Annotated in this window: 39 protein-coding genes (1 of these 39 running past the window's edge); 13 read left to right on the top strand and 26 right to left on the bottom strand. The window is 65.9% G+C overall.

Annotation, left to right across the window (positions count from 1 at the left end):
- From WBB07_RS20710 to WBB07_RS20675, 8 genes are all read right to left on the bottom strand, one after another.
- On the bottom strand, positions 1–742 hold a 742-nt coding region (locus WBB07_RS20710; RefSeq protein WP_526310235.1), incomplete at its 3' end, for a DUF6779 domain-containing protein.
- A gap of 164 nt (positions 743–906) precedes the next feature.
- Complete coding sequence (locus tag WBB07_RS20705) at positions 907–1,383, bottom strand: DUF3180 family protein (protein ID WP_526310234.1); 477 nt, start codon at positions 1,381–1,383, stop codon at positions 907–909.
- Positions 1,383–1,904 (bottom strand): 2-amino-4-hydroxy-6-hydroxymethyldihydropteridine diphosphokinase, encoded by a 522-nt coding sequence (gene folK / locus WBB07_RS20700; RefSeq protein WP_526310233.1) that lies wholly within the window; start codon positions 1,902–1,904, stop codon positions 1,383–1,385. The genes WBB07_RS20705 and folK overlap by 1 nt, the downstream gene beginning before the upstream one ends.
- Positions 1,901–2,314 carry a dihydroneopterin aldolase gene (folB, locus tag WBB07_RS20695; protein ID WP_526310232.1) on the bottom strand — a complete coding sequence of 138 codons (414 nt, stop codon included), beginning with the start codon at positions 2,312–2,314 and terminating at the stop codon, positions 1,901–1,903. Before folB ends, folK begins: the two co-directional genes overlap by 4 nt.
- Positions 2,307–3,143, bottom strand: coding sequence for a dihydropteroate synthase (gene folP, locus WBB07_RS20690; RefSeq protein ID WP_526310231.1), 837 nt, complete (start codon positions 3,141–3,143; stop codon positions 2,307–2,309). The genes folB and folP overlap by 8 nt, the downstream gene beginning before the upstream one ends.
- On the bottom strand, positions 3,140–3,748 hold the full coding sequence (gene folE, locus WBB07_RS20685) for a GTP cyclohydrolase I FolE (protein WP_526310230.1): 609 nt from the start codon (positions 3,746–3,748) through the stop codon (positions 3,140–3,142). The genes folP and folE overlap by 4 nt, the downstream gene beginning before the upstream one ends.
- Before the next feature lie 36 nt (positions 3,749–3,784).
- The gene (gene ftsH, locus WBB07_RS20680) at positions 3,785–6,130 is read right to left on the bottom strand and encodes an ATP-dependent zinc metalloprotease FtsH (protein ID WP_526310229.1); all 2,346 of its coding nucleotides are present in this window, start codon (positions 6,128–6,130) and stop codon (positions 3,785–3,787) included.
- 252 nt (positions 6,131–6,382) lie between these two features.
- Positions 6,383–7,597: a thiolase family protein gene (locus WBB07_RS20675; RefSeq protein WP_526310228.1), complete on the bottom strand. Its 1,215-nt coding sequence runs from the start codon at positions 7,595–7,597 to the stop codon at positions 6,383–6,385.
- A 160-nt stretch (positions 7,598–7,757) separates the two neighbouring features.
- Between WBB07_RS20675 and WBB07_RS20670 the strand changes: the two genes are divergently transcribed.
- Complete coding sequence (locus tag WBB07_RS20670; RefSeq protein ID WP_526310227.1) at positions 7,758–7,937, top strand: hypothetical protein; 180 nt, start codon at positions 7,758–7,760, stop codon at positions 7,935–7,937.
- A gap of 5 nt (positions 7,938–7,942) precedes the next feature.
- On the opposite strand, the gene WBB07_RS20665 is transcribed toward WBB07_RS20670, so the two are convergent.
- The gene (locus tag WBB07_RS20665; RefSeq protein WP_526310226.1) at positions 7,943–8,446 is read right to left on the bottom strand and encodes a hypothetical protein; all 504 of its coding nucleotides are present in this window, start codon (positions 8,444–8,446) and stop codon (positions 7,943–7,945) included.
- Complete coding sequence (locus WBB07_RS20660) at positions 8,443–9,945, bottom strand: tripartite tricarboxylate transporter permease (RefSeq protein ID WP_526310225.1); 1,503 nt, start codon at positions 9,943–9,945, stop codon at positions 8,443–8,445. The genes WBB07_RS20665 and WBB07_RS20660 overlap by 4 nt, the downstream gene beginning before the upstream one ends.
- A gap of 135 nt (positions 9,946–10,080) precedes the next feature.
- Between WBB07_RS20660 and WBB07_RS20655 the strand changes: the two genes are divergently transcribed.
- The 3 genes from WBB07_RS20655 to fabG all read left to right on the top strand — a co-directional run bounded on the left by WBB07_RS20655 (position 10,081) and on the right by fabG (position 12,751).
- On the top strand, positions 10,081–10,731 hold the full coding sequence (locus WBB07_RS20655; RefSeq protein WP_526310224.1) for a hypothetical protein: 651 nt from the start codon (positions 10,081–10,083) through the stop codon (positions 10,729–10,731).
- Between the two features lie 131 nt (positions 10,732–10,862).
- Positions 10,863–11,954, top strand: coding sequence for a hypothetical protein (locus WBB07_RS20650; protein WP_526310223.1), 1,092 nt, complete (start codon positions 10,863–10,865; stop codon positions 11,952–11,954).
- 32 nt (positions 11,955–11,986) lie between these two features.
- Entirely contained in the window at positions 11,987–12,751 is a 765-nt protein-coding gene (gene fabG, locus WBB07_RS20645) for a 3-oxoacyl-ACP reductase FabG (protein WP_526310222.1), read from the top strand.
- A 139-nt stretch (positions 12,752–12,890) separates the two neighbouring features.
- Here the strand turns inward: fabG and WBB07_RS20640 are convergent, their stop codons facing one another.
- Genes WBB07_RS20640 through WBB07_RS20630 form a run of 3 tightly spaced genes read right to left on the bottom strand, consistent with a single transcriptional unit; the run spans position 12,891 to position 16,059 of the window.
- Positions 12,891–14,051, bottom strand: coding sequence for an acyl-CoA dehydrogenase family protein (locus tag WBB07_RS20640; RefSeq protein WP_526310221.1), 1,161 nt, complete (start codon positions 14,049–14,051; stop codon positions 12,891–12,893).
- A complete protein-coding gene (locus WBB07_RS20635; RefSeq protein ID WP_526310220.1) occupies positions 14,048–14,872 on the bottom strand; it encodes an enoyl-CoA hydratase family protein in 825 nt (274 codons plus the stop codon). The genes WBB07_RS20640 and WBB07_RS20635 overlap by 4 nt, the downstream gene beginning before the upstream one ends.
- A gap of 2 nt (positions 14,873–14,874) precedes the next feature.
- Complete coding sequence (locus WBB07_RS20630) at positions 14,875–16,059, bottom strand: acyl-CoA dehydrogenase family protein (RefSeq protein ID WP_526310219.1); 1,185 nt, start codon at positions 16,057–16,059, stop codon at positions 14,875–14,877.
- Between the two features lie 128 nt (positions 16,060–16,187).
- Between WBB07_RS20630 and WBB07_RS20625 the strand changes: the two genes are divergently transcribed.
- A complete protein-coding gene (locus WBB07_RS20625; protein ID WP_526310218.1) occupies positions 16,188–16,937 on the top strand; it encodes an enoyl-CoA hydratase/isomerase family protein in 750 nt (249 codons plus the stop codon).
- 5 nt (positions 16,938–16,942) lie between these two features.
- On the opposite strand, the gene WBB07_RS20620 is transcribed toward WBB07_RS20625, so the two are convergent.
- Positions 16,943–17,695 carry a FadR/GntR family transcriptional regulator gene (locus tag WBB07_RS20620; RefSeq protein ID WP_526310217.1) on the bottom strand — a complete coding sequence of 251 codons (753 nt, stop codon included), beginning with the start codon at positions 17,693–17,695 and terminating at the stop codon, positions 16,943–16,945.
- A gap of 82 nt (positions 17,696–17,777) precedes the next feature.
- Here WBB07_RS20620 and WBB07_RS20615 point away from each other — a divergent pair, with 82 nt between their 5' ends.
- The 6 genes from WBB07_RS20615 to WBB07_RS20590 all read left to right on the top strand — a co-directional run bounded on the left by WBB07_RS20615 (position 17,778) and on the right by WBB07_RS20590 (position 25,629).
- Positions 17,778–18,545: an SDR family NAD(P)-dependent oxidoreductase gene (locus tag WBB07_RS20615; protein ID WP_526310216.1), complete on the top strand. Its 768-nt coding sequence runs from the start codon at positions 17,778–17,780 to the stop codon at positions 18,543–18,545.
- 158 nt (positions 18,546–18,703) lie between these two features.
- On the top strand, positions 18,704–19,783 hold the full coding sequence (locus tag WBB07_RS20610; RefSeq protein ID WP_526310215.1) for a Bug family tripartite tricarboxylate transporter substrate binding protein: 1,080 nt from the start codon (positions 18,704–18,706) through the stop codon (positions 19,781–19,783).
- A gap of 89 nt (positions 19,784–19,872) precedes the next feature.
- On the top strand, positions 19,873–21,993 hold the full coding sequence (locus WBB07_RS20605) for a tripartite tricarboxylate transporter permease (RefSeq protein ID WP_526310214.1): 2,121 nt from the start codon (positions 19,873–19,875) through the stop codon (positions 21,991–21,993).
- Positions 21,994–22,077: 84 nt separating this feature from the next.
- Entirely contained in the window at positions 22,078–23,463 is a 1,386-nt protein-coding gene (locus WBB07_RS20600; protein ID WP_526310213.1) for an MmgE/PrpD family protein, read from the top strand.
- Complete coding sequence (locus WBB07_RS20595; RefSeq protein ID WP_526310212.1) at positions 23,460–24,587, top strand: amidohydrolase/deacetylase family metallohydrolase; 1,128 nt, start codon at positions 23,460–23,462, stop codon at positions 24,585–24,587. The genes WBB07_RS20600 and WBB07_RS20595 overlap by 4 nt, the downstream gene beginning before the upstream one ends.
- 148 nt (positions 24,588–24,735) lie before the next feature.
- Positions 24,736–25,629, top strand: a complete 894-nt coding sequence (locus WBB07_RS20590) for a type IV toxin-antitoxin system AbiEi family antitoxin (RefSeq protein ID WP_526310211.1) — start codon at positions 24,736–24,738, stop codon at positions 25,627–25,629.
- A gap of 104 nt (positions 25,630–25,733) precedes the next feature.
- Here the strand turns inward: WBB07_RS20590 and WBB07_RS20585 are convergent, their stop codons facing one another.
- The 8 genes from WBB07_RS20585 to WBB07_RS20550 form a co-directional block, all read right to left on the bottom strand.
- Positions 25,734–27,128 (bottom strand): MmgE/PrpD family protein, encoded by a 1,395-nt coding sequence (locus WBB07_RS20585; protein WP_526310210.1) that lies wholly within the window; start codon positions 27,126–27,128, stop codon positions 25,734–25,736.
- Positions 27,129–27,216: 88 nt separating this feature from the next.
- Complete coding sequence (locus tag WBB07_RS20580; RefSeq protein WP_526310209.1) at positions 27,217–29,295, bottom strand: tripartite tricarboxylate transporter permease; 2,079 nt, start codon at positions 29,293–29,295, stop codon at positions 27,217–27,219.
- A 6-nt stretch (positions 29,296–29,301) separates the two neighbouring features.
- Positions 29,302–30,393: a hypothetical protein gene (locus WBB07_RS20575; RefSeq protein ID WP_526310208.1), complete on the bottom strand. Its 1,092-nt coding sequence runs from the start codon at positions 30,391–30,393 to the stop codon at positions 29,302–29,304.
- A 202-nt stretch (positions 30,394–30,595) separates the two neighbouring features.
- Positions 30,596–31,909: an FAD-dependent oxidoreductase gene (locus WBB07_RS20570; RefSeq protein ID WP_526310207.1), complete on the bottom strand. Its 1,314-nt coding sequence runs from the start codon at positions 31,907–31,909 to the stop codon at positions 30,596–30,598.
- Positions 31,902–33,029 (bottom strand): PrpF domain-containing protein, encoded by a 1,128-nt coding sequence (locus tag WBB07_RS20565; RefSeq protein ID WP_526310206.1) that lies wholly within the window; start codon positions 33,027–33,029, stop codon positions 31,902–31,904. The genes WBB07_RS20570 and WBB07_RS20565 overlap by 8 nt, the downstream gene beginning before the upstream one ends.
- Before the next feature lies 1 nt (position 33,030).
- Positions 33,031–34,656 (bottom strand): AMP-binding protein, encoded by a 1,626-nt coding sequence (locus tag WBB07_RS20560; RefSeq protein ID WP_526310205.1) that lies wholly within the window; start codon positions 34,654–34,656, stop codon positions 33,031–33,033.
- Positions 34,657–35,409: an SDR family NAD(P)-dependent oxidoreductase gene (locus WBB07_RS20555; RefSeq protein WP_526310204.1), complete on the bottom strand. Its 753-nt coding sequence runs from the start codon at positions 35,407–35,409 to the stop codon at positions 34,657–34,659.
- The gene (locus WBB07_RS20550) at positions 35,406–36,185 is read right to left on the bottom strand and encodes an enoyl-CoA hydratase/isomerase family protein (protein WP_526310203.1); all 780 of its coding nucleotides are present in this window, start codon (positions 36,183–36,185) and stop codon (positions 35,406–35,408) included. The genes WBB07_RS20555 and WBB07_RS20550 overlap by 4 nt, the downstream gene beginning before the upstream one ends.
- Before the next feature lie 87 nt (positions 36,186–36,272).
- On the opposite strand from WBB07_RS20550, the gene WBB07_RS20545 reads away from it, so the two are divergent.
- Positions 36,273–37,442, top strand: coding sequence for an MFS transporter (locus WBB07_RS20545; RefSeq protein ID WP_526310202.1), 1,170 nt, complete (start codon positions 36,273–36,275; stop codon positions 37,440–37,442).
- A gap of 25 nt (positions 37,443–37,467) precedes the next feature.
- Here WBB07_RS20545 and WBB07_RS20540 read toward each other — a convergent pair whose 3' ends face one another.
- Positions 37,468–37,908: a TRAP transporter large permease subunit gene (locus WBB07_RS20540; RefSeq protein WP_526310201.1), complete on the bottom strand. Its 441-nt coding sequence runs from the start codon at positions 37,906–37,908 to the stop codon at positions 37,468–37,470.
- Between WBB07_RS20540 and WBB07_RS20535 the strand changes: the two genes are divergently transcribed.
- Positions 37,879–38,622 (top strand): SIMPL domain-containing protein, encoded by a 744-nt coding sequence (locus WBB07_RS20535; protein ID WP_526310200.1) that lies wholly within the window; start codon positions 37,879–37,881, stop codon positions 38,620–38,622. The genes WBB07_RS20540 and WBB07_RS20535 overlap by 30 nt on opposite strands.
- Here WBB07_RS20535 and WBB07_RS20530 read toward each other — a convergent pair.
- The 3 genes from WBB07_RS20530 to tilS all read right to left on the bottom strand — a co-directional run.
- Positions 38,597–40,831: a molybdopterin-dependent oxidoreductase gene (locus WBB07_RS20530; RefSeq protein WP_526310199.1), complete on the bottom strand. Its 2,235-nt coding sequence runs from the start codon at positions 40,829–40,831 to the stop codon at positions 38,597–38,599. The genes WBB07_RS20535 and WBB07_RS20530 overlap by 26 nt on opposite strands.
- Before the next feature lie 9 nt (positions 40,832–40,840).
- Positions 40,841–41,395 (bottom strand): hypoxanthine phosphoribosyltransferase, encoded by a 555-nt coding sequence (gene hpt, locus WBB07_RS20525; protein ID WP_526310240.1) that lies wholly within the window; start codon positions 41,393–41,395, stop codon positions 40,841–40,843.
- A 71-nt stretch (positions 41,396–41,466) separates the two neighbouring features.
- Positions 41,467–42,223, bottom strand: the 3' portion of a protein-coding gene (gene tilS, locus WBB07_RS20520; RefSeq protein ID WP_526310198.1) for a tRNA lysidine(34) synthetase TilS. 206 nt of this gene lie beyond the right edge of the window; 757 of the gene's 963 nt are visible here — the last part of the coding sequence; the start codon falls outside the window, past its right edge; the stop codon is at positions 41,467–41,469.

Here is a 42,223-nt window from a genome sequence, read left to right as displayed (position 1 = left end):
GCGGCGGTGCAGAAGGCGGTGTCGTGGGAGCCGGCGGGGTGGGCGGCGGCGCTGGTGGCGCGGGGCGCACCGGCGGCATCCAGCCGGTCTCCTCGCTGGGACGCCGGTGCGAGCCCCGATACCCGTCTTCTTGGCGGCGCGGCGGCTGCGTCAGCGGTTCCTCCGGAACATCGATGATGCGCTCACTGTCCGCGACCACCGGGTAGCCGGGTTCCTCGCGCACCTCGCGCACCGCGTTGATCCGGCTGCTGGCGACCCGGTCCGGTATGGCCTGGAACGCACGATCTGTTTCGATCGCGGGGCGGTGCGCCAGATCTGCGTCGAACAAAATCTCCAGATTGGTGCGCAGCGCCGCCAGTTCGGCGCGCAACGCGGCCACTTCGTCGGCGGACTGGGCCCGCAGTTCGGAGGACAGTTCACGCCGAAGGTGACTCTCGACCGTCAACTCGTACTCGCGCCGCGCCGAGATCTCGCGGTCCAGCTGCAGGTCGTACACCAGCTTCAGATCACGCACTTTGGCCTGGTCTGCGTCACTTTGCCTGCGGTAGATCACCGAGACGAAAGCGGCGACCACGGCTGCCCACAGGGCCAGGATCACGGCGAGTTTGAGCAGCTCCACCCGGTTGGTGAACACAAGCGCGGAGCTGGCCGCAATGGCCAGGACCAGCAACACCGTCAACAAGACCCAGCCCGGCCTGCGGCCGCCGCGACGAGCCCGGGCGCCGCGGGACAGAACGGTCATGGGGCGACTGTACCCGCGTGGGGTCGCTGCGCGGGTCGCGGTGCGCGGCGATTCGGCTGAGTTCTCGGTGAATGACTTGTTTTCTCGAGGACGGTTTCCGCCAGGGACGGCCTTTTCCAGGGACGGCTTCCCCGAGGAAGCTGTGGCGCCTGCATCAGGTGCGCCTAATCGACCGCGCCATCGGGCTCGGCGGACAGGTCCGGTGGCGACTTGCAGCAATGCTGTAACCACAGCGCCGCCACCACGAGTACCAGCGCACACAACGCGGCCACCACCGCACCCGTGGTGTCCTCACCCGCGACCTGGAGCGTGGCCCGGCGCGGAATCAGGTATGCCAGCACCGCAATCCACCACCCCAGCACCACCGCACCCATCCATGCCGAAGCCTTCGCGATGACCACGCTGCGCGCGACGGCAAGTGGATGCAGGCGGCCGCCGCCGACGCCGATCTCACCGTCGTTGATCTTTCGTCTGATCTGGAAACCCCATACCGCTTCGGCCAGACCGACAGCGGCCAACGACAGCCCGGTCCACAGCGTCAGCGGCGGGAAGTAGCGGTACAGCATCAGGACCAGCACGTAACCGATGACGGCGGCAGCCACCACGGCGGCGGTGAGGTCACGCTTGCGGGTGGGGCCCATCAGTCGGCGACACCGAGCACCAAGGGAGTCAACCGAACACCGTCGCGGTCCTGCTGACTGAGCTCAGCCAGCAACCGCGAGACCGGTTGCTCCGAATCGGTGATGGTCAGAGCGGCATCAGGATCGACCGCCAGCCACGGAATCAGCACAAATGCCCGCAGGTGCGCCAGGGGATGCGGCAAAGTCAGCGTGGCGTCGCGGGAGCGCAGCTCGGCGCCGTCGTCATGGCAGGTCACCAGGTCGACGTCGAGGGTGCGCGGGCCCCACTTCTGGCCCCGGATCCGGTCAGCCGATTCTTCGAGCCCCTGAGCGAATCGCAACCAGCCGGGTCCGTCCAGCCCCGGGTCCTCGCCGACGACAACCGCATTGAGGAATGGGCTCTGATCGACTCCGCCCCACGGGTCTGTCTCGTACACCGGGGAGACGGCGCGTAGCCGGCTCCCGAGAGCGTCGACCACGGACTGCAGCCGGGCCAGCCGGTCACCCAGATTGGAACCGATGGACAGCACCACGGTGCTCATTCGCGATCTGCTCCCATAGCCGTAGCCGGCACGACGCTGCCTCGGCCCCCCCGTCGTGACCGGCGCGCCACCACGGCGACATCGGCGAAGTTCAACGGGATCGGCGCCTGCGGTTTGTGCACCACGACCTCGACCGCGTGCACCCTCTTGTCGGTGATCACATCTTCGGCGATCTCCGCGGCCACGGTCTCGATCAGATTCCGCGGGGTCCCGCCGACGATATCGGCGGCGCGCTGGGCGAGTACGCCGTAGTCATAGGTGTCGGTCAGCTGATCCGAGGCCGCCGCATCAGCCAGGTCGATCCAGACCGTGATGTCGATGATGAAATCCTGGCCGTCCCGACGCTCGTGGTCATAGACACCGTGATTGCCACGAACAACCAAGCCGCGCAGTTCGATTCGATCAGCCAAGCCCCTCACCCCCGGTGTTCCAGGCCTCCACGACACGCAGCGCGTCGACCGAGGCACGAACGTCATGGACCCGCACGCCCCACGCGCCGTGGGTGGCCGCCAACGCGGAGATGGCGGCTGTGGCGGTCTCGCGCCCATCAGGTGGACGAACCGTACCGCCGGAGTCGGCGAGCAGCGAGCCCAGGAACCGCTTGCGCGAGGCGCCGATGAGCACCGGGAGACCGGAGGCCACGAAGTCCGGCAACGCGCGCAGCAGCTGCCAGTTGTGTTGCGCGGTCTTGGCGAAACCCAAGCCGGGATCGATGATCAGGTTGTGCGGCTCCACCCCCGCGGCCACCGCCCCGTCGACGGCCTGCAGCAATTCGGTTCGCACTTCGGCGACCACGTCTGCATATGACGGCACCGAATGCGGTTGCCCGGCAGCCACCGACCGCCAGTGCATCAGGATCCACGGCACACCGGCCGCGGCCACCACCCGCACCATGTCGGGGTCGGCCCGGCCCCCGGAGACATCGTTGACGATACGGGCGCCATGCTCGAGCGCCGCAGCCGCGACATCGGCGTGCATGGTGTCGATACTGACGGTTACGCCTTGAGCCGCAAGGCTTTTGACCACGGGAAGGACCCGGGACAGTTCGACGCCCGAGTCGAGACGCACCGCACCGGGGCGAGTGGACTCGCCGCCCACATCCACGATTGCGGCACCGGCAGCCACCAGCGCCAGACCGTGTTCCACCGCATCGTAGTGCGCCAGGAAGCGCCCGCCGTCGGAGAAGGAGTCGTCAGTGACGTTTACGATCCCCATGACCTGCACGCGTGGACGACTCACTTTCGCAGGATGAGTTCCAGCGCTTCGGCCCGAGAAGCCTTGTCGGTCTTGAACTGTCCACGCACCGCGGAGGTGGTCGTGACCGCACCGGGCTTACGGATACCTCGCATCGCCATACACAGGTGCTCGGCTTCCACGACCACGATGACGCCGCGCGGATCCAGCTTGCGCATCAACGCATCGGCGACCTGGCCGGTCAACCGCTCCTGCACCTGGGGCCGCTTGGCGTAGAGGTCGACAACACGGGCGATCTTGGACAGCCCCGTCACCCGGCCGTCCTCGCCGGGAATGTAGCCGACGTGTGCCACCCCGTGGAACGCCACCAGGTGGTGCTCACACGTGGAGTACATCGGGATGTCCTTCACCAGCACGAGTTCGTCGTGCTGTTCGTCGAACGTGGTGTTCAGGACGTCGTCGGGGTTGGTGTAGAGCCCGGCAAACATCTCCTCGAAGGCGCGCGCCACCCTGGCGGGGGTGTCGAGAAGCCCCTGCCTGTTGGGATCCTCGCCGATGGCCAGCAGCAGCTCGCGCACCGCTGCTTCTGCGCGCCCCTGGTCGAACACCGGATGACCCACCGTCGTCACGTGGGAATTGGACTGCGTCATTGCCACCCCGAACCCATAGAGCCTCCGCTCGTGTTGTCAGCCGCGTGCCGGCGGATTGTGCCGACCGGCATCCTCGCCGCGGGAATCCGGTGAACCACCCTCGGGGGCGGGATTGCCGGGCTGCGGCGGGTAGGGCTGATAGGGGTAGGGCTGCTGGCCTGGACGACCATCTGGCTGGCCTCCTGGATAGCCACCGGGCTGGCCCCATCCTCCGGACGGTGGTCCTGGGGCGGGCGGCGGCGGATACCAGTAGCCGGGGGGCTGCTGCTGCGGCGGTACCGGCTGCTGCGGAGACTGCGAGGGCGGCCAGCCCGGGGCGTGCCAGCCGGCCGGGGCGCCATAGTCGGGCTGCTTCGGCCCAGGTGCTCCGTTGGCCCCGTTGGAACTGTTTCCGTTGTTCTTGCGCTCGGCCTCACGCATGGCCGCCCGGAAGGCAGGCTCCGGCAGCGGCTTGGGCCATTCTTCGCCGCGCTCGATGGCCAACTCACCGGGTGTCTTGATGGGTGGCTTGTCCGACGGAACCCGGCCACCGAAGTCGTCGAACGTGGTGATCCGGGGACGTTTCTTCACGGCGCTGAGGATCACTTCGAGCTCGGCGCGGTGCAGCGTCTCCTTCTCCAGCAGCTCTCCGGCGAGGATGTCGAGAACGTCACGGTTCTCACTGAGAACCTCCCACGCTTCGGTGTGAGCGGCCTCGATGAGCTTGCGCACCTCTTCGTCGATCTCGCGGGCGACCTCGTGGCTGTAGTCGGCCTGAGTGCCCATGGACCGGCCCAGGAACGGGTCCCCGTGCTCGGTGCCGTACTTCACGGCGCCGAGCTTGGCGCTCATGCCGTACTCGGTGACCATGGCACGCGCGATCTTGGTGGCCTGCGAAATGTCCGACGACGCACCCGTGGTCGGCTGCCGGAAGATGAGCTCCTCGGCGGCGCGTCCACCCATGGCGAACACCAGCCTGGCCACCATCTCCGAGCGGGTCATCAGGCCCTTGTCATCCTCGGGTACCGCCACGGCGTGACCGCCGGTGCGTCCACGCGCCAGGATGGTGACCTTGTAGATGGGCTCGATATCGGGCATGGCCCATGCAGCGAGGGTGTGGCCACCCTCGTGGTAGGCGGTGATCTTCTTCTCTTCTTCGCTGATGATCCGGCTCTTGCGGCGCGGTCCACCGATCACCCGGTCAACGGCCTCTTCGAGTGCCGCGCCGGTGATGACGGTGCCGTTCTCGCGGGCGGTGAGCAGCGCGGCCTCGTTGATCACGTTGGACAGATCTGCGCCTGACATGCCGACGGTCCGCTTGGCCAAGCCGTCGATATCGGCGTCCGCGGCGATCGGCTTGCCCTCCGAGTGCACCTTGAGCACGGCGCGGCGACCGGCGAGGTCGGGGTTGGTGACGGGGATCTGCCGGTCGAAGCGGCCCGGGCGCAGCAGCGCGGGGTCCAGGATGTCAGGGCGGTTGGTGGCGGCGATCAGGATGACGCCCTGCCGGTCACCGAAACCGTCCATCTCGACCAGCAGCTGGTTGAGCGTCTGTTCACGTTCGTCGTGGCCGCCGCCGAGGCCCGCGCCGCGCTGGCGGCCGACCGCGTCGATCTCGTCGACAAAGATGATGCAGGGATTGTTCTGCTTGGCCTGTTCGAACAGGTCCCGCACCCGGGAAGCGCCGACGCCGACAAACATCTCAACGAAGTCCGAGCCCGAGATGGTGAAGAACGGCACGCCGGCCTCGCCCGCGACGGCCCGCGCCAGCAGGGTCTTACCGGTGCCGGGCGGACCGTAGAGCAGCACACCCCGGGGGATCTTGGCGCCGAGGGCTTGGTAGCGCGACGGGTTCTGCAGGAAGTCCTTGATCTCGTAGAGCTCCTCGACCGCCTCGTCGGCGCCCGCGACATCGGCGAAGGTGGTCTTCGGCATGTCCTTGGTGAGCTGCTTGGCCTTCGACTTGCCCATCCCGAAGCCCATCCGCCCGCCGGCTTGCATCCGGGAGAACATGATGAACAGGCCGACAAGCAGTAGCAGCGGCAGCATGTAGATCAACATCGACCCCAGGACGCTGCCCTGGTTGACGACGGTGTTGATCTTGACGTTCTTGTCGCTCAGATCGTTGAAGAGGGTGACTCCGTACCCGGTGGGGTACTTCGAGATGACCTTGTCGGAGTTCTCGGTGTCGCCATTGCCGCTCTTGAGATCGAGTCGGACCTGCTGTTCGCGGTCGTCGATCTGCGCACTGTTGACATTGTCGCCGCTGATCTGGGCGATCGCCACGGACGTGTCGACCGGCTTGTATCCGCGGGTGTCATCGGAGAAATACAAGAAGGACCAACCGAGCAGCAATACAACGGCGATCACCGTGAGCGTACGGATCAGGGTTTTACGGTTCATCGATATCTTCGGCCAGCATGCATTTTCTGCCGGCCTGGTCCTTCCAATGCGCGCGGGGAGAGGTTCAAGGTTACCGCTAGCCCAACGTTCGGCAGTTCCCGCAGCCGCAAAAACGAGACATTTGTGCGCCGCTGCGGATCACCACCGTGGGATTTGGCGAATCTTTGCACACGTCGGCCGCCCGGTTGGCGCTGCCGAACCGGTCACCCCGGCCGGGGTGAGCAGCCCGACTGCTCCACCCCGCGCGAGGCCCTAGTCCCGGACCGTCTCGTACACGGCGGCCAATCCCTGACCACCGCCGATGCACATGGTCTGCAAACCGTAACGGACGTCGCGGCGCTTCATATCGCGCGCCAGGCCGGCCAGCATGCGGCCGCCGGTTGCCGCGATCGGGTGCCCGAGCGAGATACCCGACCCGTGCACGTTGGTGCGCTCCCGATCGGACTCCGTGAAGCCCCACTCCCGCATGACGGCCAGTGCTTGCGCGGCGAACGCTTCGTTGAGTTCGATCACGTCGACGTCGGCGAGAGTGAGACCCGCGGTGGCCAACGCCGCTGCGGACGCCGGCACCGGACCGATACCCATGATGTTCGGGGGCACCCCGGCCACTGCCCACGACATCACCCTCACCAGCGGCGAAAGCCCGAGTTCGGCGGCCCGTTCTGCGGTGGTCACGATGCACATCGACGCCGCATCGTTCTGGCCGCTGGAATTGCCCGCGGTCACCGTTGCCGCCGGATCGTCCTTGCCCAGAATCGGTCGGAGCTTGCTCAGCGATTCCACCGTGGCGTCGGCACGGGGGTGCTCATCGGTGTCGATGACCTGCTCGCCGGTCCGGCTGCGGACGGTGACACCGATGATCTCCTCGGCGAACACCCCGCTGCGCTGCGCGCCGATGGCCCGCCGATGGGATTCGGCGGCCAACTCGTCCTGCTCGGTGCGGCCGATCTCGTACTGCCGGCGCAGGTTCTCCGCCGTCTCCAGCATCCCCCCGGGTACCGGATGATGTCTGCCCCCGGCAGTGACCCGGCCGCGTGTCAGGCCGTCCTGCACTGTCACACCGGTTCGCGATGCGCCCCAACGCATATCGGTCGAGTAGAACACCGCATTGCTCATACTTTCGACGCCACCGGCGATCACCAGGTCGTTGCCGCCACTGCCGACCTGTAGGGCCGCCTGGATCACCGACTGCAATCCGGAACCGCAGCGCCGGTCCACCTGCATGCCCGGCACGGTGACCGGAAGCCCCGCATCGAGTGCCACCACCCTCCCGATTGCCGGAGCCTCACTGCTCGGGTAGCTGTGCCCGAGCACCACGTCATCGACAGCCTCGGCGGGCAGGCCGGTTCGAGCCAGCAATCCGGTCAACGCGGCCACACCGAGGTCGACCGCCGACAGCGACTTGAACATTCCGCCGTAACGGCCGATCGGTGTGCGTACCGGCTCGCATATCACCACGTCGCGCATAGGTGGTCCTCTCAGTCGAGGGGATTGCTGCGCGACTGTGACTTGCGTCATTGATGCAGGTCACGTGATGAATTTAACGCCCCTCCAAGGAGGCTTTTACGCAGCTCACCCCGTTTAATGGGTTACATAGAAAATCGACGTAAACGTAAAGAGGGATAAAATGACTTTGACTCAACGCTTGCAGCAGGCCCGCACCAACATCACCGAAATCTTCGAAGTCGCCCGCATCGGCATGGCCCTCCAGAACCGCGAGATCACCCCCGAGCAGGCTTCCGCAGCCATCACCCGCGTCGGCGCCACCCAGGTTCGTCGCGACGAGCTTGCACTCGCCGGCTCCTGACTCGATCAACCCAGCACCGAAATCCCGAGTAGCCCCTGCGGCCAACGCAGTTCGGCAAATTCGCCGAACACGAAGAAGACTGCCACCAGGGAAACCAGCGATATCGCAGTGAATTTGGGGCTGACCTTGGCGTCGAAGTGCAGGAGAAGCGCCAGCACCAGCACCGACGCGATCACCATACCGACGACGTAGGTGGCGGCAACGTAGGCGACGAGCACGCCGAGATAGCCCACGCTGGTTCGTAGCACCCCAACCGTCAGCGCATCGTTGATGGCCTCCGCGGTGGTGCCGTAGGTGCGCACATCTCCGCGCCTGGACCTCAGCAGCCGCACCACTTCTCGCCCTACGGCCAGGGTCATCAGCACTGTGGCAACTGCGCCTGCCGCCAGTGGCGCGTACCTGGCCAGCTTGTGAAAACTCAATGCCTCGAAGGTGTAGAGCGCGCTGAGCGCCAGTAGCACCGAGCACAGCGCGATACGGAACGGCCCCTCGATCACCCGATCTGTCACAAGCTGGCCTCGCTGTCGAAGTTCTTGCCCATCTTGGGTTTACGCATCCGCTGGAACAGCGGAACGCCCACCAGGACGATCAGCACGATCAGCCCGATGGTGATGACACCGGGCCGGTACAGCCATTCGGAACCATAACGACTTATCGAAAGATGCAGGTAGCGCTCGATACTGGGCGCGAGAACAAATCCGACGACGGCCGGCGCTCGCGGAATGTTCGCGATCTTCATCGCGTAACCCAGTACGCCGAGACCGAGTACGGCCAGCAGGTCACCGAAGTTCAGCGAGGCCTGGTACGCCGCAGCGAAGAACAACACCACCAGGAACGGGGCCAGCAACTGCCCCGGCACCAGCGTCACGCGGGCGATGTAGCGCGACAGCGAGAAACAGGTGACCGTCGCCAGCACGTTGGCCAGCACCAAGGCCCATACGACAAGCATCAGGATGTCGAGATCTTGGTCGAGCATCGCCGGGCCGGGGGTGAAGCCCAGCAGCACGATCCCACCGAGCATCACCGCAGTGGACCCGCTGGCCGGGATCCCCAGGGTGAATGTGGGAACCATCGCGCCGCCGTCGACCGAATTGTTGGCCGCCTCGGGCGCGATCACGCCGCGGATGTCTCCGCGCCCGAATTTGCTCTTGTCTCTGGCGGTTTGACGCGCAAACGCATACGCCATCCAGTTGGCCGCCGTGCCCCCGATTCCGGGAATGACACCCAGGACGGTGCCGAGCAGCGAGCTGCGCACCACCAGACCCTTGTGCTTGCGCACCTCGGCGAAGCCGTCGAGGATGCCGCCTTCGATCTTGGCCGTCTTGGCGATGGCGGTGCGCTTCACCAGCAGCGAGATCACCTCGGGCACCGCGAACAGCCCCATCGTCACGATCACGATGGACACCCCGGAATACAGGTACAGCGAGTCGAAGGTGTAGCGGTATTCGGGATAGGCCGGGGCGCCGCCGATGAGGCCGATCATCACGCCCATCACCGCCGCGGCGAACCCGAACAGCGCATCGCCTTTCACCAGCGCACCCACTGTCGCCAGACCGAGCAGGGCGAACATCAACAGTTCCGGAGTTCCCAGGCCACCTATCAGCGGCCGGGCCGCGGTGATGACAAACAGGAATGACACCGCGCCGATCAACCCGCCGATCAGCGAGGACGAGAACGACGCCCCCAGCACCCGGGCCGCCTGGCCTTGCCGTGCCAGCGCGTGGCCGTCGAGTATCAGCGCCTGCGATCCGCCGGAGCCGGGCACCCCGATGAGAACCGACGAAAACGTGTCGCTGGTCCCGCCCACGGCGGCCATGCCGACGAGCATTGCGATACCGGCCGCCGGGTCCATCCCGAAGAGGAACGGCAACAGCAGCGCCATGCCGGAGCTGCCACCGAGCCCGGGTAGCACGCCGATCACGAGACCGACCGCAACGCCCACCAGTAGATATCCCAGAACCTGAATCGTGAACAGGTTCGCCAGCGCCGTCGTCGCGGCGTCAAGCACGCGCCCACACCAATCGCACCATCACGTTTGCCCTATCAAGTATCCTAATTATGCAACTTATACTGAGTGCATCACTTGGCGGTCCCTGGCGTCAAGGACAATTACGTCGAGGCCCGTTTCACCACTAGGAGGACCGTGACCACCGAATCCGCGACACCCGCCGAGAGCGGCCGACTGCTGATCGAGATCATCGACATCGACGGATCACTGCGCCCCGAGGTCATCGAATGGGTCCGCACCGAGGTCGCACGTCGCTCGTCGGCGCCCGAACTCGGCGCGGTGCAGGCCTGGCTGGGACAGTCCGACGACACCGGCACACTGGGCGCCGACCGTAGCCGTGTCATCCTGCTGCACCACCCCACCGGCCCCACCGGCGGCGTCGACCTCACCTCTCAGCCGCAGTGGCTGACTCAACGACACATCTACGACGGCACCGCGGTCAGCCGCCGCCGCGCCGCGGGCCGGCCGGATCCCGAGACCGCAATCGGACTGCGTTTCGTGGCGATGAACTGCGCCGACGGCGCCGAGGACGAGTTCCACGCGTGGTACGAGGAAGACCATCTGCCCAAATTCACCGATGTCGGTGGCGTACTCGAAGGGCGTCGGCTGCACTCCCCCGATTCGCCTCGCCAGCACCTGGCGCTGTACTGGCTCGAAGACATCAAGATCGTCGGGATCCCCGAATGGAAGGCCGCTGCCGGTACCGATTGGACAGCCCAGATGCGCAAGAAAACCTTCGACCGTGACCGCATCAACCTTGTGCCGTTCCCGATCGATCAGGCATGAATGATGACGTAAGCCATTCTCCCCCTGGCACATCCGCCGGGCACCCGGGTCACGTAATTCTCCTCGTCGACACAAAGCAAGTGCTATTAGTAGTTTTTGGATACTAATTAACTCGAGGAGCATGTATGCGTATGACCAAGACCCTTGTTGCCGTCGCCGCGGTGGCAACACTGACGCTGTCCGCTTGTAGCGGCGGGAGCGACAACAACGCCGAGGGTGGTTTCTACGCCGGCAAGACCATCGAACTCATCGCGCCGGTGTCTCCTGGCGGGTCCGTCGACGGGGTCGCAAGGCTGTTTGCCCGCAAGCTCTCCGAGCACCTGGAAGGAAACCCCACCGTCCAGGTCGTCAACATCGACGGTGGGGGCGGCATCCTGGCCGGCAACGAGTTCGCCAACAAATACCGGCCGGACGGCGAGACGCTGATGCTGATGACCCAGGTCTCGGTACTTCCCGAGATCCTGGGGATGGACGCGGTGAAATACAACCTCGCCGACATGACCACGTTGTGGGCTGCCAACCGCGGACAGGCGGTGATGATGGCCAACACCGGCACCGGCATCACCGACATCACCCAATTGGCGCAGACCCCAGGAAAACTCACGATGGGCACCATCTCCCCCGCCGGCGCAGACCTGCCCTCGGTGGTCAGCCTGGAGGTGCTCGGCCTGCTGAACGATAAGGTCGACGTCATCAGTGGTTACGAAAACGGTGATGCCGTGCGCAACGCGTTCATGAGCGGTGAACTCGACATCCACTTCGACCGGTCCTCCGGCTATGTCAAGGAGTTCCAGGGTAGGTACCCGGCCATCTACACCTATGGCGAAACCGACGGACAGGGCAACGTGACGCGAGACCAGGTGGTGCCCGACGCTCCGGATGTGGGTGAGGCCTACCAGACCCTGTTCGGCACCCAACCCTCCGGCGAGGCGTGGGACGCCTACGTCATGCTCCTGAACATCCTGGGCCGTGGCGGCTACTCGCTACAGACCCACAAAGAGGCACCCGCCGATGCCGTCGAGGCGCTCGACGCCGCCGTGGCCGGAGTCGTCGCCGATGCCGAATTCACCGAACAGCTCCAGACTTTCATGGGACCGTTCCCCAACGAGATCATCGGCGAGGATGCCCGGCAGTGGGGTGAGAGCGCCTCGAACGTCGACCCCGAATCACTGACGTGGGTGCAGAACTTCCTCGCCACCAACTTCGACATGAAGTTCAATTAGACATGAAGTTCAATTAGAAAGGATGCACATCCATGACACCCCCACTCCCTGACAGGGTCGCTGTGGTGACCGGAGCCGCCCGCGGAATCGGAGCGGCCGTCGCGCTCCGGCTGGCAGAAGACGGTCACGCGGTGGCATTACTGGATCGTGACGCCGACGCGTGCCGCGAAGCTGCGGAGCGGGTCCGCGCCACCGGCGTTCCCGCAGTGGCGGTGGCAGCGGATGTGTCCGACGAGGATTCGGTCTCCGCGGCTGTCTGCACCATCGCCACCGAGCTCGGAGCACCCACGGTGCTGGTCAACAACGCCGGGATCTTGCGCGACAACCTGCTGTTCAAGATGTCGGTGCAGGACTGGGATGCGGTGGCCTCGGTACACCTGCGCGGCGCGTTCCTGATGACAAAGGCGGTTCAGCCCTATATGCGCGAGGCGGGGTTCGGCCGCATCGTGTGCCTGTCGTCGACATCGGCACTGGGCAACCGAGGTCAGGCCAATTACGCGGCGGCCAAGGCCGGCTTGCAAGGCTTCGTCAAGACGCTGGCGCTGGAGCTCGGGCCGTCCGGTATCACCGCCAACGCGGTGGCGCCCGGTTTCATCGTCACGGATATGACCAGGGCGACTGCCGAGCGTATCGGCCAGCCGTTCGAGGAGTTCGAAAAGGCCAAGGCCGCAATGATTCCGGTGCGCCGCGGCGGCACCCCCGAGGATGTCGCGCACACGGTGAGCTTCCTGGTCGACGAGCGCTCGGGGTTTGTCAACGGGCAGGTCATCTATGTCGCCGGCGGCCCCAAGGCCTGATCAGCTGAGTACCTGAGTACCTCAGTACAGCAATCAGCCCCGGAGCTCGGGCTGCGAGCTCCGGGGCTAATTTGTGCGCCGAAACGTACGTTTGGGCGCGTTTTTCCCACGTTTTTGCGCCGAAACGTACGTTTCGGCGTTAGCGGAACGCGGCGATGCCGGTGACGGCCTGGCCGATCGAGAGAGCGTGCATTTCTTCGGTGCCCTCATAGGTGGCAACAGTTTCGAGGTTGTTCATGTGCCGCATGGTCTGGTGATCCAGCGTGATGCCGGCCGCACCGAGCATGCCCCGCGCAGTTCGGGCCACCATCAGCGCCGCGTTCACATTGGCAAACTTGCCGTAGCTGATGTGCGCGGGCTCGACCCGATGCTCATCCTTGAGCCGTGCGATGCGCAACGCCGCCAACGCCGAATTATTGACGGCAACAACCATATCGGCGAGTTTGCGCTGGGTCAGCTGGAACGAGGCCAGCGGCTTGTCGAACTGTTTACGGACCAGTGTGTACTCCAGCGCCTCCTCGTAACAGGCCCGCGCCGCGCCCACCACACCACAGAGGATGCCAAAGCGCGCCTCGTTGAGGCAGGTCAACGGACCCTTGAGTCCACGCACCTCGGGGAACATCGCCGAAGCCGGCAACCGCACCCCGTCGAGGACCAGTTCGGCGGTGACCGAAGCACGCAGTGAGAGTTTGCGTTTGATGGGTACGGCCGAGAATCCCGGAGTGTCGGTCGGCACCACAAATCCGCGGATGCCGTCGTCGGTACGCGCCCAGACCACAGCCACTCCGGCGAAGGTGCCGTTGGTGATCCACATCTTGGACCCGTTCAGCACCCAGTCGTCGCCGTCGCGCTTGGCGTAGGTACGCATCGACCCCGGGTCGCTGCCGGCCTCGGCCTCGGTCAGACCGAAACATCCGAGCACCTCGCCGGTGGCCATCCGCGGCAGCCACTCCTGACGGTGCTCTTCGCTACCCCAGTGGTGGATCGCAAACATCGCCAGCGACCCCTGCACCGAGACGAAGCTGCGCAGCCCGGAGTCGATGGCTTCGAGTTCCTGGCAGGCCAGGCCGTAGGCCACCGCGCTGGTGCCGGCACAGCCGTAACCTTCCAGGTGCATACCGAACACACCGAGCTCGCCCAGGCCGGTGGCGATATCGCGGGGCACCCGGCCTTCCTCGAACCACTCGGCGACGTGCGGGGCCAGCTCGGAACGTGCGTAATGCCTTACCGCATCCCGAAGTTCGCGTTCGTCCTCGGTGAGCGTCTCGTCGATCAGCAGGTAGTCATGTGCGTTGATCATCGGCCCTGCCAATTGGGGGTCTCCTTGGCGTTGAACGCGCGGTGGAATTCGGAGTGGTCATGGGTGGTCATCAGCAACGCCTGGGTCATGGCGTCGAGTTCCATCGACGCTCCCAGGGGCATGTCGAGCTCACGGGTGATCAAGGACTTCGTCTGCGAGTACGCCAGCGTGGGGCCGGTCGCCAGCCGCTTGGCCAACGCGGCCACCTCGGCATCGAGGTCCTCCTGTTCGACCAGCTTGGACACCAGGCCGTAGCTCTGGGCGGTGGCGGCGTCGATGGTGTCACCGAGCATCAGCAGCTCGGTGGCCCGGGTGTAGCCGATCGCGCGCGGCAGCAGGTACGCCGCACCCATGTCGCCACCGGAAAGTCCCACCTTGGTGAACAGGAACGCGAATTTGGCTTTGGGCGTACAGATCCGGAAATCGGAAGCCAGCGCCACCACCGAACCTGCACCCGCGGCGATACCATGGACGGCCGAGATGATCGGCAGCGGGCATTCCCGCATCGCCTGGATGGCGTCACCGGTCATCTTGGTGAAGCCCATCAGGTCGCGGGCATCCATCTTGATCAGCTCACCGATGATCTCGTTGACGTCACCGCCCCCGCAGAAGCCCTTGCCTTCACCCTTGATCACGACCACCCGGGCGCCATCGACGTGCGGGAGCTCCCCGAGCAGATCGCGTAGGTCCGCGTAGCTCTGGAAGGTGAGCGGGTTCATCTTCTCTGGACGGTTCAGGGTGATGGTGGCCACCCCGTCTTCGAGATCAAATCCGAAATGTTCCCATTTCTCGGTGATACCGGCGGACGCACGGTAACGCATATCTACTTCCCTTCCTTGGTGGTGGCTAATTCTGCTGCAGCGCGCTGGTTCTTGACGAGGTGACGGCCGATGATGGTGCGTTGGACTTCAGAGGCTCCTTCGTAGATACGGGGGCCACGCACATCACGGTAGAGCTGTTCGAGAAGGTGACCGCGCTGCAGCGCGCGGGCACCGTGCAACTGCACCGCCAGATCGACGACGTACTGTGCCGACTCGGTTGCCTGCAGTTTGGCCATGGCCGCCAGGAATGACACCTGCAATGGCGCTGCGCCACCGTCGTAGGCGGTGGCCGCGGCATAGACCATCAGTCGGGCGGCCTCCGTGCGGGTGGCCATATCGGCCAGCGTGTGCTGGACGCTGGGCTGATCGGCGAGGTAAGAGCCGTAGATCTCGCGTTCGGTGGACCACGCCACCGTTGCATCCAGGGCAGCGGTGGCCATACCGACGGCAAAGGCTCCGACACTGGGCCGGAACAGGTCCAGGGTCCGCATGGCGACTTTGAACCCCTCTCCCAGCGACCCGATCATGTCATCGTCGGTCACCCGGACGCCGTCGAAATTGAGTTCGCCCAGCGCATGGTCGGAGATCATCTCCAACGGACTGCCGGACAGACCCGGGGAATCGCCGGCCACCACAAATGCCGACACACCACGGGAGCCGGCACCACCGGTGCGGGCAAACACCGTGTAGAAGTCCGCGTCCGGGGCATTGGAGATCCAGGTCTTGCAGCCGTCCAGCCGCCACGCCCCGGGACCGTCGGCAACGGCGGACAGGGCCAGCCGGCCGGCGTCGGAACCCGCTCCGGGCTCCGAGAGTGCAAACGCCGCGACCGCCTCACCGGAGACCACGCCGGGCATCCACCGCTCGATCACGCCGGGCTTTCCCGATTGCAGGATCGGGTAGCTGCCCAGTCCTTGCAGGGCCAGCGCGGTTTCGGCGTGGGTGTCCACCCGGGCCAGCGTCTCGCGCAGCAGGCAGAGCTGCATCGCCGCGGCACCTTGCAACGGTTCATCGGACGCTCCACCGAAAAGCGCTCGCAACAAACCTGTTTCACCTAGGGACCGAACCAGGTTGCGGTCGACGCGAGCCGGGGATCCGTCTACGTCGTGCCGCAGCTTGCGCCGGGCGATGTCGTCGACACGCTCGACAAAAGCATGCTGGTCCGGCGTCAGCGCGAACTGTTGCATTGGGTGGCCCTCCAGACGCCGGCTTTTTCACTTACGCCAACCGGTTTAGCATATTAAGTATCCTAATACTACCCTATCGGGGACAGAGCACCACGAACGAGACGCCACCGGCGAACGAGGAGCAGCACGTGACAGAGGTAAGCCTGGAAATCACCACCGGCACCGCAGTGTTGACGCTCGATGCGCCGGCCCGACTCAATGCCATCACCCCCGACATGGCCGATGCCATCGCCGCCCACTGCCAATCGGTGACGGCCGACCCCACGATCGCCGCCCTGGTGGTGCGCGGGGCCGGTGACTCGTTCTGCTCGGGCGCCGACCTGTCCAGCCTCGGCGAGGTGTCCGCCGACCCGCTGCGTGACGACAACTTCGAGGCGATCGAACGGATCTACCGGGCGTTCCTGGCCGTCGAGGAACTCGACGTGCTGACCATCGCCGCAGTCAAGGGCGCGGCGGTAGGGGCCGGACTGAACCTGTTGCTGGCCACCGATATTCGCATCGTCGCCCATGACGCGCGGCTGCTGTCCGGGTTCGTCAAGTTGGGCCTGCACCCCGGTGGTGGGCACTTCGACCTACTGGCGCGCTCGTCGTCACCTCAGGTTGCCTGCGCACTCGGCCTCGCCGGGCAACGCATCGACGGCGACGACGCCGTCCGGCTGGGGCTGGCCTGGGAGGCCGCCGACGCCGCCGACGTCGACGCCCGCGCGATCGAGATCGCCGACGGAGTGGCCGCCAACCCGGCGGTGGCGCGCGCCGCCAAACGGTCGATCCGGCTCTCGGTCACCGAGCGCGCCACCCGGCAGGCAGCGGTGCAGATAGAACGGGTGCAACAGTTGCGCACGGTTCGCCGCGTCGGGTCCGCCGTGACTCGAAAATGAGCCCGCTATTCGCCGTAATGGGTCTGGCGCAGATACCCGACCCAGCGGTCCCGCGGCAGGATGGGACCCTCGAGCCGGCCACCGGTGTCCATCACCTTCTCGAACGCCTCGATGTGCTTGAGCATCACCGCCGCGGCGGTGTCACCGTCGCCGGCCATGATCGCTGCGGCGATCTTGGCGTGCGCCCGGCCCGCCGCTTTGACACCGTCGGGCGGAATGTCGTCGACCCGGGTCTGCCAGCCGACCACCCGGTTGATGGCCGACATGATGGTCCGCAGCACGTCGTTCTCGACGCAGTCGACCAGCAGATCGTGGAAGGCCGAATCCCCGGCGTCGTCATCCCGGGCGAATTCGACGAGCTTCTGCTTCTGCTCGTCGGTGGCATCGTGGGCGGCGGCCGCGGCGACCGCGGGCTCGATCAATTTGCGGAATTCGAAGATGCTGCGCAGCGGCGTCCCACCCACCGTCAGCAAGGTCGCCAGCGACCGGCTCACCACGTCGATCTCGGGGTGGCTCACCATGATTCCACCGCGGGGTCCGCGCCTGATCTCGATGAATCCGTCGGCCTCCAGCAGCCGCAGCGCCTCCCGGACGGTGCCTCGGCTCAACCCGAACATCTGGATCAGCTCGGGCTCCGAGGGCAACGAATCGCCGGGCTCGAGGTGCTGTTCGAGGATCTGTGCCCGCAATTCGTTGGCCAGAGCTCCAGATGCCTTGGGCAACCGGATTTGACGCGGACCCGAACGGTTGACCGCCATCGCCTTACCTATACCCCTTCAGAGGAATCCCCACTCAGACCGAGCTAGACCCTCATGATAATCAGAATCCTTAGGAGCCTAATTGAGATCTGAAATATCTACACGTAAAGCCATTGTGACCGGCGCGGGAACCGGCATCGGACAAGCTACCGCAGCCACCCTGGTCGACGCGGGATTCCACGTTGTTCTGGTCGGGCGCCGCGAGGAACCACTGGCCGCCACCCGCGAGCGACTGAACCGCCCCGACGCGGCCACCCTGCAACTGTGCGACGTCACCGACGAAACCGCCGTCGCAGCCATGTTCGACACTGTCGGTCCGGTGGACGCCGTGGTCTGCAACGCCGGCGTGTCCATGTCGGCGCCGTTTGCCCGAACCAGTGTCGAACAGGTGACCCAGGCCTTCACCGTGAACGCCCTCGGCGCCTTCCTGTGCCTGCGGGCGGCGTTGCCGGGCATGCGATCTCGCGGCTGGGGTCGCGCAGTGGTGGTGTCCTCGATATCGGGTGTTGTCGGCGCCCCTTATATCGCCGCTTACACCGCTTCCAAGCACGCGGCCATCGGGTTCGTGCGGTCGGCGGCGGCCGAGATGGCCGGCACCGGTGTCACCGTCAATGCCGTCTGCCCCACCTACGTGCGCACGCCCATGACCGAGCGCACCGTGGCGGCCATATCCGACAAAACCGGCCGGGAGGCAAGCGCTTCCGAGGCGTCGCTGGCAGCGGGCTCACCGCTGGGCCGACTGCTCGAACCCGCTGAAGTGGCTCATGCCGTCGGCTTCCTGTGCACCGACCTGGCAGGAGGCATCAGCGGACAAGCCCTGGTCATGGACGGCGGCGGTGTGCAGCACTGAGCCGCCCATCAATTAGGATAATAAATAGCCAAAACCCTTGACCGTCTTCGCGGGACGTAACTAGCATTCCGCCCATGGGTGTGAGCCCCATCACCAACACCGTCGTTAGGAGAATTCCTGTGCGCCCCAGATCGATGTTCCGGAGAGGGATGAAGGCCGTGGCAATCGCGGCCGCCGCCACGCTGGCCTTCAGCGCCTGCGCGCGTGAAGCGACCACCACGTCGACCGAGGCCGTCGACAACACCGAGATGTCCGCCGAACAGCTCGAGCAGGTGTGGGCCGGCAAGACCATCCGATTCATCTGCAGCGAATCCGCCGGCGGGAGCCTCGACACCACCTCGCGAGCCCTGGCCCGCCACCTCGGCAGCCACCTGCCCGGCAATCCGCGTGTTGTGGTCGAGAACATGGAGGGCGGCGAGAGCCGCATCGCCACCAACTACATCTACTCGGCCAAGCCCGACGGCCTCGTGATCGGGATGACCGACATCAACATCCCGTTCTACTCACTCATCGGCGAGGGCGAAGCCGAAGGCGTGCGCTGGGATCCGAACAACATCAATTGGCTGGGCAGCACCTCGAAGGCACCGCAGGTGCTCGCCATCCACAGCCGCACCGGCATCGATCCCAAGGATCTCGACGCCATCCGTGCCGCCAACATCAAGCTCCCGTACGGGGCGGTCGGCGACGGACCGCACACCGGACACGTGCTGATCAACGAAGTCCTCGCCCTGAACCTGCAACCGGTATTCGGGTACGGCGGCTCCACCGAGCGCATGCTCGGCCTGGATCGCGGCGAGGTCGACGGCACCGTGAGCACCTGGGACAGCCTGAAACGCCAGAAGAGCGACGAACTCGCCGACGGCACCCTGGTACCGGTACTGCAGATCGGCGGGCCGATCGACGACCCCGTGATGGCAGGCGTTCCCACGCTGGCCGATTTGATCGCCGGCAACTCCGAGGACGACAAAGACCTGCTCGGGGTGGTCGCCGACCGTTACGAATGGGCCCGCCCGATCATGGCACCCAACGGCACCAACGCCACCGTGCTCGAAGCCCTGCGCACCGGCGTCGCCGACACCCTCGCCGATCCTGAATTCCTCGCCGAAGCAAAACAATTGGGCATCGACATCAACCCGACCTCCGGCGAAGAAGTCACCGAACGCATCAACGCCTATCTGCAGTTGGACGGCGCCGCCGTGGAACGTCTGCAGAACGCCATCAACGCCGACGGCAGCTAGTCGGTCGACGACCCGGCGCGAAACACGCCGGGGAGTCAGGGCCGGCTGCACCACGCTAGTCAGCAGAAAGTAAAGAGGAGAGCCGGAAGATGTTACAGGAACTCGGACTGTTCGTCTCGAGCCTGGGGAGCGTGCTGTCTTGGCCCACGTTCGGGTTCCTGCTGATAGGAATGGGTCTCGGCTTCCTGGTCGGGATCCTGCCGGGCCTCGGCGGCAGCACCGCCCTGGCTCTCATGCTGCCGTTCACCTTCGGGATGGAGCCGGTGGCGGCGTTCGCCTTCTTGCTGGGCATGGGCGCCGTCACCGCGACCACAGGTGACCTCACCTCCATCCTGTTCGGCATCCCGGGTGAACCAAGCTCGGCGGCAACCGTTTTCGACGGCTATCCGATGACCAAACGTGGTGAGCCCGGCCGCGCGGTGGGCATTGCGTTGGTGAGCTCACTGATCGGCGCCCTGATCGGTGCGTTCTTCCTCGCCTTTGCGGTCCAGATAGCCAGACCGGTGGTCTTGAGTTTTGGTCCACCGGAGTTCTTCATGGTTGCCGTAGTTGCACTGTCCTTCGTGGCCACGCTGTCCGGCAAGGCTGTCGCCAAGGGCCTCATCATGGCCTGCGTCGGGTTCCTGGTGGCCTCCGTCGGCCAGGACCCGGGTACCGGCCGGATGCGGCTGAGCTTCGGAGTGCCCTACCTCTTCGACGGCATCTCGGTGGTGCCGGTGGTGGTCGGTCTGTTCGCCGTCCCCGCGGTGCTGGCCATGATGTCCATCGTCCGCGACGGAAACGACGGCAAGACAGCACCTTCGATCCAAGGCTGGACGGTCGGTGCCCGCGACGCAATCAGCCGCTGGTGGCTGATCGTGCGCTGTAGCGCCATCGGCATCTTCTGCGGCATGCTGCCCGGCGTCGGCGGCAGCTCTTCGCAGTTCATCGCCTACGCCCACGCCAAACAGACCTCGAAAGCGCCACACGAGTTCGGCACCGGCTCCGTCGACGGCCTGGTGGCCGCCGGCTCGGTCAACAACGCCAAAGAGGGCGGCGACCTGGTACCCACCGTCGGATTCGGTGTACCGGGCAGCGGCCAGATGGCAATCCTGTTGAGCGCCTTCCTGATCACCGGTTTGACCCCCGGACCGGCGATGCTGACCGACCACCTCGACGTCACGTTCTCGATGGTGTGGACACTGGTGGTGGCCAACATCATCGCCGTCATCCTGTGCCTGATCTTCATCCGCCAGATCTGCGGGATCACCCGGATCCCGGTGCGCCGCCTGGTCCCATTCCTGTTGGTGTTCATCGCGATCGGCTCGTTCACCGCCACCAACTCCTGGAACGACGTGATGATCATGCTGCTGTTCGGCGGCATCGCGGTGTTCGCCGGACGCTGGGGCTGGCCACTGCCACCGTTGTTGTTGGGGTTGGTCCTCGGCCCGATGATCGAGAGCAACTACTTCCTGTCCTATGAGCTGAACGACAAGGGCTTCGGCTGGCTCGGCCGACCGCTGGTGCTCGTGATGATCGGCCTGCTGGTGCTGAGCCTCGGCATTCCGCGCCTGAAACGCTGGATCGACAACCGCGCACAACGCTCCGTGGCCGCCAGCCTCGAACTCGACAAGACCGTCACCGCCGCCCCGACCCCAGCCGAGCCCGTCGCCGGCCCCTGGCGCCTGGTGTTCAGCGCAGCCACCTTGCTGGTGGGCCTGGTCGTCATCTGGCAGATGCAGTACGCCGCCGATATCCCGCTGCGCACCAAGCAGTTCCCTCTGCTCGCCGCGGTACCGATGGCCGCGCTGTCGGCCTACCAGTTGTTCATCGACCTCCGCCCGATGTTCCGCCGCCGGCCGCCCACCCAGCCGATCCCCGCCGATACCGCAGCCTCCGGCCCGCAGCCCTCCACATCTGACGGCGCCCAACAGGTGGCGGTCCTGCAAGAGGCAGCAGTGGAAACCGACGTCACCTCGTTCTCCCGGGAAGAAGCGTCGTCGATCACCTGGAAGGCCACCGTCGCCTTTGCCACGTTCTTCGTCTGCCTCTATGTGTGCGGATTCATGGTCGGAATGCCGCTGTTCGCGGGCCTGTACCTGCTGTTGATCGCCCGGGTGAAGTGGTGGGGTGCACTACTCGGTGGCGCCGCCACCTATGGCTTCCTCTGGCTGGTCTTCATCGAGATCGCCCCGATCCCGATGATGCCAAGCCAAATATTCGGCTGGTAACAGCCGCATCTGAAGAGCGTCCTGCGGCCAGCGTCGGCCGCAGGACCGATAGTTCGCGAAGATAGAGAAGGTAGAGAGGTCGAAGTGAGAGAAACCGAGCAGCTCAGCGAGTACATCGCCGGACTGAAGTACGAGGACCTGCCACCAGCAGTCGTCGAGCAGGCCAAGATCGCCATCCGCGACGCCATGGGTGTCGCGCTGTACTCCGCCAACCTGCCCTGGACCACCATCGTCTCGGAGTTCGCCGGCGAGTCCGGCGCGCCGGGACCGGCCACCCTGTGGGGACGACCCGGATCCTTGTCGGCACCGGCCGCCGCGATGGTCAACGGCACCGCGGCACACGGTATCGAAATGGACGACCGCAGTGCGGCTCTGGACCTGCACGCCGGGGCACCCACCATTCCCGCCGCCATCGCCACCGCGCAGTACCGCGGCGCCAGCGGACGTGAACTGATCACCTCCGTCGTCGCCGGATACGAAGTGGCCTACCGGGTGGCGCGCGCCACCCAGGGGACCATCACCCGGTTCTACTGGGTCAGCATCCGCAGCATCCTCGGTGCGGCCACCGCCTCCGCTGTGGCCAACCGGCTCGACGCGAACGGACTGGTGAACACCCTCGGCATCGTGGGCAGTTTCGCCTCAGGACTGCTGGCACACATGCAGGAGTCCAAGGGCACCATGGTCAAACGGCTCCAAGGCGGCGGCTGGCCGTCGCAGGCCGGGGTGACTGCGGCGCTGTTGGCCGGTCGTGGGTTCACCGGACCGTCGACCATCCTCGAGGGCGAGTTCGGCATCTGCTCGGCGTTCTCCACCGAGAAGGCCCCGAACCTGGAGGCATTGGTCGCCGACCTGGGGTCCAGCTTCGAGATCGCCGGCTGGGAGACCAAACCTTATGCCGCCGTTGGGCATCTGCACAGCACCATCGATGCCATCAGCGAGCTGCGCTCGCGGGCGGGCTTTGATCCGGCCAAGGTCACCGATATCCAGGTGGCCTGCTCGACGAAGATCACCCCGAACGTCGACAACAATCCCCCGCAGTCGTTGATGGCCGCCCAGCGCAGCCTGAACTTCATCGCGGCCACCGCATTGTTCTACGATCTGCGCGACGCCGGCACCTGGCGCGAGGAGATCATCGAGGACAAGCGCCTGATCAACCTGGTACCGCGGGTCACCACGGAGGTCGACCCCGAGATCGAGAAGATCTACCACGCCACCAACGATCATGGCGGCGTTCGGGTCACGGTCACCATGGAGGACGGCAGCACCCACACCGCCGCCGTGCGCCATGCCGTGGGCACCCTGGCCAATCCGATGAGCAAGGACCAGTTGGTCGGCAAGTACTCGCTGCTGTCGGAGCGCACGCTGCCCGCCGAACAGGTGCAGGCACTGTCAGCGTGGATCGACAACCTCGACCAGCACGAGAACCTCGACGGCCTCGACTCCCTCGTCACCCCGAAAGGTGCATCATGACTGAAACATTCGATCTGGTGATCTCCGGTGGCCGGGTGCTCGATCCCGGCGCCGGCATCGATGCGCGTACCGATGTCGGCATCAAAGACGGCAAGGTCGCCGCACTCGGTGACCTGTCGTCTTCGGCTGCGGCCAAGAAGGTCGACGCCGCCGGCAAGGTCGTCACTCCCGGGCTGGTGGATCTGCACGCCCACGTGTACTGGGGCGTCGGCCGCGGTGTGGACGTCGACCAGGACTGCCTGCCCCGCGGTGTCACCACCGTCGCCGACGCCGGCAGCAGTGGATCGCTGAATTTCCCTGGCTTCAAACGGTATATCGTCGATCCTGCCCAGACCCGCATCGTCAATTTCCTCCACCTGTCCTACATCGGACTGGTCGGCGGCACGCCGATGGGCGAACTGATCAAGGAAGAGTGGGCCGATCCCGAGGGCACCCTGGAGGCCATCAAGGCCAACCCCGATGTCATCAAGGGTGTCAAGGTCCGCCTCGAAGAGCGTGCGGTCGGGGAACGCGGCAAAGAGATCATGACCATCGCCCGCGAGGTGTGCGCAGCGGCCGGCGTGCCACTGATGGTGCACATCTGCGGTGCCACCGATCCGCTGGCCGAGCTGCTGCCCTACTTCGCGCCGGGTGACATCGTGACGCACATGATGACCGGCCGTGGCAAGGCTCAGCTGCTCGACGAGGACAAGCTGATCCCCCAGGCCGTCGATGCCCGCGAACGCGGCGTGGTGTTCGATGTTGCCCACGGCCGCAGCCACTTCCCGTTCCGGGTGGCCGAGCGACTGATCGGCGAGGGATTCCTCCCCGATGCCATCAGCACCGATGTGACCAGCCTGAGCCTCAAAGGTGCGGTGCGCGATATGCCGTACATCATGAGCAAGCACCTGGCGCTGGGCATGAGCCTGGAGGACGTCATCCTGGCGTCGACGTCCGGGCCGGCGAAGGCGCTGGGCATGGAGCAGGAGATCGGCAGCCTGGCGGTGGGCCGGGAAGCCGATATCGCCGTGCTGGAGCTGGTGGATGCCGACGAGCTGATCACCGACACCGAGGGGCAGGAGCGCGCCCTGAAGCAGCAGTTGGCGCCGACGGCCACGGTCCGGGCCGGCGTGCTGGTCGCCTAGACCCGCTGGTCGCCTAGACCCGCTGAGCAGACACAAAATCGGGTGGTCCGGTCACGGATCACCCGATTTTGTGTCTGCTGGCCACGGTTATCCCCAGCCCGCTTCCAGGTGAGCACGGCACCGGCCCCGTTGCCCGCACCATCGGCTGATGAATCCCGAAGCCCAGCGGCTCCTCGACGAACTCGGTGGTCTGGCGACGACTCGGCAGCTCCTCCGGGTGCTGACACGTGACCAGCTCGCCTGGCAGGTTCGACGAGGGGAGATCGTCCGGGTCGTGCATGGCGTGTACGCGTCCCGCGCACCGGACACGGCAGCTCGGCTCAGCGCACTCGATGTGTTCCTCGGGCAAGAGGCGGTGGCCTGTCTGGGGACGGCGGCGGCACTCTACGGATTCGACACCGAGGCGACCTCAGCCATTCATGTTCTGGATCCCGCCATCCGCCTCCGGCCGAAGGTGGGCCTGATGGTTCATCAACGCTATGGCGCGCCGCTTATGCGGGTCGCGGGCCGGTTGGCGACCAGCCCGGCATGGACTGCGGTCGAAGTGGCACGGCAGGTCAGCCGTCCACGGGCGCTCGCGACGCTCGACGCTGCGCTGCACTCAGGCTGGTGCACTACCGCCGAGCTCGACCAGGCCGTCAAAGAGCAGCACGGTAGGCGCGGGATCGTCAACGTACGCGCGCTCGTGGAACACGCCGACGGCCGCGCCGAGTCCGGCATGGAAAGTGAAGCGCGCCTTGTCATGATCGACCACGACGTCCCGACGCCGGAGCTGCAGTACGAGATCATCGGTAGAGACGGCACGACGTATCGCGTCGACTTCGCCTGGCCCGATCACCGGGTGGCTGCCGAGTACGAGAGCATCGATTGGCACGCCGGCCGAATGGAGATGCTCCGCGACAAAAGGCGATTCGCCGCTGTGCAGGAGGCAAACTGGCTGGTCATCCCCATTGTCACGACCGACGTGAGAGATCAGCCCGCTCGTCTGGCCGCGCGGCTCAACCACCACCTGGCCCGGGCCAGCAGACAGAAACTCGGGTGATTCTGTCCAGAATCACCCGAGTTTGCGTCTGCTCGGCGGAATTAGTGCGCGGCGGGACTAGGTTCGGCAGGGCTGGTGGGCGGCCGGACCAGTGCGCGGCCGGATCAGTTATGCAGCAGAGCGGCGACGTCGGCCATGTTCTCGACGTTCTCCAGGTCGTCGACCAGTGCGATCAGCTTGTCGATCTGATCGTCGGAGATTGCTGCCGAAGCCAGGCTGCGGAACTTGCCGACCAGCTCCTCGTGGGTCAACGGGTTCTGCGGAGCACCCTTGCGGTACAGCTCTTCCCGCAGGAAGGTGCGGCCATCCTTGAGGGTGATCTGGGTGCGCGAGCCCCAGTACAGATCCCAGTCGACGACCTCGGTGGCGCGGCCGTACTTCATGTCGCCGTGTACGTGCAGCTTGTCGCCGACGGCCAGCACCTCGGGGTCCTTCAGCACCTCGGGGTCGACGTAGTACTTCAGCTCGTTGCTGCCCTTCACCATCGCCAGACCCAGGCTGAACGCCAGACTGAACTGCGCGCCGATGGTGTCCTTCGGCTTGACGATCGCCGCGCCGTGACCCAACGCGTGCGGGTTGATCCACACGTCGATGCGATCCAGCTCGTCGAACGTGACGTTGTGCTCCCGGATCAGGTACGAGAATGCCTGGATCGCGGGCGGAATAGTGCCGACGGTCGGGTACGCCTTGACGATCCGCTTCTCCAGGGCATACCACTCCGGCGAGTCCTCCTCGAGGATGCCGGACACGTCATCGAGGCGGGCGTGCAGCTTGCCCAGGCCACGCTTGCCCTCGAAAATCTCTGGCGGGCCGGTCAATCCGTTCTGCGCCAACAGGGTGGCGATCATGCCCGCGCGGGCGGCCATGCCGGAGTGGTAGCGCTTGACCTCGCCGCCGCCCTGGTCGTATTCCATCGTGCCCGAGGAGTGACTGCCGGTGATCGACAGGGCGTTGGTGATGGTGTCGACGTCGAGGTCGAGCAGCTTTGCGGTGACCGTGGCCGAGCCGAACGGGCCGACGAGTGCCTGGGCGTGGAACCCGAGTTCCGAAATCGGCCGGGTGATGACGCGGCCGATCTTGTAGAGCACCTGGCAGCCGAGTACGACGGCGAGCAAGAAGTCACGGCCCGAGAGTTGACGGGCCTCAGCCAGCGCCAGCGCGGAGGCGACGGTGATGCTGCTGGCGTGGGTGCCGCCGGAGTAACCGGTGTCGTCGAATTCGCAGGAGTGGGCGTAGTTGGAGTTCACCATGGCGGCATCCGGTGCACACACCTTGTCACCATGGCCGGCGATGGTGCTCTGCGGCTTGCTACCCAGCTCCAGTGCCAGTTCGTAGCTCGGTCGGGTCCAGGGCAGGGTGGACCCCATCAGGATGATGCCGAACTGATCGAGGATCGCCTCCTTGGCGGCGGCAATCGTATTGTCCGGCAGATCCTCGTATTTCAGCGAGGCGATGTACTCGGCGAGCCCCCGGGCAATCGGGTCGGCTTCAGTTGTCATTGAGGGGTCCTTCGGAGGTTGTGGCGTGATCGAGTTACGGGTAGAGCGGTACTTGGTGGCGGCGCCCGGCCGTGGCCGCCCCGGCATGTCAGAAGATCACTCCGGCCCACAGCCGCAGATTCAGCACACCCCAGAGCAAGTAGTAGACAAACGCCCAGACGACCAAGCCCCAGATCACCGCTGTCCACCACTTGGTCTTGGCGACAACAAAGAGGTACACCGCGGTGAACACCGGTGTGAAGAGCATGAAGCCAAATGCCCAGAGGCCGGCGATGAAGCCCAGGAACTGGGCCAGCACCACCATGATCTGCCGCGGCCCGGCCTCGACCACTTCGGCTTCCTCGGCTTCGGCGGTCTTCTCGCGCAGCGCAACAATGGTTGCCGCGCCGTCGTTGTCTGCATCGACCGGGGACGGTCCGGACACGCTGTCGGGCGCTTCCGGCTCCGCCTTGCGCTTGCCCAACACCGTCACGGCGGCACCGACGCCGATACCGATACACAGTGCGGTCAGGATGAAGGACACCGATTCCGGCACCAGCGCCGCACTCGTCGGCAGGTCTGAATCACGGAGATCGAGGAATGCAAAAAGTCCGATCGCCGCGAACAGCCCAGCCAGTGCGATATCGCCGCGCGTCATCGGGCGCGCCTTGGACATCGGATCGGTGCGCGCCGACTTCTTGCCGCGGTAGTAGCGAATCAGTGGGGATGCCAGGCTGATCACCGCGATGACCGCCAGGATCATCACGATCGGACGGGTCATCCAGGCCGACGGATCACCGTAGATGTTGTTGGACAGGAAGAAGTTCGCCTCGGCGAGCTTCCCGAGCACCAACCCGATCAGCATCGGCGCAACCGGCCAGCTCATCCGTTCGGCCGCAAACGCCACCAATCCGACGACGACCATCAACATGATGTCCTCGAAACGGAACGATTCGGTGAAGCTTCCGACGGTGATGAACACCAGCAGCAGCGGCACCAGCAGCGTCTGCCGCATATCCGCCAGGCTGGCAATGCGTTTGGCGAGCAACAGGCACAACGCCACGCACAGCAGGTTGGCGATCACGATGGTCCACACCATGCCGAACGTCACGCTGACGTTGGTGGTCAACAGTTCTGGACCGGGCTGCACTCCGGTGATGATGAGCGCGCTGATCAGGATGGCCATGGCGCCGCTGCCGGGAATACCGAAGGCAACGGTGGGGATGAGGCTGCCGCCCTCTTTCGAGTTGTTGACCGAGCCGGCCGCCAGCAGACCTTCGATGGAGCCCTTGCCGAACTCCTCCGGATGTTTGGAGGACTGCAGAGCATGCCCGTAGGCGATGAACTGCGCCGAAGTTCCGCCCACACCTGGAATCAGGCCGACGTAGGCGCCGATCAGGCTGGTGCGCAGGACAAGCCATTTGTGGCGCCAGGTGTCCTTGGCTCCCTCGAACCACGAGTGGATCCGTACCGGCTGATCGCCGAAGTCCGACTTCGACGGCAGCATCGATGCGAGGATGGCGGGGACGGCAAACATCCCGACCACCACCGGTATCACGGGTACCCCGTCGAGCAGGTACAGCGAATCGAAGGTCAGGCGAGTCTGGGCGGTGGCGATGTCCTCGCCGATGGTGGCGAGCAGCACGCCGAGGGTGGCCATCGCCAATCCTTTGGCCATGCTCTTGCCGGACAGCGCCGCCACGGTGGTCAACGCGACCACCGCCAGCATGAACACTTCGGGTGGACCGAAGCTGAGCACCAGTGGTCGCACCAGTGGTACCGCAAGTGCCAGACACAACGCACCGAACCAGGCACCGACCAGTGAACTGGTCAGCGCGGCGCCGATTGCACGGCCAGCCTGCCCCATTCGGGTCAGTGGATAGCCGTCGAACACCGTCGCCGCCGACGACGCCTCCCCCGGTATACCGAACAAGACCGAGGTGACGTCGCCGGCGGTGGCGCAGGTGGCATGCATCGCCAACAGAAAGGCAACAGCGGCCAGGGGTTCCATGGAGAAGGTCAGTGGCAGCATCAGCGCCATGGTGGCCGCGCCACCGAGCCCCGGCAGCATACCGACCGCGAATCCGAGCAAGGTGCCGATGAGCATGTAGCCCACCGTGGGCCACACGAACAGAGCTCCGGCGCTGCCGAAGAACGTTCCCAGCCCAGCCAATCCGTCAGCGATCATCGATACCTACTTGGAGTCGGATTCGATCTGCGCGAGCACCGGAGCGACAATCGCAGGATCGACGGTGACGTACTTGGTGATCCGCTCTGCCACGGTGGCTCCGTCGCTGGGCACCACCGCGTACAGCGGCTCGGCTTCGCGCACGTAGTCCTCGTCGGCGTTCATCTCGTCGAAAGCGGTGCGGTAAGCGGCCACCGCTTCCTCGGACATCCCCGGAGGGCCGCCCAGAGAGCGCGCAAACCCGTACCGGGTGAGGACCACTTCGAGCAGTTCCTGCCCCTCGGGTGAGGCGTTCTCGAAGAGTTCCGAGGCGGTGGAAACGCCCTTGAGTTCCGGGGCCGACAATGCGGGCGCATCCGACAGGCCGACGGTGACGATGGGGAGCAGAATGCCCTCGTCGATCATCGCTCGTTCTTCGTCGTTGACGCTCTCCCAGGTGGTGACGATGGCGTCGACCTCACCACGCTCGATGGCCAGCCGGCGCTCGCCCTCATAGCCGAAGATGGTCTCGAAATTCCAGCCCAGGCCATTGGCCAGGGTGGCCTGCACCAGGTGCGGGCCGTCACCGGGTGAGCGCTGGGCGATGCGGACGGGCGGGCCTTCGGTCAGCGGCGCCAGGTTGTCTTTGGTGATGCCGGTGCGGCTGTGGACCAGGAGCACATTCGTGGTGACCGTAGGGCTGCCGAACCACTTGAACTTGGACGCGTCATACCGCACGCCGTCCGATTCGCCTTCGCCGATGAGGTTGTAGTGCGGCACGGCGACCGAGAACACGCCCACCGCCGTACCGTCGGAGGCGGCTTGGTTGTAGGCGTAGTTGGCCATCACCTTGTCGCCGCCACCTGGCATGTTGCGCACGATCACGTTCGGCTTGCCCGGCAGGTATTCACTGATGTGACGGGCGATGACGCGTGCCGTGGTGTCGTGGCCACCGCCGGCCTCCTGCCCGACGAGAATCTCGACGGTCTGACCTTGCAGGGTGAATTCACCTTCTGCAGAGGAGGTTTCGGCGGGTTTGTTGATACAGCCGGAAAGCGTCGCGGCCAGCGTCAAAGCTAGACCGCCGACAAACATTCGGCGCGAGGGTGAGCGGCTCATACAAGACTCCATCGACTTGTTCGAGTGGAAAGGGGTATTTCGTGCAATTAGGATACCTATTGGAGTGTAGAGAGTCCGCGCGCGAAGTCAAGAGCTCACCGCAGATTCATCCCCGTCGCAGGCGAAGGGAGCCCACCCACGCGACACTCAGACCTCTGCGATGAAACGCCGTCAACCGTCGCAGACGATTACGCCTCGGTGCTCAGGCAGCGCCGGAGATGAAGCCGGAGATCAACGCGACGGCCAATCCCCCCAGATAGCCGCCCCGGGGACCTCCGTGTACACCGGCCACGTCACCGGCCGCCGACAGACCTTCCAGCGGCGCGCCGTCGCGACCCAGGACTCGGCACCGCCCGTCGATCCGCACTCCACGCATGGTCGCGGTGACACCGGGAAGCACCCGCATCGCAAACCACGGACCGGACGATTTTCCCTCGGTCCACGCGTCGACGGACTTCTTCAGCTGGGCACGCGGAATGCGCAGCCGCACAGTGAGATCCGAGATCGAGTTGGCTTCGAAGATCTCGGCACCGCGCTCGGTCAACTCGGCGACATCTCGCAGGTGCCCGTCGGTCTGGGTGGCGCCGCGTTCGGCGGAGGCCTCGTCGCGGGTCCGTCCGTCGAATACCACGGTGAATCCAGAAGGGTCACCGGTGCGCACCATGGCGTTCACCAGAGCGATCCCGTTGTCGACGTCCGGGGTGAAGGCGTGCCCGTCCCGATCCACCAGCAGGCCCCGGCGGGCCACCGCATCCACCGTCGGCTGCGGCCACAACCGCGTTTCGGTGACCGCACTCGCCGACAACAAATGACCGTAGACAGCCGAGGACGGCTCGGTCACCGCCGCACCCGCACCGATCAGCAGGCGCAACCCATCCCCGGTGGACGACCGGGTGGACCTCAAGAACACATCGTCGGCGTGTGGCCCCACAAAGGCCCGCATCATCTGTGGGTCGGCCTGGAATCCACCGGTGGCCACGATCACCGAGCGGCCGACCACCGCCTCGGAGCCCCCGACCCCTACCTGCCATTCGTCCGCATCGCGCCGCAACGCATCTGCCGAACCGCGAACAAACCGCACACCGGCCTGGCGAGCCCGCTCCCGGAGGATGCGCAGAGCGCTCTCCGCACCACGTTCGGGTGCCGGTGTGACTCCACGAGCTTCCAGCCACGGTTGACAGGTGAACTTGTCATGTGGCCGAGACCCTTTGGGCCCCAGCTCCACCCCTTGCTCAGCCAGCCAGCGGATCGCGGATCCGCTGGCGTCGGCGAGGGCCCGTGCCAGCTGCGGGTCGACTTCCCCGTCGGTCTGCTCGACCATCCGTCGCACCAGGTCGTCGGCCGGTTCATCGAGGGCACCCCACGCGAGATGGAACACTCCCCCGGAAATGCGGCTGTTGGCACCGTTGCCGTCGGGCTCGGGATCAACGATCACCACCGATCGGTCCGTCTCCCGGGCCCGCAGCGCCGCCGTCAGCCCGGCCAGACCGGCCCCCAGGACGACCACATCAGGCACGGACGTAAACCTCGCCTGCCATCAACCGGCGGGCAGTGCGCACCACGGCCACCGAGTCGACAACACCCTCGGAGTCGAAGCGGACCTCCGCCGCGGCAACACCTTTGGGGTGACCGCCCCGCACCCACGCATCGCCATGCTCACCGCGCAGCCGGTTCGGCACCGTACCGGGGGTGACACCGGCAACCGAAGTGCAGATCAACCCGGTGAGCGGATGCGCGTGATGCATGCGCTGCAGCGAGAACACCCGGGCGACAAAATCGATGTCACCGCCGTTGACCGCGGTGCCCTGCGTGGTCTGGTAGTCGGTGGCCTTTGAGACCACCGACAGCAACGGCAGGATCGGGGAGGCGATCGACGCGACGTCTCCGGGTTCGACCAACCCGAGGTGCACCGCACCGGCAGTACGCACCTGTTCGAACTTCTCCAGCAGCGCGTCATCCGAATTGACTTGGGCCGGAAGGATCGTGCCGTCGATACCGAGCGACTCGGCGTCGACGAACATCACCAAGTTGGCGGCGTCGACAAACGACGCCTCCACCGCACCGAAGGGCGTTTCGATGATGTCGATCGGCGAACCGGTGGGCAGCGCCCCGCGATCACGGAATTTGCCGACCGGATCGAGGTATTCGTTGATGATCTGGGCGCCCGGGCGTGGCACGCCGGCGACGTCGACATCGCCCTGCACCGCGGCCCGGCCGTTGACCACGGGGACCGTCGCCCGGATGTTGGTGCGGGTGTTCTCGTTGTAGAGCACAAACGTGGTCTCGGGTTCGATCGCCGGGACCAGACCTTCGTCGACGACGTAGGCGCACACGGCCGAGGTGAGGTTGCCGCTGTTGGGTTTCCAGTCGATCAGTGCGTCGCGCACCGACACCTGACCGAACAAGAAGTCGACGTCGACGCCTGGTCGCCGGCTGGATCTCACGGTGATGACCTTCGAGGTGGACGACGATCCGCCGCCCATACCGTCGATCTGCCCGACATCGGGGCTGCCCATGATCTCCAGCACCACCGCATCCCGGTCAGGCCCGGGTGGCGGCAGATCGGCGTCGCGGACCATCAGTCCCTTGCTGGTTCCGCCGCGCATCCACACGGCCGGAATTCCACGCTGCGGCATGTTATCTCGCCTTCGCTATCGCTTCGCGTAATTCGTTCTTCTGGACCTTGCCGGTGGTGGTGCGAGGCAGGGCGTTCACCAAACGCACCGATTCCGGCCAATACTGTCGCGCCATCCCGAGGGTGTCGAGATGCGCACGCAACGCATCGAGGTCGAAACCGCCGCCCTCCTTGGGCACCACAACCGCGCAGGCACGTTCACCCAGTCGCTCATCGGGGATTCCGACCACTGCGACGTCGGCAACGCCCGGGTGTGCAGACAGCGCGTTCTCGACTTCCAGCACGGGGATGTTCTCCCCGCCCCGAATGATCATGTCCTTTACCCGACCGGCAATCCGCAGGTTTCCATCGGTGCGGATCTCGGCGAGATCACCGGTGTCGAACCAGCCTTCGGCATCAAGGGCCGCCTCGTACAGATCATGGCGGGGGAAGTAGTCGACGCACTGTGAGGCCGATCGAATCCACAACTTGCCCACGGTTCCCGCCGGCTGCGGCACACCGGAGTTGTCGGTGATCTTCAGCTCCACCCACGGCAGCGGGGATCCGTCGGCCTGATCGGCTCCGGCACCCGGCCGGGTCATGGTGCAGACACCGTTCTCGGTCATACCCCACGCCATCGACACCTCGGCCCCGAGTTCGGTGCGGACCCGCGCCCGCACCGAGTCCGGCACGGCCGCGCCGCCGCTCTTGAAGGCGCGCAACGGCGTGACATCTCGCTGCAGTCGCTGCTGGGCAATGCACAGGTCCAGCATGAATGGGGTGGCGCCCGAGGCGAAGGTGACGCGGTGGTCACTGATCAGCGACAGCGCCCGCTCCGGATCCCACTTGTCCAGGTACACCGCTGTCATCCCCTCGGCGAGCGGCATCACGCAGCCGCCGAGGAACGCAGTCTGGTGGGCCATCGTCGACGGCGCGAGAACCACATCGTCACAACCGAGTTCGGCGGCGATCGCGGTGGCGCGGTAGGCGGCGTAGAGCGTGTTGAAAGTGTGCACCACACCTTTGGGTTCGCCGGTGGTCCCCGAGGTGAACTGCACCTGCGCCACCGAGTCCGGTGCCACCTGGGCAGGCTCGTCGGTTCCGGAGGCCGGCAACTCGGCAGACAACAGCGCGGACTCGAACTCGCATGTGTCGCCGCCGCGGCCCACCGTGACCACCGGCACTCCAAGCGCCAGCTCGTTGTACATCGCCTTCACGTCGAAGCCGCCGATCCGGGAGGCGACCACACACAGGGTGCTACCGACCGCCCGGATGGCATGTGTGACTTCGCGTTCCCGGTGAATCGGTAAGATCGGATGCACAACAGCACCCAGCCGGGCGCAGGCGAACACCAGCACGGCGAACTGCCAACAGTTCGGCAGCTGGAAGCTCACCACCGATCCGGCAGTGACGCCGTGGCTGCGCAATCCGGCCGCGCATCGGCTGACCCGGTCGGCCAGCTCGCCGTAGCTCACCGTCACCGTTTCACCGGTGTCCACCTCGTGGGCCACCAGCGCCGCGTGGCCGGGCCGCAGGGCGGCCCAGCGGCGGAAGTCGTTGTCGTAGGTCCGCTCGGCGCGCCACCAATCATGCTCGAGATAGGTGGCGCGCACCTGCGGATCACCGACGGTGCGGACTGTGATCGTCACTCAGTCGACCATCGTCAGGCCGCCGCTGACGCTGAGCACCTGCCCGGTGATGTAGGAGGCCGCATCCGAGGCGAGATAGGTCACCGCTCCGGCGATCTCCGAAGGATCGGCCAGTCGGCGGAACGGGATGGCGCGGATCAACGCCTCCTGGATCTTTTCCGGCTGATCGTGGAACAGCGGGGTGTCGGTGGGGCCGGGTGAGACACAGTTGACGTTGATCTTGTAGCGGGCCATCTCGCGGGCGAAGGCCTTGGAGAACGCGATGACGCCGCCCTTTGCACCGGCGTAGACGGCTTCTCCCATACTGCCCACGCGGCCTGCGTCACTGGCGACGTTGACAACGTGGCCCGGGGTGCCGGCGTCCACCAGATCCGGTACGAAGGTGCGGCACATGGCAAGCACCCCGCCATAGTTGATGTCGATGACGCGTCGCCAGAAGTCGGGCTCGGTACCCAGGAACGGCTGCCCGATGTTCCAGCCCGCGTTGTTGACGATGATGGTCGGCGCGCCGTAGGCGGCGTGGATCTCGGTGCGCATGGCCCGCACCGATTCGATGTCGGCGACGTCACCGGTGAAGGCACCGGCGGTGCCCCCGGCCTCCTCGATCAGGGCGACGGTCTCCTTGGCACGGTCTTCGGCGAGGTCGGCCACCGCGACGCTGGCGCCACCGGCTGCCAGGCGCAGCGCGATGGCACGTCCGATACCGGAACCGGAGCCGGTGACTACTGCGATCTTGCCTTCGAGTTCGCTCATGCTGTGCTTGCTTCCTCCTGTTGTTGCGGCCTTTTCCTGCGGTTCAAGAATGTGGTGAGCAGATCGATGGTCTCGGGGTCGCCGTAGAGTTCCCGGCTTGCGGTCAGCTCACGTTCGTAGCCTTGCGCGCTAGGGGCGACCAGCACACATTCCTTGGCCAGTGCCAGTGCCCGCGCCGGGCGCTGGGCCAGCGTTCGTGCCAACTCGCCGGCGGCGGCCTGCGCGCCGTCGGGACAGTGGTCTGCCAATCCCATCCGGTCTGCCTCACCTCCGTCGACCATCCGGCCGGTGAGCACCAGCTGCCGTGCCTTCGCCCGGCCGATCACCGCCGCCAACCGTTGGGTCCCACCGGCACCCGGCACCAGACCGAGAGTGGTTTCGGTGAGGCCCATTTTTGCCTCTGGCCCAGCCAAGCGGAAGTCACAGGCCAGCGCCAGTTCCAGCCCGCCGCCCAGAGCCAGGCCGTCGATTGCCGCGATGGTGGCCAGCGGCGCCTGCTCCAGCCGATCGAGCACCTGCTGGAAGCGGCGGGCGAACGCCACCATCTCGTCCACCCCGCCGATCCGCTCGGTGGCGGCCTGCAACATGGCGATATCGGCCCCGGCGCAGAACATCTTCGGATTGTTCGACCGCACCACGAGCACCCGGGCTCCGGCGGTCTCGCTGTGTTCGATCGCCGCATCCAGGAGATCGAGCATGCGCATGTCGAACGCGTTCACCGGCGGCCGTCGCAACAGGACGGTCGCTACCGATTGATCGAGGATCAGTTCAATCACAACAGCTCCACCGCCTTTCCTGATAATGAGTATCCTACATATACTATTTGTTCTAGCGGAAGGACATGCCATGTCGCAAGGTCACGAGTGAGCAAGTCGCACCCTTCGCTCGTCGCGATGGTGGCCCTGACCATCGCCGCCGCCGCCGTGGGCGCCCTGCCACTGAACCTCGTCGGCGCCCTCGGGTACCAGATCGAACAGGACCTCGCGCTGTCAGCGGCTGGAATCGGCATCGCTGTCGCCACTTTTCGTTTGGTACAAGGGGTTTCGGCATACAAGCTGGGCGGAATGGTCGACGTGCTCGGCGCACGACGGGCCCTTTGCGTAGCGACTGCACTGACGGTGGTGTGCTCACTGGTCATCACCTTCGGCGCCCGCTCATTGGTCGTGCTGATGCTGGCGATGGCCGTCGGCGGTATCGGCAAGTCGTTGATGCAGCCCGCCAGCAACCGCATGGTGGTGACCGAAGCGCGCGGCGACCAATACGGCATCGTCATCGGTTTCAAACAGGCCGCCGCACCGCTGTCGACACTGCTGGCCGGCCTGGCCGTTCCCCTGGTTGCCATGACGCTGGGCTGGCGCTGGGCTTTTGGCATCACCGCCGTGCTCGCCACCCTGTGCTGCGCGCTGGTGCTGCGGTTCATGACGGAAGAGAAGACCGGAAAAGCCAAGTCCAGCAAGCAGGAACGCCCGCCCCGCAGCGAGTTGCGCCTGCTCGTCATGATCGGTGCGGCGATGGCCTTCGCCAACGCCACCAACTCCATCATCCCGGCATTCTGGGTTCTGGGCGAGACCCGGGCCGGTGTCAGCCCGGCCCACGCGGGTGTGGTCCTGGCGATCGCCAGCGGATTGGCCATCGCGGTACGGGTGTTCAGCGGGATCGCCTGTGACCGATTGCCGGGTGATCCGATGAAATTCTGTGCCGCAATGCTTTTCGCCGGTGCGATCGGAATATCGACGCTGGCCTACGTCGAGTCGGACACCATCAGATCCGTCGGCCTGGTGATCGGCTACGCCGGCGTGTGGGGTTACCCGGCCGTGCTCTGGTACGCGGTGCTGAAACGCTTCCACCGCACCCCCGGCTACGTCACCGGCCAAGTCACCATCTATTCACTGGTGGGTGGCTCGATCGGGCCGGTGGTGTTCGGGCTGATCGCCGACGCCACCACCTACGCCGCGGGCTGGATCCTCACCGCATTCCTGGCCGTTGCGTCCGCGGTCATCATGGCACTGTGCTCGCCGCGGATGCGCGCGTGATCTCCGTAGCAACAAACCCAGGACACTAGGAAGCAAGCCCCAGCAGGCGAGGAAGCAGCATCGAGACATCCTCGACGTACGTGAGCAGCATCAGCATCGCTATCAGCACTGCGAGCATTGGCAACATCGGTCTGATCACCCGTTCGATAGGGAGTTTGGCCACCGCTGCCGCTGTACTCAGGACAAGCCCGATGGGTGGAGTGATCAGACCGATCGCCAAGTTTGCCGCCACCAGAATTCCGAAGTGAATTGGTTCGATTCCGTATGCGACGGAGATCGGCGCCAGGATCGGCATCAAGATGAGCAGTGCGGGCACGCCATCCATGATGAGGAAGATGACCTGCACGATGAACAGGAAGGCGAACGGACCGGGTATGTCGATCGGCCGGGCGCGCTCGCTACTGCTCGGTGCGCGCAAACGGCTACATTCGACGCCATGCCCTCCGCCGGGAACACCACACGCCATAAGCGCTTCTCCCTCGTCCTGCTCGCCGGGTTGACCGTCGCCGCTCTCACCGCGTGCGACACGACACCGCCGGCGGCCGCTCCGCTACCTGGCGACACGCCACGCCAGGTCACCGTGATCGGCTCCGGGGAAGTGGAAGGCACCCCCGACACCTTGACCACCAACGCGTCGATCAGCTTTGTCGCCGACGACGTCACCACCGCGATGAACCAGACCAACCAACGCCAGCAGACCGTCATCGACGCCCTGGTGGACGCCGGGATCGACACCGGCGACATCGCCACCACCGACGTCAGCCTGCAACCGCAATACGGACCCGACGGAGCCGGCACCGTCGTCGGATACGAGGCCCGCAACTCGATCAACGTCACCATCCGCGACACCGCAGTCGCATCCCGGGTGCTGGCGCTGATCGTCTCCAACGGTGGCGATGCCACCCGCATCAACTCGGTGAACTTCTCCATCGCCGACGACTCTCAACTGGTCAAGGATGCCCGCACCCGGGCATTCGACGACGCCCGCGCACGCGCCGAGCAGTACGCCGGACTGTCGGGGATGGAACTGGGGCAGGTCATCTCGATCTCGGAGGTCAGCGGTGGCTCCGCGCCGCCGTCACCCATGCCGATGGAGCGGGCGATGGCCAGCCAGGTCCCGCTGTCCCCCGGACAGCAGACCGTGTCCTTCTCGGTCACGGTGAATTGGGAGCTGCACTGACCTGCACGGAGAACCCGTTGAGAACCGCGGTCCCCGACAGCGGATCGAGACGGGTCCCGTCGTTGAGCGCATTGACGTTCACGCCGGGCTGGACGGCCGCCACCGTCAGTCGGGTCCCGTCCTGTCCATGACCCCAGCCGTGCGGAATCGATACCACCCCCGGCCGGATCGTGTCGGTCACCTCGACCGGCACCGTCAACTCACCGGCCGGCCCCTTCACGACGGCGAACTCGGAGAGTCCGAGCCGGTGAGCATCGTCGGGATGGATCTGCAGGGTGCACCGATTGGTGCCACCGGCGAGCGCGGGCACATTGTGCATCCAGCTGTTGTTCGAACGCAGATGGCGACGGCCGATCAGCACAAAGTCGGCCGGCACCCCGCCCAGCGCACCCGAAAGGCGGGCAGCGTCGGCCACCAGCGCTGCAGGCGCGAGTTCGACTGTGCCGGAGACGGTCCGCAATACCCCGGGGAGCCGGGGCTGCAGCGGACCCAGATCGATACCGTGCGGGGCCGCTTTCACCTTCGCCAGGTTGATCCCGTCCGGGCGAGCACCGAACGCATCCCCGTACGCGCCCAGTCGCAGCATCATGTCGAGCCGCCGCTCGTAACCGGGCCCCTCAGGCAGCATGGCGGCCAGATCGACCGGATCCCGGCCGGACACCGGTGACTGCAAATCGGCCGTCTCCTTGGCCAGCGTCATCGCGATCACCTGTTGATCGGCCAGCGCCGGATCGGCGTCGACACCGGCTCCGAGAATCAGCAGCGCCAATCTGGACAGGATCTCCGGCTCCGTCGGGCGGTCCCTGACCGGCAGCACCGGCGGCGAATACCGGACGTTGTTGCGGACCGCGAGGTTGTTGAGCACAAAGTCGAAGTGCGCGGCCTGCGAGGGTGGGGGCGGCGGCAGCACCACGTCGGCGTGCCGGGTCGTCTCGTTCAGGTAGGGGTCGATGCTGAGCATGAACCCGATCCCGTCCAGCGCGGCCGCCAGCCGCCGGCCGTCGGGCGCCGACAGCACCGGATTGCCCGCCACCGTGATCAGCGCCTCGATCCGGCCGTCGCCAGGGGTGTCGATCTCCTCGGCCAGCGCGGTGGCGGGGAACTCGGAGGAAACCTCGGGATGGCCCGCCACCCGGCTGTGCCAGCGCCCGGTGACAAACCCGCGCCCAGGCTTCGGTGGCCGTGGCGCCGGCGCGGTGGGCCCCAGCGGGAACATCACCCCGCCCGGCCGGTCGAGATTGCCGGTGAGGATATTGATCACGTCGATCAGCCAGCTGCCCAGGGTGCCGAACTCCACCGTCGACGTGCCGATCCGGCCGTACACAGCACATCGCGGCGCGGCGGCGATCGAACGCGCCAGGTCGCGGATGTCATCGACCGTGAGCCCGCAGTACGCAGCGACGACCGACGGCGCAAAGTCGGCTGCCAGCTCACGTACCTGTTCGACACCGGTGACATGACGGGCGATCCCGCCCAGCTCCGGTGACACCAGGCCTTCGGCGAACAGCACATGCACTACGGCAAACAGCAGCGCGGCGTCGGTTCCGGGCCGCGGCGCCAGATGAGTGTCGGCCAGCTCGGCGGTGCGAGTGCGGCTGGGATCGATCACCGTGAGGCGGCCACCGCGGCGGCGCAGCAACTTGAGCTTGCCGCCGAAATCCGCGGCGGTGGCCACGCTGCCGTTGGACACCAACGGATTGGCCCCGATGACCACCAGATGGTCCGTGCGGTCGATATCGGGCACCGCAAAGGCGAAGGCGTTCCCGTACAGATAGCCCTGCGCCACTTGTTTGGGCATCTGGTCCAGAGTGCTGGCACTGAACACGTAGCGGGTCCCCAGCGCTTTGAGGACCAGCGGTGCGTACAGCGCGCCTGCGATGGTGTGCGCGTTCGGGTTCCCCAGATACACCGCGACCTGAGCACCCGGGATCGGTCCGAGACCGGCGGCGACGGCGTCGAACGCCTCCGCCCAGGACACTTCCACCAGATCGCCGTCCCGACGCACCAGCGGCCGCGTCAACCGGTCCGGATCGCTGTCCAATTCACCGAAACTAGCGCCCTTCGGACACAGGAAGCCGCCGCTGAACACATCCTCGCGGTCTCCGCGCGCGCCGGTGATCCGGGCGGCTCCGCCGGTGTCACCGATCGTGAGGACCAGACCGCAGGTCGCCTCACACAGTGGACAGATACGCAGCGCGGTCCGGGACATGGGACTCCCTCAGTGGGTGTACACCTTCGGTTCCAGTGTCCCGATATAAGGCAGGTCGCGATACCGTTCGGCGTAATCCAAGCCGTAACCGACAACAAACTCGTTGGGAATGTCGAACCCGACGTAGGTGATGTCGACGTCCGCGCGCACCGCTTCGAGTTTGCGCAGCAGCGTGCACACCCGCAGCGAGCGAGGATGCCGGGTCGCCAGATTCCGCAACAACCAGGACAGCGTGAGACCGGAGTCCACGATGTCCTCGACGATCAGCACGTCCCGATCGTTGATATCGCGATCCAAGTCCTTGAGGATGCGCACCACCCCCGACGACGAGGTGGACGATCCGTATGAGCTGACGGCCATGAACTCCAGCTGAGTGGGCAGCGGGATCGCCCGGGCCAGATCGGAGACGAACAACACCGCACCCTTGAGCACCGTGATCAGGAGCAGATCCTGGTCACCGCCAGCCTCGCGGTAGTCCGCCGCGATCTGTGCTCCGAGTTCGGCGGTCTTGCTCCGGATATCTTCTTCGGACAGCAACACCGATTTGATGTCCCCTGGATACATCTCGGCAGCACGCTCAGGCACGTCCCACACCCTAGTCCGGCAAGGCGGCCAGGTGACAACCGGCGCAGGCTTCAGACCGGGTGCCGATCGAGCACCAGGCGGCCGTCGCGACGAACGGCGAACAGTCGCTGATCCCGGACCCGACCGGGCACCGCCACTCCCCCCTGCCCGCGCCAGTGGGTGATCAGCCGCTCGGCCGCCCGCAGTTGTTTGTCCGTCAGGCCGACCGCCCCACCGCCGAGCAGCCACAGCCGGATGACCCGGCGCCGGACCGCGGACGGCAACCCGCAGAGCTCGGCTACCGCCAATCCGTCGCCGGACCGCGCGCGCTGCCACCCGTCGTCAGCGAGAGCGTCGAGGACGTCACCGTCCTCCTGTAGAGCGGCGGCGGTACGTGCCAGCGCCGCCGCCACCCCCCCACCGAGGATCTCCTCCAACAACGGCAGCGCCTCCGCCCGCAACCGGGATCGGGTGAACCGCGGGTCGGCGTTGTGCGGGTCCTGCCAGGGGGTCAGTCCGAGTTCGGCACAGGCCGCTTCGGTGTCCTGACGCCGGATCGACAACAACGGCCGGCACCACGGCGGGTCGCAGGGCCGGATGCCGGCGATCGACCGCGGACCGGATCCCCGACCCAGACCCAGCAACACCGTCTCGGCCTGATCGTCGAGAGTGTGCCCGATCAGTACCAGCGCGCCGTCGCGAGCCTGGTCCAACGCCGCGTACCTGGCCGTGCGCGCCGCCCCTTCCGGGCCACCGTCCGTCCCCACGTTCACTGAAATGACCTGCGCTTCAATACATCCCAGATCACGAGCGTGGGCCGCAGCAATC

Origin of the sequence: Mycobacterium sp., from assembly GCF_049647605.1 — a bacterium.
Classification (GTDB): Bacteria; Actinomycetota; Actinomycetes; order Mycobacteriales; family Mycobacteriaceae; genus Mycobacterium.
Note: the sequence above shows the minus strand (reverse complement) of the source record. Positions and strands in the feature narration are given on the sequence as shown.

Bases quoted from the DNA above. Each gene is read 5' to 3' on its own strand.
- WBB07_RS20705 (WP_526310234.1), bottom strand. From the start codon at position 1,383: ATGGGCCCCACCCGCAAGCGTGACCTCACCGCCGCCGTGGTGGCTGCC.
- folK (WP_526310233.1), bottom strand. From the start codon at position 1,904: ATGAGCACCGTGGTGCTGTCCATCGGTTCCAATCTGGGTGACCGGCTG.
- folE (WP_526310230.1), bottom strand. From the start codon at position 3,748: ATGACGCAGTCCAATTCCCACGTGACGACGGTGGGTCATCCGGTGTTC.
- ftsH (WP_526310229.1), bottom strand. From the start codon at position 6,130: ATGAACCGTAAAACCCTGATCCGTACGCTCACGGTGATCGCCGTTGTA.
- WBB07_RS20675 (WP_526310228.1), bottom strand. From the start codon at position 7,597: ATGCGCGACGTGGTGATATGCGAGCCGGTACGCACACCGATCGGCCGT.
- WBB07_RS20670 (WP_526310227.1), top strand. From the start codon at position 7,758: ATGACTTTGACTCAACGCTTGCAGCAGGCCCGCACCAACATCACCGAA.
- WBB07_RS20650 (WP_526310223.1), top strand. From the start codon at position 10,863: ATGACCAAGACCCTTGTTGCCGTCGCCGCGGTGGCAACACTGACGCTG.
- fabG (WP_526310222.1), top strand. From the start codon at position 11,987: ATGACACCCCCACTCCCTGACAGGGTCGCTGTGGTGACCGGAGCCGCC.
- WBB07_RS20640 (WP_526310221.1), bottom strand. From the start codon at position 14,051: ATGATCAACGCACATGACTACCTGCTGATCGACGAGACGCTCACCGAG.
- WBB07_RS20635 (WP_526310220.1), bottom strand. From the start codon at position 14,872: ATGCGTTACCGTGCGTCCGCCGGTATCACCGAGAAATGGGAACATTTC.
- WBB07_RS20630 (WP_526310219.1), bottom strand. From the start codon at position 16,059: ATGCAACAGTTCGCGCTGACGCCGGACCAGCATGCTTTTGTCGAGCGT.
- WBB07_RS20620 (WP_526310217.1), bottom strand. From the start codon at position 17,695: ATGGCGGTCAACCGTTCGGGTCCGCGTCAAATCCGGTTGCCCAAGGCA.
- WBB07_RS20605 (WP_526310214.1), top strand. From the start codon at position 19,873: ATGTTACAGGAACTCGGACTGTTCGTCTCGAGCCTGGGGAGCGTGCTG.
- WBB07_RS20595 (WP_526310212.1), top strand. From the start codon at position 23,460: ATGACTGAAACATTCGATCTGGTGATCTCCGGTGGCCGGGTGCTCGAT.
- WBB07_RS20590 (WP_526310211.1), top strand. From the start codon at position 24,736: ATGAATCCCGAAGCCCAGCGGCTCCTCGACGAACTCGGTGGTCTGGCG.
- WBB07_RS20585 (WP_526310210.1), bottom strand. From the start codon at position 27,128: ATGACAACTGAAGCCGACCCGATTGCCCGGGGGCTCGCCGAGTACATC.
- WBB07_RS20580 (WP_526310209.1), bottom strand. From the start codon at position 29,295: ATGATCGCTGACGGATTGGCTGGGCTGGGAACGTTCTTCGGCAGCGCC.
- WBB07_RS20575 (WP_526310208.1), bottom strand. From the start codon at position 30,393: ATGAGCCGCTCACCCTCGCGCCGAATGTTTGTCGGCGGTCTAGCTTTG.
- WBB07_RS20565 (WP_526310206.1), bottom strand. From the start codon at position 33,029: ATGCCGCAGCGTGGAATTCCGGCCGTGTGGATGCGCGGCGGAACCAGC.
- WBB07_RS20555 (WP_526310204.1), bottom strand. From the start codon at position 35,409: ATGAGCGAACTCGAAGGCAAGATCGCAGTAGTCACCGGCTCCGGTTCC.
- WBB07_RS20535 (WP_526310200.1), top strand. From the start codon at position 37,879: ATGCCCTCCGCCGGGAACACCACACGCCATAAGCGCTTCTCCCTCGTC.
- WBB07_RS20540 (WP_526310201.1), bottom strand. From the start codon at position 37,908: ATGGCGTGTGGTGTTCCCGGCGGAGGGCATGGCGTCGAATGTAGCCGT.
- WBB07_RS20530 (WP_526310199.1), bottom strand. From the start codon at position 40,831: ATGTCCCGGACCGCGCTGCGTATCTGTCCACTGTGTGAGGCGACCTGC.
- hpt (WP_526310240.1), bottom strand. From the start codon at position 41,395: ATGTATCCAGGGGACATCAAATCGGTGTTGCTGTCCGAAGAAGATATC.